Source organism: Sporosarcina saromensis (assembly GCF_033253735.1).
Taxonomy (GTDB): domain Bacteria; phylum Bacillota; class Bacilli; order Bacillales_A; family Planococcaceae; genus Sporosarcina; species Sporosarcina saromensis.
This window is the reverse complement of the sequence record NZ_JAUBDI010000013.1, coordinates 16,114-73,784: the sequence shown is the minus strand read 5'-3', so window position 1 is coordinate 73,784 and position 57,671 is coordinate 16,114. Positions and strand designations below refer to the sequence as shown.

The 57,671-nt window shown below is 43.0% G+C and carries 57 protein-coding genes, 2 pseudogenes, 2 riboswitches and 1 other annotated feature; of the genes and pseudogenes, 26 read left to right on the top strand and 33 right to left on the bottom strand.

What is annotated here, in order from left to right:
* Nucleotides 1–566 precede the first annotated feature (566 nt).
* On the bottom strand, nucleotides 567–803 hold the full coding sequence (locus tag QT711_RS13360; protein ID WP_317945010.1) for a glutaredoxin family protein: 237 nt from the start codon (nucleotides 801–803) through the stop codon (nucleotides 567–569).
* Nucleotides 804–893: 90 nt separating this feature from the next.
* Here QT711_RS13360 and QT711_RS13355 point away from each other — a divergent pair, with 90 nt between their 5' ends.
* On the top strand, nucleotides 894–1,634 hold the full coding sequence (locus tag QT711_RS13355) for an MBL fold metallo-hydrolase (protein WP_317945008.1): 741 nt from the start codon (nucleotides 894–896) through the stop codon (nucleotides 1,632–1,634).
* A 129-nt stretch (nucleotides 1,635–1,763) separates the two neighbouring features.
* Here QT711_RS13355 and QT711_RS13350 read toward each other — a convergent pair whose 3' ends face one another.
* The 13 genes and pseudogenes from QT711_RS13350 to QT711_RS13290 form a co-directional block, all read right to left on the bottom strand.
* Nucleotides 1,764–2,804: a PepSY domain-containing protein gene (locus QT711_RS13350; RefSeq protein ID WP_317945006.1), complete on the bottom strand. Its 1,041-nt coding sequence runs from the start codon at nucleotides 2,802–2,804 to the stop codon at nucleotides 1,764–1,766.
* Nucleotides 2,805–3,050: 246 nt separating this feature from the next.
* On the bottom strand, nucleotides 3,051–3,791 hold the full coding sequence (locus QT711_RS13345; protein WP_317945004.1) for a PepSY domain-containing protein: 741 nt from the start codon (nucleotides 3,789–3,791) through the stop codon (nucleotides 3,051–3,053).
* Between the two features lie 45 nt (nucleotides 3,792–3,836).
* Nucleotides 3,837–5,099 carry a sensor histidine kinase gene (locus QT711_RS13340; protein WP_317945002.1) on the bottom strand — a complete coding sequence of 421 codons (1,263 nt, stop codon included), beginning with the start codon at nucleotides 5,097–5,099 and terminating at the stop codon, nucleotides 3,837–3,839.
* A 79-nt stretch (nucleotides 5,100–5,178) separates the two neighbouring features.
* Nucleotides 5,179–5,886: a response regulator transcription factor gene (locus QT711_RS13335; protein WP_317945000.1), complete on the bottom strand. Its 708-nt coding sequence runs from the start codon at nucleotides 5,884–5,886 to the stop codon at nucleotides 5,179–5,181.
* Between the two features lie 168 nt (nucleotides 5,887–6,054).
* Nucleotides 6,055–6,882: an undecaprenyl-diphosphate phosphatase gene (locus QT711_RS13330; protein ID WP_317944998.1), complete on the bottom strand. Its 828-nt coding sequence runs from the start codon at nucleotides 6,880–6,882 to the stop codon at nucleotides 6,055–6,057.
* 7 nt (nucleotides 6,883–6,889) lie between these two features.
* Entirely contained in the window at nucleotides 6,890–7,501 is a 612-nt protein-coding gene (locus QT711_RS13325) for a DedA family protein (protein WP_317944997.1), read from the bottom strand.
* A gap of 549 nt (nucleotides 7,502–8,050) precedes the next feature.
* Complete coding sequence (locus QT711_RS13320; protein WP_317944996.1) at nucleotides 8,051–9,334, bottom strand: DUF4139 domain-containing protein; 1,284 nt, start codon at nucleotides 9,332–9,334, stop codon at nucleotides 8,051–8,053.
* A gap of 115 nt (nucleotides 9,335–9,449) precedes the next feature.
* A complete protein-coding gene (locus QT711_RS13315) occupies nucleotides 9,450–9,584 on the bottom strand; it encodes a hypothetical protein (protein ID WP_317944995.1) in 135 nt (44 codons plus the stop codon).
* Between the two features lie 171 nt (nucleotides 9,585–9,755).
* Nucleotides 9,756–9,941: a hypothetical protein gene (locus tag QT711_RS13310; protein WP_317944994.1), complete on the bottom strand. Its 186-nt coding sequence runs from the start codon at nucleotides 9,939–9,941 to the stop codon at nucleotides 9,756–9,758.
* A gap of 95 nt (nucleotides 9,942–10,036) precedes the next feature.
* Nucleotides 10,037–11,659 (bottom strand): long-chain fatty acid--CoA ligase, encoded by a 1,623-nt coding sequence (locus QT711_RS13305; protein WP_317945058.1) that lies wholly within the window; start codon nucleotides 11,657–11,659, stop codon nucleotides 10,037–10,039.
* A gap of 91 nt (nucleotides 11,660–11,750) precedes the next feature.
* Nucleotides 11,751–12,902: an acyl-CoA dehydrogenase family protein gene (locus QT711_RS13300; protein WP_317944992.1), complete on the bottom strand. Its 1,152-nt coding sequence runs from the start codon at nucleotides 12,900–12,902 to the stop codon at nucleotides 11,751–11,753.
* Nucleotides 12,903–13,095: 193 nt separating this feature from the next.
* On the bottom strand, nucleotides 13,096–13,866 hold the full coding sequence (locus QT711_RS13295; RefSeq protein ID WP_317944991.1) for a 3-hydroxyacyl-CoA dehydrogenase: 771 nt from the start codon (nucleotides 13,864–13,866) through the stop codon (nucleotides 13,096–13,098).
* Nucleotides 13,867–14,123: 257 nt separating this feature from the next.
* Nucleotides 14,124–15,272, bottom strand: a pseudogene (locus tag QT711_RS13290) (thiolase family protein).
* A 187-nt stretch (nucleotides 15,273–15,459) separates the two neighbouring features.
* Here QT711_RS13290 and QT711_RS13285 point away from each other — a divergent pair.
* From QT711_RS13285 to QT711_RS13255, 7 genes are all read left to right on the top strand, one after another.
* The gene (locus QT711_RS13285) at nucleotides 15,460–15,810 is read left to right on the top strand and encodes a lmo0954 family membrane protein (RefSeq protein WP_317944989.1); all 351 of its coding nucleotides are present in this window, start codon (nucleotides 15,460–15,462) and stop codon (nucleotides 15,808–15,810) included.
* A 13-nt stretch (nucleotides 15,811–15,823) separates the two neighbouring features.
* Nucleotides 15,824–16,462, top strand: coding sequence for a PspA/IM30 family protein (locus QT711_RS13280; RefSeq protein WP_317944988.1), 639 nt, complete (start codon nucleotides 15,824–15,826; stop codon nucleotides 16,460–16,462).
* A gap of 219 nt (nucleotides 16,463–16,681) precedes the next feature.
* Entirely contained in the window at nucleotides 16,682–17,383 is a 702-nt protein-coding gene (gene liaF / locus QT711_RS13275) for a cell wall-active antibiotics response protein LiaF (RefSeq protein ID WP_317944987.1), read from the top strand.
* A complete protein-coding gene (locus QT711_RS13270) occupies nucleotides 17,380–18,426 on the top strand; it encodes a sensor histidine kinase (protein ID WP_317944985.1) in 1,047 nt (348 codons plus the stop codon). The genes liaF and QT711_RS13270 overlap by 4 nt, the downstream gene beginning before the upstream one ends.
* Entirely contained in the window at nucleotides 18,401–19,033 is a 633-nt protein-coding gene (locus QT711_RS13265) for a response regulator transcription factor (RefSeq protein WP_317944983.1), read from the top strand. Before QT711_RS13270 ends, QT711_RS13265 begins: the two co-directional genes overlap by 26 nt.
* 345 nt (nucleotides 19,034–19,378) lie before the next feature.
* A complete protein-coding gene (locus QT711_RS13260; protein ID WP_317944982.1) occupies nucleotides 19,379–19,783 on the top strand; it encodes a hypothetical protein in 405 nt (134 codons plus the stop codon).
* A gap of 154 nt (nucleotides 19,784–19,937) precedes the next feature.
* On the top strand, nucleotides 19,938–20,228 hold the full coding sequence (locus QT711_RS13255) for a UPF0175 family protein (protein ID WP_317944980.1): 291 nt from the start codon (nucleotides 19,938–19,940) through the stop codon (nucleotides 20,226–20,228).
* 186 nt (nucleotides 20,229–20,414) lie between these two features.
* Here the strand turns inward: QT711_RS13255 and QT711_RS13250 are convergent, their stop codons facing one another.
* From QT711_RS13250 to QT711_RS13240, 3 genes are all read right to left on the bottom strand, one after another.
* Complete coding sequence (locus QT711_RS13250) at nucleotides 20,415–22,247, bottom strand: mechanosensitive ion channel (protein WP_317944978.1); 1,833 nt, start codon at nucleotides 22,245–22,247, stop codon at nucleotides 20,415–20,417.
* A 137-nt stretch (nucleotides 22,248–22,384) separates the two neighbouring features.
* Nucleotides 22,385–22,849: a DinB family protein gene (locus QT711_RS13245; RefSeq protein WP_317944976.1), complete on the bottom strand. Its 465-nt coding sequence runs from the start codon at nucleotides 22,847–22,849 to the stop codon at nucleotides 22,385–22,387.
* Between the two features lie 126 nt (nucleotides 22,850–22,975).
* Nucleotides 22,976–23,293 carry a hypothetical protein gene (locus QT711_RS13240; RefSeq protein WP_317944974.1) on the bottom strand — a complete coding sequence of 106 codons (318 nt, stop codon included), beginning with the start codon at nucleotides 23,291–23,293 and terminating at the stop codon, nucleotides 22,976–22,978.
* Nucleotides 23,294–23,421: 128 nt separating this feature from the next.
* On the opposite strand from QT711_RS13240, the gene QT711_RS13235 reads away from it, so the two are divergent.
* Entirely contained in the window at nucleotides 23,422–24,072 is a 651-nt protein-coding gene (locus tag QT711_RS13235) for a CPBP family intramembrane glutamic endopeptidase (protein ID WP_317944973.1), read from the top strand.
* On the opposite strand, the gene QT711_RS13230 is transcribed toward QT711_RS13235, so the two are convergent.
* The gene (locus QT711_RS13230) at nucleotides 24,008–25,096 is read right to left on the bottom strand and encodes a potassium channel family protein (protein WP_317944972.1); all 1,089 of its coding nucleotides are present in this window, start codon (nucleotides 25,094–25,096) and stop codon (nucleotides 24,008–24,010) included. The two genes, QT711_RS13235 and QT711_RS13230, sit on opposite strands and share 65 nt — an antisense overlap.
* 256 nt (nucleotides 25,097–25,352) lie before the next feature.
* Here QT711_RS13230 and QT711_RS13225 point away from each other — a divergent pair, with 256 nt between their 5' ends.
* A complete protein-coding gene (locus QT711_RS13225) occupies nucleotides 25,353–25,847 on the top strand; it encodes a hypothetical protein (protein WP_317944971.1) in 495 nt (164 codons plus the stop codon).
* 62 nt (nucleotides 25,848–25,909) lie between these two features.
* Here QT711_RS13225 and QT711_RS13220 read toward each other — a convergent pair whose 3' ends face one another.
* The 4 genes from QT711_RS13220 to QT711_RS13205 form a co-directional block, all read right to left on the bottom strand.
* Complete coding sequence (locus tag QT711_RS13220; protein WP_317944969.1) at nucleotides 25,910–28,120, bottom strand: sensor histidine kinase; 2,211 nt, start codon at nucleotides 28,118–28,120, stop codon at nucleotides 25,910–25,912.
* Complete coding sequence (locus tag QT711_RS13215; protein WP_317944968.1) at nucleotides 28,120–28,302, bottom strand: hypothetical protein; 183 nt, start codon at nucleotides 28,300–28,302, stop codon at nucleotides 28,120–28,122. The genes QT711_RS13220 and QT711_RS13215 overlap by 1 nt, the downstream gene beginning before the upstream one ends.
* Nucleotides 28,280–28,969, bottom strand: coding sequence for a response regulator transcription factor (locus tag QT711_RS13210; protein ID WP_317944966.1), 690 nt, complete (start codon nucleotides 28,967–28,969; stop codon nucleotides 28,280–28,282). The genes QT711_RS13215 and QT711_RS13210 overlap by 23 nt, the downstream gene beginning before the upstream one ends.
* A 199-nt stretch (nucleotides 28,970–29,168) precedes the next feature.
* Nucleotides 29,169–29,351, bottom strand: a complete 183-nt coding sequence (locus QT711_RS13205) for a hypothetical protein (RefSeq protein ID WP_317944965.1) — start codon at nucleotides 29,349–29,351, stop codon at nucleotides 29,169–29,171.
* 376 nt (nucleotides 29,352–29,727) lie between these two features.
* Here QT711_RS13205 and QT711_RS13200 point away from each other — a divergent pair, with 376 nt between their 5' ends.
* The 8 genes and pseudogenes from QT711_RS13200 to QT711_RS13165 all read left to right on the top strand — a co-directional run bounded on the left by QT711_RS13200 (nucleotide 29,728) and on the right by QT711_RS13165 (nucleotide 37,355).
* A complete protein-coding gene (locus QT711_RS13200; protein ID WP_317944963.1) occupies nucleotides 29,728–30,972 on the top strand; it encodes an MFS transporter in 1,245 nt (414 codons plus the stop codon).
* A 138-nt stretch (nucleotides 30,973–31,110) separates the two neighbouring features.
* Nucleotides 31,111–31,602, top strand: a complete 492-nt coding sequence (locus tag QT711_RS13195; RefSeq protein WP_317944961.1) for a hypothetical protein — start codon at nucleotides 31,111–31,113, stop codon at nucleotides 31,600–31,602.
* 97 nt (nucleotides 31,603–31,699) lie between these two features.
* Complete coding sequence (locus QT711_RS13190; protein WP_317944960.1) at nucleotides 31,700–31,876, top strand: hypothetical protein; 177 nt, start codon at nucleotides 31,700–31,702, stop codon at nucleotides 31,874–31,876.
* 55 nt (nucleotides 31,877–31,931) lie between these two features.
* Nucleotides 31,932–32,191, top strand: a binding site (T-box leader).
* 55 nt (nucleotides 32,192–32,246) lie between these two features.
* Nucleotides 32,247–33,885, top strand: a pseudogene (gene metG / locus QT711_RS13185) (methionine--tRNA ligase).
* Between the two features lie 907 nt (nucleotides 33,886–34,792).
* Complete coding sequence (locus QT711_RS13180) at nucleotides 34,793–35,650, top strand: hypothetical protein (protein ID WP_317944959.1); 858 nt, start codon at nucleotides 34,793–34,795, stop codon at nucleotides 35,648–35,650.
* Nucleotides 35,647–36,207: a hypothetical protein gene (locus tag QT711_RS13175; protein WP_317944958.1), complete on the top strand. Its 561-nt coding sequence runs from the start codon at nucleotides 35,647–35,649 to the stop codon at nucleotides 36,205–36,207. Before QT711_RS13180 ends, QT711_RS13175 begins: the two co-directional genes overlap by 4 nt.
* 24 nt (nucleotides 36,208–36,231) lie before the next feature.
* Nucleotides 36,232–37,125, top strand: coding sequence for a CPBP family intramembrane glutamic endopeptidase (locus QT711_RS13170; protein ID WP_317944957.1), 894 nt, complete (start codon nucleotides 36,232–36,234; stop codon nucleotides 37,123–37,125).
* A gap of 23 nt (nucleotides 37,126–37,148) precedes the next feature.
* Complete coding sequence (locus QT711_RS13165) at nucleotides 37,149–37,355, top strand: DUF6366 family protein (RefSeq protein ID WP_317944956.1); 207 nt, start codon at nucleotides 37,149–37,151, stop codon at nucleotides 37,353–37,355.
* Nucleotides 37,356–37,417: 62 nt separating this feature from the next.
* On the opposite strand, the gene QT711_RS13160 is transcribed toward QT711_RS13165, so the two are convergent.
* On the bottom strand, nucleotides 37,418–38,296 hold the full coding sequence (locus QT711_RS13160; protein WP_317944954.1) for a DMT family transporter: 879 nt from the start codon (nucleotides 38,294–38,296) through the stop codon (nucleotides 37,418–37,420).
* A 1,041-nt stretch (nucleotides 38,297–39,337) separates the two neighbouring features.
* Here QT711_RS13160 and QT711_RS13155 point away from each other — a divergent pair.
* The 4 genes from QT711_RS13155 to QT711_RS13140 all read left to right on the top strand — a co-directional run bounded on the left by QT711_RS13155 (nucleotide 39,338) and on the right by QT711_RS13140 (nucleotide 43,129).
* Complete coding sequence (locus QT711_RS13155; protein WP_317944952.1) at nucleotides 39,338–40,441, top strand: nitric oxide synthase oxygenase; 1,104 nt, start codon at nucleotides 39,338–39,340, stop codon at nucleotides 40,439–40,441.
* A 136-nt stretch (nucleotides 40,442–40,577) separates the two neighbouring features.
* Nucleotides 40,578–40,622, top strand: a riboswitch (PreQ1 riboswitch).
* A 6-nt stretch (nucleotides 40,623–40,628) separates the two neighbouring features.
* Nucleotides 40,629–41,114 carry a QueT transporter family protein gene (locus QT711_RS13150; RefSeq protein ID WP_317944950.1) on the top strand — a complete coding sequence of 162 codons (486 nt, stop codon included), beginning with the start codon at nucleotides 40,629–40,631 and terminating at the stop codon, nucleotides 41,112–41,114.
* 51 nt (nucleotides 41,115–41,165) lie between these two features.
* Complete coding sequence (locus tag QT711_RS13145; RefSeq protein ID WP_317944948.1) at nucleotides 41,166–41,396, top strand: helix-turn-helix domain-containing protein; 231 nt, start codon at nucleotides 41,166–41,168, stop codon at nucleotides 41,394–41,396.
* Between the two features lie 239 nt (nucleotides 41,397–41,635).
* Nucleotides 41,636–43,129 carry a BCCT family transporter gene (locus QT711_RS13140; protein WP_317944946.1) on the top strand — a complete coding sequence of 498 codons (1,494 nt, stop codon included), beginning with the start codon at nucleotides 41,636–41,638 and terminating at the stop codon, nucleotides 43,127–43,129.
* Nucleotides 43,130–43,194: 65 nt separating this feature from the next.
* Here QT711_RS13140 and QT711_RS13135 read toward each other — a convergent pair whose 3' ends face one another.
* Complete coding sequence (locus tag QT711_RS13135) at nucleotides 43,195–44,181, bottom strand: homoserine dehydrogenase (protein ID WP_317944944.1); 987 nt, start codon at nucleotides 44,179–44,181, stop codon at nucleotides 43,195–43,197.
* A 78-nt stretch (nucleotides 44,182–44,259) separates the two neighbouring features.
* A complete protein-coding gene (locus tag QT711_RS13130; protein WP_317944943.1) occupies nucleotides 44,260–45,561 on the bottom strand; it encodes an O-acetylhomoserine aminocarboxypropyltransferase/cysteine synthase family protein in 1,302 nt (433 codons plus the stop codon).
* 120 nt (nucleotides 45,562–45,681) lie between these two features.
* Nucleotides 45,682–45,797: riboswitch (SAM riboswitch) on the bottom strand.
* A 185-nt stretch (nucleotides 45,798–45,982) separates the two neighbouring features.
* Between QT711_RS13130 and QT711_RS13125 the strand changes: the two genes are divergently transcribed.
* Nucleotides 45,983–46,606, top strand: a complete 624-nt coding sequence (locus QT711_RS13125; protein WP_317944942.1) for a glycerol-3-phosphate acyltransferase — start codon at nucleotides 45,983–45,985, stop codon at nucleotides 46,604–46,606.
* A gap of 242 nt (nucleotides 46,607–46,848) precedes the next feature.
* On the opposite strand, the gene QT711_RS13120 is transcribed toward QT711_RS13125, so the two are convergent.
* The 3 genes from QT711_RS13120 to QT711_RS13110 form a co-directional block, all read right to left on the bottom strand.
* On the bottom strand, nucleotides 46,849–47,634 hold the full coding sequence (locus QT711_RS13120; RefSeq protein ID WP_317944940.1) for a DUF4367 domain-containing protein: 786 nt from the start codon (nucleotides 47,632–47,634) through the stop codon (nucleotides 46,849–46,851).
* The gene (locus tag QT711_RS13115) at nucleotides 47,621–48,196 is read right to left on the bottom strand and encodes an RNA polymerase sigma factor (protein ID WP_317945056.1); all 576 of its coding nucleotides are present in this window, start codon (nucleotides 48,194–48,196) and stop codon (nucleotides 47,621–47,623) included. Before QT711_RS13115 ends, QT711_RS13120 begins: the two co-directional genes overlap by 14 nt.
* 234 nt (nucleotides 48,197–48,430) lie before the next feature.
* Nucleotides 48,431–48,592 (bottom strand): hypothetical protein, encoded by a 162-nt coding sequence (locus tag QT711_RS13110; protein WP_317944939.1) that lies wholly within the window; start codon nucleotides 48,590–48,592, stop codon nucleotides 48,431–48,433.
* Nucleotides 48,593–48,618: 26 nt separating this feature from the next.
* Between QT711_RS13110 and QT711_RS13105 the strand changes: the two genes are divergently transcribed.
* Nucleotides 48,619–48,789: a hypothetical protein gene (locus QT711_RS13105; protein WP_317944938.1), complete on the top strand. Its 171-nt coding sequence runs from the start codon at nucleotides 48,619–48,621 to the stop codon at nucleotides 48,787–48,789.
* 88 nt (nucleotides 48,790–48,877) lie between these two features.
* Here the strand turns inward: QT711_RS13105 and QT711_RS13100 are convergent, their stop codons facing one another.
* From QT711_RS13100 to QT711_RS13080, 5 genes are all read right to left on the bottom strand, one after another.
* Entirely contained in the window at nucleotides 48,878–49,336 is a 459-nt protein-coding gene (locus QT711_RS13100) for a hypothetical protein (RefSeq protein ID WP_317944935.1), read from the bottom strand.
* A 52-nt stretch (nucleotides 49,337–49,388) separates the two neighbouring features.
* Entirely contained in the window at nucleotides 49,389–49,811 is a 423-nt protein-coding gene (locus QT711_RS13095) for a hypothetical protein (protein ID WP_317944934.1), read from the bottom strand.
* 153 nt (nucleotides 49,812–49,964) lie between these two features.
* Nucleotides 49,965–50,447, bottom strand: coding sequence for a GNAT family N-acetyltransferase (locus tag QT711_RS13090; protein WP_317944932.1), 483 nt, complete (start codon nucleotides 50,445–50,447; stop codon nucleotides 49,965–49,967).
* Nucleotides 50,448–50,870: 423 nt separating this feature from the next.
* Nucleotides 50,871–52,229, bottom strand: coding sequence for an aspartate aminotransferase family protein (locus QT711_RS13085; protein WP_317944930.1), 1,359 nt, complete (start codon nucleotides 52,227–52,229; stop codon nucleotides 50,871–50,873).
* A 20-nt stretch (nucleotides 52,230–52,249) separates the two neighbouring features.
* Nucleotides 52,250–53,719, bottom strand: a complete 1,470-nt coding sequence (locus QT711_RS13080) for a CoA-acylating methylmalonate-semialdehyde dehydrogenase (protein WP_317944929.1) — start codon at nucleotides 53,717–53,719, stop codon at nucleotides 52,250–52,252.
* A gap of 148 nt (nucleotides 53,720–53,867) precedes the next feature.
* Between QT711_RS13080 and QT711_RS13075 the strand changes: the two genes are divergently transcribed.
* Together QT711_RS13075 and gabP are read left to right on the top strand one after the other, a co-directional pair.
* Nucleotides 53,868–55,523, top strand: coding sequence for a PucR family transcriptional regulator (locus QT711_RS13075; protein ID WP_317944928.1), 1,656 nt, complete (start codon nucleotides 53,868–53,870; stop codon nucleotides 55,521–55,523).
* 222 nt (nucleotides 55,524–55,745) lie between these two features.
* Nucleotides 55,746–57,161: a GABA permease gene (gene gabP, locus QT711_RS13070; RefSeq protein WP_317944927.1), complete on the top strand. Its 1,416-nt coding sequence runs from the start codon at nucleotides 55,746–55,748 to the stop codon at nucleotides 57,159–57,161.
* The last annotated feature ends 510 nt before the right edge of the window (nucleotides 57,162–57,671 follow it).

Below are 57,671 nucleotides of genomic sequence, written 5' to 3'. Positions count from 1 at the left end.
GTTTTCCAGGTTAATTTATAATACTCGTTTGTATGTATATGATTATCATTGTGCTTTTTCGTTGTCAAAGAAATGTATAAGTATATTTCCTATCATGCAGGAGAATAGGCATTAGGTATAAAGCCTACATAATGCAACTTGCTATTTTTCCACTACTCAAACTTTTATATAAAGCTCTTAATTTGATATAGATATAAGAATTTATTCTCAGAAAATGTAACAGCAATACACACAATTAAGGTCTTTTGATTTATTTTAAACAAATTAACGTAAATATCTTGAACTAAAACTGTTAGATATCTAATTGTGTACATGCTATTTGATTAGTATATAAATCCAATCCATACAAAATTCTTCATAAAAAAATCCCCCATCGACAACTAACGAGTCGATGCGGGGAGAGCTAATTCATCCATTCCATTATCACGAGAAATACACCTGTCAGAAACAGTGCGACATGACCAATACAAATCTTAGGGAAGAGTCTTTTATTGATCTCTTCTTCCATTGCATCGGCAGTTTCCACAGAACAAGATTTGCAAAAGAGTGAGGGCTTTTTCAAATTTTTACCCTCGTAGAGCATCTTGCACGGCTGCAGGATCAAAGCCCAAAATCCATTTTCCGTTTAGTTCAGTTTGTGGAACACCCATTTGTCCTGTCGTTTCCACAAGTTGTTGGGCAGCCTGTTGGTCAAGCTGCACGTTCACTTCACGATACGGAATGTTTTGTTCCTCTAAATAATCCTTCATCATTGTGCAATATGGGCATGTTGATGTAGTGTAAACTGTAGCTGTAGTTGTCATTTTCACCACTCCTTTGTGTTTAGGTTCTATCTGTATTTTATACCCCCTATGGTATAAAAGCAAGTATATTGTTTATGGAGGGTTTTACACATGAAAGTTGTTCCAATTGGTATATGGGGCGGTTATCCGAAAGCAAACGGTGCCACTTCATCGTTTTTAGTTAAGCATGATGGGTTTCATTGTCTTGTGGACTGCGGGAGCGGCGTTCTAGCATCGTTGCAAAATCATATTGCGTTGGAAGCATTGGATGCTGTTGTCATCAGTCATTATCACGCAGATCATATTGCGGATATCGGCAGTTTGCAGTATAGTCGCCTCATTAATTTTTACCTTGGCCAACCTTCTCCGGTGTTGCCGATTTACGGTCACGATAAGGATCTTGAGCATTTTGAAAAGCTTTCTTATAAGGAACGAACGGTTGGAGTTGCTATTCAAGAAACAGATATTGTGCAAATCGGACCATTTGAAGTGTCATTTTGTGAGACAACTCATCCAGTCTATTGCTTAGCAATGAAGTTCCAAGTAGATGGACGATCCGTTACGTTCACGGCAGATACTGAATGGCGGGACGAGTTAGTAGCGTTTGCGAAAGGAACAGATTTATTAGTAAGCGAAGCGAATTTGTACGAGGAGCATCTCGGGAAAGCACCTGGACATATGGCTGGCAGTGAAGCGGGGAAACTTGCCCAATTGGCTGACGTGAAACAGTTAGTGTTGACACATTTGCCATTACACGGTGATGCGAGAGACATTTTACAGGCTGCAAAAGCAGTGTTTGAGGGACCAGCTGAACTTGCCGAAGTCGATAAAACTTACGAATTATATGCATAAGGACATTCTTCCCGCCACATTAAAACAAGCGGACAGTATGGCAGCTGTCCGCTCGTTTGCATCATAGTCAGTATGGCGTCTGCCCATGTCTGTAATAAAGTGTTTTTATGTTTAAGTTGTTACTTTGTATTAATCTTCATCTTTTTCAAATGAAAGAATTGCCCCTGTGTATGCATCGATTTCCAATTCATACTCGATGTCTCCATCTTCCATTTCAATTTCATATACATTGTCGTCTAATTCAAAATCTGTTACTACACCAGTTGCTTTTTGTTTAGCAATAGCAAGCACTTGGTCCTTTGTGAGCTTCGTCTTTTTTGCAACGGGTTGACTTTGTTCAGCTTTCACCTCTTGCTTTACAGGTGTAGTTTGAACGACTTGTAACGAGTGATTTGTTGCGTTTTGTTTAGTAGCTTCAACTTTAGGAACCGTGTCATTTTTCGCTGTACGGTAACGATCCTTTTCGAAGTTGAGCACTTCTCCAGTCGCTGCATCTAGGTCAATTTCGTACTCAAACTCATCATCTTTCATCTCAATTTCATAGACTTTACGATTGTCGTCCGAATCGAGCTCGATTTTCTCAACAGTACCGTTCGCCTTCTTTTTTGCAATGGCAATCGCTTCTTCTTTCGTCAACAATTTCTCGGATTGAACGTACTCGTCGTCATCGAGCGCCTCTTTGTCGAACTTGATGACTTCACTTGTAATTGCATTTACTTTCACTTCGTATTCAAAGTTGTCATCTTCCAATTCAATATCATAATAGTAGCGATTATCGTCTTTATCTAACTCGATGTCCTTTACAACAGCATTTACCATACCTTTTGCTATGGCTACTGCTTGCTCTTCCGTAATCATCTTGTCAGTCCATTTTGTATCTGTAGACTTTTCAACAACGACTACTTCTCGTGACAACGCATCTACATGTAATTCATATTCGACGCCTTTCGCAACTGCGTCCACTTCGTACACATAGCGAGCACCTTCTTGTTCCAGTTCAATCTCTGTAACAATTCCACCTACTTTTTTCTCAGCTAGCTCTTTCGCTTCCTTCAGTGAAATCAATTGATCCTTTGAAGCCACGCTTACAGGTACAGAATCACTTGTCATCGCAACCCCACCGATGGCGATTACCCCAGCCATCGCCGGAATCAACGTCCATTTGTTCATGCAAGTTCTCCTCCTTTTCCTTGTTACCTTTATCATACCCAGCGAAGATGAGAGGAGGTTGAGAGGATTATTAGAAGTTGATGAGAATCATACTAGTAACTGCTCCTTCATTGTTGTAGGCGTTTTTGTAAAATGAAAGATCCAGTTTTAAAAAGAAAAATCGCGTGCAACCAAGTGTCAAGAACCTTGGTTGCACGCGACTTCACCTTCTACCGCATTCATACAAATACCACATATGCGGATCCATTATTCATCCCACGAAACCGTCATTACTGCTCCTGTAATAGCATGTATTTGATAGGTTACTTCATCTAAATCATCATCCGTATCAATGTCAATCTGCACTAAATAATAGCCGCCATTTTCCGTTTCTTTGTAATCGACGTCATCGACTTCACCGACCATGCCGGCAGGTAATTGAGTCATACCAATGTTGGCGGCTTGCTGCTCTGAGATTAACACTGGCTTTTTTGGAGGTGTAGTCGGTTTGTTTGACGGTTTTGATTCAGTTGTCGTTTTACCTGTATTAGTTTTCGAAGACGTTGTGTCATTCGTATCAGATTTGTTTTTATCAGATGTTACAGGCGGTTTCTCTGTCACCTGTTCTTTTTCAGGTAACGGGTCTTCAGTCTTTTCTGACATACCCCCTGTAACCGCGTCTTTTTCTTTATCATCCTGCTCTGCTTTAGCAACATCTGTATTTACGGACTCTTTCGTTTGAATAAGGGAAAGCACTTTACCCGTTTCCGCGTCCACTTCAACTGCATATTCTGCGCTTCCCTTAATGACATTTGCCGTGTAAACGGAACCTTGTAATTGTATATCTTCAATCTCGCCTTGATAAATCAGCGTCAACTGTTTTTGAATTTCATTTTCTGATAACGTATTCGCTTTTGTCAGCTTTCCAGCTGTATAAAGCTGTCCACCAACGATAATGACAACCGTTAAAATAATCGGTATGAACCAAGGTTTTTTCCATATTCTCATGCAAAAAGCCTCCTTTTTATCATCTTACCGAAGGAACATTAAAATTCACTGAGAATCCTCTCTCTTATTTGGAATGAACACACGTATACACGTCCCCATACCCACTACACTTTCTATGGACAAATTCGCTCCTAAACCGTCGGCAATCTCTTTCGCTATGGAAAGGCCTAATCCTGTTCCACCTGTTTTACGGCTCCTATCCGAATCGACCCGATAAAAACGATCGAACAAATGCGGTATATCTTCTTTAGGTATTCCTTTTCCATAATCCTTCACAGTCACTTCTACACCGTTCGACTGGTCATTGATAGATGCAACAATTTCCCCATCGCTATATTTCCTTGCATTATCAAGCAATATGAACAACAGCTGTTTCACATACTTTCCATCTGTCTCCACGTAATATTGTTCATCCGCCTCAATTTGAATGTCTCTTCCATACGCTTGTCGCAGCGGTTTAACAACATCTTCTACCAATTGGTTCACATTCGTATCCACAAATTCAAATGCCTGCGCTTCATTACTTTTCGCTAAGTCAAGCATTTGTGTGATCATTTCTTTCATACGTCCCGTTTCTGAAAGAATGGCAGCTAATGCCTCGTCCACTACTTCGCGGTTTTCAAGCCCGCGTCTTATTAACAGGCTTGCATAGCTTTCGATCACCGTCAAAGGTGTTTTCAGTTCATGCGAAGCATTGGATACGAACTGTTCTTGCTTGTTATAGTTCTGTTCCAATTCTTCCATCATTTCATTGTACGTCCGTTCCATCTGCGCCAGTTCATCTTTTCCGTCCACGTTCTCATTAATCTTTTCAAACTTGCCCGATTGCCGATTACTTGTCATCGTCTGGATAAGTTTTTCAATCGGCTGAGTCACAATTTTTCCTAACGTCATACTCGATAACACGATTAAAATCATGGCAAACGCAGTAACGCCAATTAATACGAACTTTAGCACGCGCAGATTTTGTTCAACATCCGTTAACAACTGTGTAATTTCTAGTGTCACCACTTCACCCGTCGGCCAGATTATGGGCATCGTGATGGATAATGCTTCAATTCCTTTAAAATCTCGAATGACAAAAGGATCATCAGCATTCGTACGGTCACCAATCTTTCCAAGCCCCTCTACTGATTGAACAATGGTTATTGCTTTATTTGCACTGTCCGTTATCGTTACCGCACTATTAGCCGGGATGGTAGCCCGTATAACGATTACCGCATCCTCTTCTGTTGCCGTTTGACTTAACGCCGTGGTTAAATTATTCGACCGACTTAACAATTGGTGGTATTCCGTGTTATGTGACATTCTTTCAAACAGAAAATAAATAAGAACATTCGCCAACACCAGGATAATAAACATCAACAACGTCGAGAAGACATGGATTTTATTTTTCAGCTTCATGGATTGGTTCCTTTAATGCATAGCCGACGCCTCGCACCGTTTGAATGAGCGAAGGACCGTCTTGCATGTCTATTTTCTTGCGGACATACCGTATGTATACATCGACAACATTTGTATCACCAAAATAATCATAGCCCCAAACTGCATCTAATAATTGTTCACGCGAAAGAACCTGATTTGGATGACGCAGGAGATGAAGCAAGAGATCGTATTCCCTTGGCGTCAGCTCAATCAATTCGCCGTTCCGCTTCACTTCGCGTGATTGTTCATGTATAGACAAGCCCGCAAACTCATGGAAAAATTCATCTTTTACAACCGCTTTTTTCTGTGATGAACGAATTGCAGATCGGATTCGTGCAAGTAACTCATCAATTTCAAAAGGCTTTGTTACATAATCATTTGCCCCTAAGTCAAGACCCGTCACTTTATCTTTTACATCACTTTTTGCGGTCAATAAAATAACAGGCGTCTCTCCTTCCGTCGCCCGAATCCTTTTTAACACATCCAGTCCGTTCAACCCCGGTAACATTAAATCCAAAAGCACAAGGTCCCATCCCTGTTCCCGAAATTTAATAAGACCATCCGACCCAGTATGAGCAGTGCCGACTGCATACCCTTCAAACTCCAGCTCCAATTGAAGAACACGTGCAATACTTTCTTCGTCCTCGATCACTAATATTTGCTCTTTCAAGTCGATCACCTGCTACTTTTTTATTTTTTTATTCTATCAGAAAATTTAGGGTGGAGAAAATAAATAAGGTAATGGAGGTAGAGGAGTCTTGTCGCGTCTGGTATTCATTCACAAAAAAACCGCGGAAAGCCCAATGACCTCACGCGGTAAGATAGTTTTATAGATTCCTCACAAAAACACGATTGCTGCCAAGATGACCGCCAGAATTATACGGTAAATGGCAAACGGTACGAGTTTAATTTTTGAAATTAATTTCAAGAAGAAACGAATTGAAATGAGCGAGAAGATAAACGCACTAAGGAATCCAACAATGTAAAACGAAATGTGATCCATCGACATGTATTCCCAGTTTTTCATTACCGAAACTAGACTTGCTCCCATCATAATCGGTACAGCCATGATGAACGTGAAGTCGGCAGCCGTTCTATGGTTCATGCCGAATAATACACCGCCTGAAATCGTAGCGCCTGACCGAGAAAAACCTGGCCATAATGATAGACATTGGACAAGCCCAACAGTAAATGCTTGACGATACGAAATCTGATCCAACGACTGCACTCTCGGTTTTTTCGGCCCAAATTTGTCTGCTATTATCATAAGTATTGCACCGGCAACAAGTGCGACAATAACTGTTTCAACACGAAACAAATAATCGTCAATCAAATCTTTAAATGCAAAACCAAGAATGACCGCCGGTAACATCCCAACGATAACATGCAGCAAGTTAAATCGCTTGTTCATCTTCTGACCGTCGATTTTATACAGTCCGACTAAACTGAACAGTCGTTTCCAAAACACAACGACGACCGCTAAAATCGATCCTAACTGAATAACGATTTTAAAGGTGATCGCAGGGTAATTGCCAAGAAACTCTTCCGTCTTCAGCCACATATCATCTACAATAATGAGGTGACCTGTCGAAGAAACCGGTGCAAATTCCGTCATACCTTCTACAAAACCAAGTAATAACGCCTTTAATAATTCAAATAACTCCATAAGTCCACTAAGCCCTCTTTCTACGGCAGCGGATGTACCCGATACAAACCGCAAAGCCGCTAATTGCTAACACGATATAAACGATTGACGAATAGATATCCATATACCGGAGTATCGATTCCCAATTTTCACCGACCGTAAACCCTATTGTAACAAGAATCGCATTCCAAATGAAGCTACCAATCGCTGTCAGGAGAATAAATAATGGAAAATTCATATGCGCCATACCTGCTGGAACTGAAATTAGACTGCGCACAAGTGGAATGAGTCGGCAAAAAAAGACCGTCCATGGGCCGTATTTTTCGAACCATCCTTCCGCCCTTCTCAAGTCTTTTTTGGAAATGCGCAACCAGCGCCCTTTTCTTTCAATTAACCGCTCAAGTCGCTCAACATCCACAACTAGTCCAATACTGTATAACACCATCGCACCCACTACAGAGCCAATCGTCGCTGCAACAATAACACCCATTCGCGTCATTGTTGAAACTGTCGTGACAAAGCCCCCGAACGTCAAGATCACTTCAGATGGAATTGGGGGAAATACATTTTCAAGCAAAAGTAAAAAACAGACGCCAAAATAGCCATGCTCGCTAATAAACTCAATTATCCATTTCTCCATAAAACGCTCCCTTTGGTTTATGGATCAGTACATACAAGGCCCCTACAACAGGACGTTCCAATTGCGTGGATGGTTTCCGATAATCCATGATGGATTGTACGTGGACAAAGAGCAAAATATGCTTCAGCATTTATGTGCATAAGTCGGGCAAGATCGACTTATGCACGTTTTTTTGTGGATAACAAAGTGGATATGTTTATAATTTCAGAAAATGCGCTGTTTTTGGGCATATTTTATCCACATGTTGATAAATTCGCGGGAGATGAAGTCCGGGTTGTTCGTTTATTAAATTGTGAATAACTAACCGGCTTTACAGAAGAAAATACGAAATTCCATGCGTTTTCTTATGAAAAGGATGTTCTTCGTTCTGGGGACAAAATAGAGGATGCAATTGAAGATCACAGCGGCTATCGACAGATGTGAAATTCATGTAGTAAAAATAAAACTGCGTGAACCCAAAGTTTGTGCAACTTGGATTTACGCAGTTTTTCCGGAGGTATGCCCCAGAGCTGTTTTCGCTTCTTCTATGTTCTAACAACCAATAAGTCATTAGAAGCCAATCGTTCTTCTCGCAGATCGGTCGTGGCGGATTGTGAATTTGACGGTTTCCTCTTCATCGACCGGAACGTGTATTGGCAGTAAAATTTTGTCTCTCTTTTTCTCCCAGTCGTGTGTCGATTCATCGACCGTCCAAAGATGTCCTGGCACTTGCTGGCGAATAATGGCTTCAACCGGAACACCTTTCGTATTGCAAATTGAGTATTCATATTCGGTATACTCATAGCCACCTTCTTTGTACTTCCCTGATTTTTTACTCGTCACTTTAATATCGCAAGCTTCGCCGGACTTTAAGCGCACTTTTTCATCGACTTCAGTATGCTTAATGCGATATTCTCCAATAAATTCTGCACTGCCATCTTTCGGATTTGTTCTGTACATTTTAAAAATACCAGCCGGTAACGGAAAACCTAATCCGTTCTCCACTGTATTATCAAACTCAATGTAAATATCCGGATTGGCCGTTTGTTCATTTATCTCATAAATGATTTGCGCCTTTGAATTCATTGATGACAGCAGGCGCAGTTGCTTGCGTTGCTTGTCCTCCAAATTAATCGGCCGAGGAAATGTGTACGTGTGGAAATCCGAAAAGGCATCTGTTGCAGCTTCTTTCTTCTGCGACAATTCTTTGCTTTTCTCCACATTTTCATTCCCGGCTTTACTCAGCTTTCCTGAAATCAACCGCAATGTCGCATCCTCGTAATTCACACCCGAGTAATTTTTCATCGTCAGCCAACCGGATAAATCGAAGCGGTCTCCATGCATCGAAATGACATAATCGGCTTTCCACGATACGCCATCCGTTAAATAAGACACACATACTTCATCCTTCATTTGCTGACCCACTTGCCAAACAAGCGTTGGCTCTACATGAAAACCACTTTCTGTCTGAGGAAATCGGATTTCTCCCCTCGGATTCATGACAAGTTCTCCCGTCTCAACATCTTGCAATACAACTGGACCATTCGCACGCAATAGTTTATAACGCTTTCCTTCTTTCGAAAGTGCATCTTTCATCAACACTTCTTGCCCTAAATATTTCTCATAAAGCTTCAACTCATCCATTAAATCATACTCATAGACGAACTCCGAAACGTCCATTCCTTCGATAATGACCGAATTCGGCTCCAGCTTTCTCGCAACTTCGAGAAACTCGACCCACTCACTTCCATCGAGCTCCGGTACTGAACGCGTATCTTTCACCAACGCAAATCCGTCATTGTATACCGTCAGTGAACAGGCTGTAGCTTGTGTCTTCGTAATTCGTGTCGGCATGTTAAACCTCCTCATCGTTTACCGGCTATCACTAAACTTTCCATTTTACATCCGTATATACGCTATTCCCTGTTCTTTCAAAATTAATGCAACATGACGGTGATTTCTATGGATTTCAACCTGAGATGCCGCACTGCATGATCGGTCCTTCTATTGCTAGTGAGCCGCCGAATTCAAGTACCCACCGATTCGAGTGACTTTTACCACCGATTCGAGCGACTTTACCACCGATTCTCCGGTTTTTAACCAATTTGCCGTCGTTTCAAAGTCGCTCAATCGGGCACTTTCCCGTTATCACCGATTCTACGGAGTTTATCACCGATTCTAGGCTAGTTATCACCGGTTCTCGGAGGGTTATCACCGATTCTCACGACGTTATCACCGATTCGGACCACTTTATCACCGATTCTCCGGTTTCCAACTATTTCACCCGCACTTTAGCTTCCCACAAACCTATAAATTTACCGTTATCACCGCTTAGATGGCGTTTATCACCGCTTGTGTCCCATTTATCACCGCTTACATCGACGTTATCACCGCTTGTCGACTGTTTATCACCACTCACCCAGTTAATGGAATCCCCCGCCTCAACTCTCTCTTCCCCCAACACGTTTCTTCTTCAACATTCACCATCCCACATTCCATCCACAAAAAAACCACCCGCGACACATCTCCCACGCGAGTGGTTTAAAACTCTTCTCCTCAAACTTTCAATTCATGCCCTTTCAACTGATCGCGCAATGCTTTTTTCAAAAACTTGCCGACGGATGTTTTCGGGATTTCAGTCAAGAACACGACATCGTCTGGTACCCACCATTTGGCGAACTGCCCTTCTAAATAGGACAACAACCGTTCCTTCATCACATCATCAGCCGTCTTGCCATCTTTCAAGACGACGCAGGCGAGTGGGCGTTCTTGCCATTTTTCATGAGGAACGGCGATGACCGCTGCTTCGAAGACATCTTCATGTGTCATTAGGGCATTTTCCAAGTCAACAGATGAAATCCATTCGCCGCCACTCTTGATCAAATCCTTTGTCCGATCCATCAACTTCAAATAGCCGAATTCGGTCATGACGGCAATGTCACCGGTGTATAGCCAACCATCCTTAAATGCTTCCACTGTTCGTTCGTCTTTATAATATTCACTTGCAATCCACGGTCCACGCACGGTTAATTCACCCATCGTCTTGCCATCCCACGGGACTTCTCCATCTTCATTTACAATACGGACTTCAAGGCCTGGCATGATGAGCCCTTGTAACGCACGAATATCGACGCGTTCATCCATTGACAGTTCTTCCATACCCGATGTATACACGGAAAGACTGACAAGTGGTGAGGTTTCTGTCATGCCGTATCCGACGTAGAATGGCACTCCAAGCTTTTCCTCGAACGCCCGAATCAGCCCTTTTGGAGAGGCTGAACCTCCACAGACAATTGCACGCACTGATGATAAATTTCGCGGTTGCTGCTCCTGTACTTTTAACACCGCTAGCCAAATGGTCGGTACGCCTGCTGTAATTGTGACATTCTCTTGTTCAATCAAATCGAGCAGCAGCGCAGGGTTAAGCCCTGGACCCGGAAGCACTTGAGTCGCTCCAAAAAATACAGACGCAAACGGGATGCCCCATGCGTTGACGTGGAACATCGGAACGACTGGCATGACGACATCTCGTTCGCACAAGCCCATCGCATCAGCAAGTCCGAGCGCATAACTATGCAACACAATGCCGCGGTGCGTGTAAACAACACCTTTTGGATTGCCCGTCGTAGCAGATGTATAACACATGCCCGCTGGCGTATTTTCATCTAAATCTTCAGGATAGACAAAGTCATCGGATGCCCCGTCCAACAACGCTTCATATGAATGAACATTGGCAAGCGACGTTTCAGGAATCTCCCTGCTATCCCCCATGATGACGTAATGCTTCACCGTCTTCAGCAACGGTGCAAGCTTTTCAAAATGCGGGAACAAATTGTCATCGACTAAGAGAATTTCGTCTTCTGCATGATTAATGACATACGCAATATGCTCCGGTGACAAGCGAATATTCACCATATGCAGGATCGCGCCTGTACTTGGCACGCCGAAATATGCCTCCAAATGGCGGTGATGATTCCAACCGAATGTGCCGACTTTCGTTCCGTGTTTCATCCCCAGTTTTGTCAGTGCATCCGATAGTTTACGCGTCCGCTTTGCAAATTCACGGTACGTAATCCGATGGATCGTATCCTCCCCCGTACGTGAAATGATCATCTTATTCGGAAAAAACTGTTCTGCCCTTGTAATGAAAGAAGATAATAGTAATGGTGTTTGCATCATAACGAACATTCCCCTTTTCCCACATGTATTTTTCCCTACTTGTACAACCATTCGCTTTGCATCCTATGACACACATGCGGCTCATATGCCGTCAACCTAACCCCATATTTTTCGCGATAATCAACTTCATAATTTCATTCGTTCCTGCATAGATCGACGCAACGGGAATATCCCGGTACCTCCGAGCAATCTTGTACTCTTCCATGTAGCCATAGCCGCCATGGAGTTGCATGCATTCGGCGGAAATTTCCCGCGCCGTCTCCGTAATCCAATATTTTGCCATAGACACTTTCGTGACGATTTCTTTGCCGGCTAGATGGTCCTCGATGAGCGATTCTAGAAAAGCCTTGCCAAGCTCAACTTTTGTAGCGATTTCTGCGAGCTTAAACTGCGTGTTTTGGAATGAACCAATGGACTTCCCGAACGCCTCGCGTGATTTCACATAATCGAGCGTCATTGCAAGCATATCTTCCGAAGCGGTTTGTGCGGATAACGCGACGACGAGCCGCTCCTGCTGCAGCTTTTCCATGAGATAGCTAAACCCTTTGCCTTCTTCACCAAGTAAATTCCGAGCAGGCACCCGGCAGTCTTCGAAATAGAGTTCCGCTGTATCTTGCGCATGCATGCCGACCTTGTCCAACTGCCTTCCTTTCGTAAAACCAGGTGTCCCTTCTTCCACCAGCAGCAAACTAATGCCTCGATGCTTCGGTTGCGCTGCTGGATCCGTCTTTACGACAACGAGAAACAGGTTACCATTCACTCCGTTTGTGATGAACGTCTTCTGTCCATTGACGATATAAAATTCCCCATCTTTTATCGCCGTCGTCTGGATACTCGCTAGATCCGACCCTGTTCCTGGCTCCGTCATCGCAACGCCTGTAATGACATCCGCTGTAATACAACCCGGAAGCCATCGCTGTTTCTGCGCTTCATTCCCAAACGATTCGATATACGGAACAACGATGTCATTGTGCAAGCCGACACCCGTCAAGCCTGCGCCAACACGCTCCATCTCCTCCCCGATGATGACGCCGTAGCTAAAATCGAGTCCTAATCCCCCATACGCTTCCTCCACTTGCGGGCAAAGGAAGCCCATCTCACCAAGTTGTTTCCAAAATGATACGGGTATCACTTTGTCTCTCTCCCATTGCTCGTAGTGAGGAACAGCCTCCTTCGCTAGAAATTTCCGAAGCGTTTCTCGAAATAAAACATGTTCATCCGTTTCAAACCGGTAACGCGCCATACAACTCCCCCTTTCACTTGCAACGTATAAATTGCTTATACCTCCCGCTAACAACAACCGGCACTTCGCTAGCCCCTTCATACAATTTTCGAGACGAGCCACACCGACCAATCTCAATGCGCCTTAACAGGCAACTTGCTATTTCAATACAGTTTCATCCACAATCGATTCCTTACGCTGTCCAACCACTCTTCTATTTCGCCTGCATCCGTATCGCGCCATCCAATCGGATTACTTCACCATTTAATAGTGGATTCGTTACGATGCTTTCAACGAGTTTTGCATATTCATCCGGCCGTCCTAGCCGTTTCGGAAATAATGTCATGTCCACAAGCGCTTGTTGAGCGGGTTCAGGAAGCCCGGCGAACAAAGGCGTTTCAACGAGGCCAGGTGCGATCGTCATGACGCGTATACCGTACGGTGCAAACTCCCTTGCAATCGGCAACGTCATGCCGACTACACCGCCTTTTGATGCACTATATGCCGCTTGCCCGATTTGCCCTTCAAATGCCGCGACGGAAGCGGTGTTTATAATGACGCCACGTTCGCCTTCTTCATTGGGCTCATTGTCCATCATGGCAGCTGCCGCGACACGGAGAACATTGAACGTGCCGATCAGATTGACTTGAATGAGCTGTTCGAAGCGTTCAAGTGCCATCGGGCGACCTTTTGAAACGACTTTTCCAGGAGTCGCTATTCCTGCGCAATTGACGAGCACATTCACTTTCCCAAATGTCGCTACGACTGCGGCTACATTTCGTTCCACCTCTTCTGCACTCACTACATCCGTTCTTTTTAATAAAACCCGGTCTTCCCCTAACGCATCAACTAACGACTGTCCACGATCCTCGTCCCGATCGAAAATGGCCACTTTACCACCGGCAGCGACAAGCCGCCTTGTCGTCGCTTCCCCTAAACCGGATGCGCCTCCTGTGACAATTGCAACCGTTTCATGTACCTCCATCTCTTCAGCCCCTTTAGACAATCCTTATCGATATGAGCAATCAACCATTATCGTTCAACTAACGACTGGTAATCGCCTGACCTAAACGTAACAAGTTCTCATGTATTGCATGAATAGACTTCCCCGCTATCATAAAACGGTGATCTTTTTACGTTCATTTTCAGATGAACGAACGCAGTGCCGACTAAACGGCGCATGTTACATTACGCACATTAATCTTAGCACCTTGCAGTCAACCATCCCGTCATTTTCAAACCTTACAGCCGCTCAATAATCGTTGCGTTCGCCATACCCATCCCTTCACAAATTGCTAACAATCCGTATCGGCCGCCTGTCCGTCTCAGTTCATTCACTAACGATACAAGCAATTTCGTTCCGGTCGCACCAAGTGGATGACCTAATGCGATTGCGCCACCGTTTGGATTCAACTTGTCGGGATCTGCCCCAACTTCCTTCAACCAGGCAAGTGGAACAGGAGCAAAGGCTTCGTTCACTTCGTACACATCCATGTCGTCGATTGTCAGACCCGCTTTCAGTAAAACTTTTCGTGTCGCTTCAATCGGACCGGTGAGCATAAGGCTTGGATCTGAACCGACAACTGAACGTGAGACGATGCGAGCGAGTGGACGTATCCCCAATTCATCTGCACGCTCTTTTGACATGAGCAACACGGCAGAAGCACCGTCACTCATTTGACTGGCATTCCCCGCTGTAATGACGCCTTTTTCATCGAACACCGTTTTGAGTCCAGCAAGCACGTCGAGTGTGGAATCCGGACGCGGGCCTTCGTCCGTTGTAATTGTTTCAACGCTACCATCGCCGCGATTCACAACAACCGGCACGATTTCATCCCGGAACTTCCCTTGTTTAATCGCACGTATCGCCTTCTGATGGCTTTCATACGCAAACCGATCGAGCGCTTCCCTTGTCAGTCCCCATTTTTCGGCAATGCGCTCGGCAGATAGGCCTTGGTTTATGATTTCGTATTTTGCAGTCAGTTGAGGGCTCGGTTTTGCGTCACCCATGTTGGAAAACATCGGCACTCTCGTCATGCTTTCGACGCCGCCTGCAATGACGATGTCCATGTCACCTGCTGCGATTGCTTGGGCAGCAAAGTGGACCGCTTGTTGGCTCGAGCCACATTGACGGTCGATTGTGACACCGGGTACGTGGATTGGGAAGCCTGCAATCAATGCCGCTGTCCGTGCAATATTGCCGCCTTGTTCACCTGCTTATGTGACGCAACCTAAAATGACATCTTCTACGTCTACTTTGTCGATGCCCGCTCGATTGATAAGCTCTTCGAGGACGATTGCTGCTAGCTCGTCCGGCCGATAGTCTGAAAATGCCCCTTTGCGTCGACCGACTGCCGTTCTGACACCTTCGACAATGACAACTTCCTTCATGTCCGCACCCCATTCTCTGAATTAATTGATAGTTCATATAGTACTAGCTTACATGAAAGCGCTACCAAATTCTAGTTGTATTTACTCGAATTCAGTCTCAAGTCTTAGTGCAATATCCGCTTTCCGCCTGTTTGGACGAGATGAAATCCGTTATATGATAGGTGTACAACGAAAGGAGGAACAACAAATGAAAAAATTTGGTCTTGCGATACTTGGCATTGTGGCAGCTATCGTTGTTCTTGCGAATTTAGGATCGATTGTTGCATTAGCCATTTCCGCTATCGTCGCTTTTGCGGGATTCCATTATTACCGGAAGAGTGATTCGACATTGCTCAAGTTGTTTTGGGCGATCGTATTGCTGATCGGTTTGTTGACGGCAATTTCCAACATTCCGGCGTTCATCGGTATCATCGCGATTCTTGGTGTGTATTACGTGTGGCGCAAATGGAACGACGTGAAAAACGAAGATGTAATCCCTACACATTCCAATGACCCGTTCGTCAATTTCGAACGTCAATGGGATGAACTGACAAAATAAGGAGGAAACGACGATGAATTCATTATGGAACCGATTCAAATACACCGTGCAAGCCGATTTGCACACGATGCTGGATAAAAAGGAAAAGAAAAATCCGATTGCCATGTTGAACCAATATATCGTGGAAGCCGAAAAACAAACACAATCCGTTGGCAAATTGTTGGAGCGGCAAGGGAAATTAAAGCTTGCGCTTGAAAAGGAGTACGCAGAAGCTACAGCAATGGTCGATAAACGTCGCACTCAGTTACAGCTGGCAGAGACGACTGGCGAGGAAGATTTAATCGCATTCGCACAAGCTGAAGTTCATGCTTACGAAACACGTGCTGCAGATTTGGCGAACAGTGTGACTGAGGCAGCTCATGAGTTGATGGCATTCGAACGGAAATTTGAGGAAATGAAACATAAAGTGAAAGATATGAAAGTGCGACAACTGCAATTGATGGGCAAAGAAAATGTGACACGTGCCCATCGCCGCATGGATAAATTTATATCGCCTGAACAAGCAGATGCCCATGTTTCTAACGTGGAAGAGATGAAACAATACATCGAAAACCTTGATCGCAACATTTCACGCGACTACGAAACGTCTTCCATGGAGCGCCGACTGGAATCATTGGAGAAAAATTCCGCAAAAACTGCGGAAATTGTGTAAGATAGTAGTAGTTGATGTGAAACCTGCTTTTGAGCGATTGTTCACATGCCAAGACGAAATAAACGGGAAGGTGCTTGCCTTCCCTCTTCAATTTCAGTTGGACTGGAGGGCGTTACTTTAAATGCCTTCCTTTCCATTTTGTTAAAACGTTGCGCTTTATGGTCCACGCAAAGAATAGGATGAGACGTGGAATCTGACAGGAAGAAGGAGGCATTCAGCATGAGAAAATTAGACACGAGTAAGATGACGTTTTGGATAATCGCCTTTCTTCTGTTGATATTTGTGGAGTCTGCATTTTTATCTAACGGCAATATCATCTTCCTCCTTCTTGGTGCCGGATTTATTTATTTTGGCTTTAAAAAACGAACGAAGTGGATGACGTTTGTAGGGTTCTTTTTCATCGTGATGGCATTGCTCACTTTATGGAGCTTGCGCATGCTGTTGTTGGCATTATTTGTGTATATTTTATATCACCTGTGGAAAGGTGTACCGGCTGAGGAAATTATGCGACCAGTGAAATCCGTCCCTCAAGCAACTCAAAACGGCATTTGGAAAAACAAGTGGTTTTCTGTTCAATCTTCCCCGTTTTCATCATATGAATGGGAAGATATCCAAATCCAAGGCTTCTTTGGAGATATCCATGTCGATGTAACGGACACTGTTTTGCCTAAAGGGACGTCTTTCATTTCTGTTCGACAAGGGTTTGGTCGAATAAAGATTGATGTACCTTATGAAATACCAGTCCGTATTCATTACACAACTTTGTTTGGGGAGGCACGGATACTCGATATCAGTCCTAAACGAATGATCAATGAAACGCTCTATTATAAAGATGGTTATGAAGGTGTCACTGGCGAGCGTGCAGAACTCATCATTTCGTTGGCGACATGGATGGGTGATATTGAGGTGACGCGCAAATGAAAAATCTCGTTGGCCGTAGTTTCTCTTTATCATTGTTGTTTTTGGCAATTACCGCGATTTATTTTTATGCACTCATCGATGTGCCAATCGAGGAAAGCTGGGTGCTCTTTTATGACATCCAGTATGCCAATGTCCCTTTAGGTGCTTGGATTCTCATTACGTGCATTTCATTAGGGACTGGGATTGCGTTTTGGATGAGCGGCATTAGCCGTTCCAAAGATAAAGTATTTGTGCAGAAACTGACAGGGCTAATTCAAAATGAAGAGCTTGTAAAAACGAAGCGATTTTCACCTAAGATTGAGCGTCGACTTGTGGATGTCTCGAATATTTTGGCGACGCAGCGGAAAAGTTTGCAGCGCATTACGGATGAACGCGCAGAAGCACAAGACAAAATGATTCAGGAGCGTATCGTTCAAGAACGGCAAAGATTGGCACGTGAATTGCATGACTCCGTTTCCCAACAACTGTTTGCAGCTTCGATGTTGCTGTCTGCGATAACGGAAAGCAACGAGGATGATGCTGCATTGCAAAAACCGTTGTTGCAAGTGGAACGGATGGTGCAACAAGCTCAATTGGAAATGCGCGCGTTGTTGCTACATTTACGGCCAGCCGCGTTGAACGATAAATCATTGGCACAAGGTCTCGAAGAATTGTTAGTCGAATTAAAAGAAAAAGTGATGTTCGATATACGTTATCGTCTGGAAGAGGTGTCGCTTTCTAAAGGTGCAGAAGATCATTTATTCCGCATCGCACAGGAAACGCTGTCGAACACTTTACGGCATGCACAAGCAACCGAAGTAGACATTCTCTTTGTCGAAAGAGATGGTCTATGTATTTTTCGCGTTCAAGATAATGGTGTCGGCTTTAAAGATACAGACGGTAAAGGCGGATCTTATGGGCTGCAAAACGTGAAGGAGCGTGCAATCGAGATTGGCGGCACATGTAAAATCGTGTCCGTCCCTTCGCAAGGTACGATTGTTGAAGTGAAGTTGCCGACAAAAAAAGGGGATGAGTTGGATGATTCGAGTTCTTTTAGTGGATGATCATGAAATGGTACGGATCGGGGTGTCCGCCTATTTACAGACGCAACCCGATATGGAAGTCGTCGGGGAGGCTGTCAACGGCAAAGAAGCTGTGGAAAAAGCGCTCGCATTACGACCGGACATCATTTTAATGGATATGGTCATGCCTGAAATGAATGGAGCGGAGGCAACAGCTGCAATTATTAAACAATGGCCAGAAGCGAAAATCGTTATTGTCACGAGCTTTTTGGATGACGATAAAGTATACCCTGCCCTCGAAGCGGGTGCAATTAGCTACATTCTTAAGACGTCAAATGCGAAAAGGATTGCAAATGCCATCCGCGATACACTGAAAGGGCAAACGGTTCTAGAACCAGAAGTGACGACAAAAATGATGCAAAAAATGCGAACGGGCACAGCTCACAAACTACATGATGAATTGACCGAACGCGAACTTGAAATCCTTCTGTTGCTGGCTAAAGGGAAAACGAATCAGGAAATTGCCGATGAGCTGTTCATTGCATTAAAGACAGTGAAAACGCATGTGAGTAATTTGTTGGCGAAGCTTGAGGTGCAGGATCGGACGCAGGCTGTCATTTATGCGTTTAAGAATGATTTGGTGGAATGATTAGTTGCTTTTCTTAGGAGGAGTTCTGATACAGTATGCGGCGTTTTCGAAAAGAATGCGGCGTTTTCGACGTTTATGCGGTGTTTGAGGGAAATATGAGCTGTATTCGGCAATTTTGCCGCGTTCGGGCGAAGTATGAGCCGTTCCGACAAAATATGCACCGTTTGAGCGAAGTATGCCGCGTTCTATAAGAAATAAGTTGTTCAATTAGTGAACGCGGGGTTTGCTTTGTCACAAAACTGACTGAATCGCGCCTAATGGGTTATAACCAATTAAGCACTTGTTCTTAGTTGATTCCACGAAGCATTCCAATTCTTATCATTGTAGATTGGAGGAAATGAAATTGTGAAGAAATTTATATTTATGTCGCTTGTCCTAATCGTTTTCTTTATTGTAAGCGGATGTAATAATAAAAACTCTGTTCCAAATATTAAAGCAGATTACTTTGATATAGGTTTTGGGGATAGTTTATACTTCGGTCATAATAAAGTAGATAATGAAACTGTTCAGTCACTTGTGAAGGCTTACAACCAAATAGAATATAGCGGTCAAACAAATCAAGAAATAAATTATGAAAAGGCGATAACGATAACATTTATCTATAATGATCAAATTTCTGGTACTTTGGTGATAGATGATAAGGGGCTGTTTCATATAAAGGACAGTGCTGAAAATTATCTAATAGAGCCAAACACTGACATTTATCAACAAGCATTAGATATATTTTATGAGGTGAAGAATCAATCGTAAGCATTTGTGATAAAAGGGTACTCCCTTTGATTTTATGAAGTATATTAGCTTCAGCTAACTTAGTGCTCCTCATAAAATTCATATATATGTGCTGTAGTGTTAAAATAGAAAAAGAATCAGTATTAACATTAACAGGGAGAAAGGATTGAAGGAAATGGCTATGGAATATTTTCAAGTGAATTTACCGAAGACCTTTTTACCATTTATCAATCATGCTTCTGGGGATAGTCTCGATGCAAAAGTAAAATTATCTTTAGCTATAGGTATGTTTATCGAGAAACAAGTAACCTTGGCACGAGCAGCTGAGTTAGCGGAGCAACCTCTTGCCGATTTTATTGAGTTACTAAAATCCAAGAGCATTCCTTGGATGGAATACACTGACGAGCATTTAGAAGATGACCTTCAATCTATTTTGACGACCTCTAAACAAACCGCCTCGGAGTAAGGAGGCTGAATTTATGGCCTTTGGACGCATCTAAATTGGAACTGAAAGCAACGACTTCTTACTACGATCCTGTTAATTTACTAGCCTTTTCTCTTCTTGAATTCATCACATACAGTCATAAAACCGCCTAGCTATCTCCATTCTCGATAGCTAGGCGGTTTACATTGGTTCTTTACTTCATATTAATTATTGTCTGAATGGATTGTTTGGATCCTCTCCACGGTTCGAATCGTATGGATATTCTTCGCCAGCGTTCGGCGCGTTGTATCCTTCTTCGTTCGTTTGGTTGAACTTTGTCGGATCAGGATTTTTTAGGGTGTTTGTCATATCAGAATCAGCCGGATCCGATAATGGCAATTCATCGGAAGGGAGATGTCCCGTACGTGGTTCATAATCCTTTCCTGTTGGATAGTCAGTCGGCGGCATATTGTTTGCACGCGTTGTTCGACGCATCGCTTGCTGCGCTTGACTTGCAGATTGCTCCGCTTCACGCTTCATATCTTGTTTTTCCTGCTCCCACTTCTCCTTGGAAACATCTGCATTTTGGAGACTGCTTTCCATTTTCGACAAGTAACGTGATGCATGATCACGTCCACCTAAGCCAAATGCGAGACCGAAAGCGAGCGCCACTCCTCCTAAGATGAGGATAAATGCCGCATTGATAATCGCGGGTGCAATGCCTAATTGGCTAAGTGCCATGAAAAACGCGAACGCCAAAATTGCGTATTTTGCTACATAGCGCAACACGTGCGGTTGGCCGGATTGCGTCGTCATAATACTGCCGACAAATTTCTCAGCAAGATTTGCGAGCCAGAAGCCGACTGCCAAAATGACGATTGCTGCAACGACCATTGGCAAGTAAGCAAAAATACCTGTCGCTAACGTTACCATGAAGTCCAAGTCAAGAATTTGTAGTGCTTCAACAACAAACAACAAAATGACAACGATTTGGACAATCGTTCCGATAATTTGCGAGAATGATGGCATTGAAGCGGAGACGCTAGAACGCACACCCATCTTTCCAAAAATCGAGTTGATGCCTAAATTGTTCAATAGTGAAATGACGACACCTTTCATCCACTTCGCCAAATAAATACCGACGAGGACAAGTACTACTGCTACCGCAATTTTCGGCAACATCGTCATAATGTCGTTCAACATGGCAATTGCAGGACCGGAAATTCCCTCAAGGTCCAACACTTCAAGTGCTGAAATCGTCACAGGCAACATAATCAGTACAAAAACAATCGTTCCGATTACGCCCGAAATACTTGTTGTCGTCCCCGTAGACGTCAGCTTGAACTTATGTGCAAATCGGTCAATGCCAACCGTTTCAAGTAATTTTGTAACGATGGTACGAATGATTTTCGCGACGACCCAACCGATTGCGAAAATTAGTGCTGCACCTACTAGCTTTGGAATGAAGTGCATGAAGCTTTCTAGCATTCCTTCAAACGGGCCGCTAATTCCGCTTAAGCCAAGTGCATGTAAGACAGCTGGAACGAAAAGTAGCAATATGACATAAAACGCTATATTTGCTGCGGTTTCCACCCATTTCGACTTATCGATTTCATCGGGTGAAGCACCAACCTTTGCACCGTACTTGTTCAATTTCATCTTGTGACCGACTGCCAAAATTACTTTTTTCACAACAAGTGCAAGCACCCAAGCTAACAAGAGAATCAAAGCAGCTTTCAAGATGCTAAGAACCGCACCACCAATGCCTGAGTACATCGTCATGAACGGCTCAGCAATCATGGATGCATTCATGATGTTAAAGAATAATAGGAATGCCAATAGTAAAATTCCGAAGAAAAACACCTTACTAATGATCTTTTCAACATTCCATTTATCGTCTTTCACATCGAGTCTTTCATTCACCCTCGACTTCTTCAACCGCTTATACACCGCATTTTCCACTGCTTTTGCAATAAAAAAGCCGATGAGTAGCACAATTAATCCAATAATTAGTTCGGGAAGCCAACTTACCATATTGGCAAAATACAAGTCTCTGAACATTCCATGTCCTCCATTCGTTTTAGTAGTCTACTTAGGACTATTCCTAAAATCGTGGAAGTCTAAACCTATTCATTTAGTAAGTATGGAAAAAGTCGAACAACCACCCAATTCATTTCCAAATCAGATGGCTGTTCGACTTATTTTGCAGTTAGTTTAATAAGTGCATGAATGATACCTGTATGGACGCCTTCGTGCCATACGACAAATTCCACAACGCCTTCTACAGTGTTCATTTCTAGTAACTCGCCAATTTTCATTGGCGATTCGAGCACATCTTGTAGTTTTCCGTCGAGTATATTCGCCAACCGCTCCGTTTGTTCAGAAAGCGCGGCAATGAGTGCTTCCGTTCCTGGTACATCGCCTTCCCATTTTGCCGGGCTTGACCCCGGAGCAAACAAAGGAATCCATTCTTCATGTTCAATTTCGTAGGTTGGGACTGCTTTCTTCACCAATGTTTCCATCGTCATGAAAATATGCCCGACATGCCAACGAATCGTATTGTTGAATCCTTCAGGTTGGACATCCCAAGCTTCCTCTTGCGCCTGTTGCAACCATCCAAGCGTATAAACCCTTGCGAATTTCATCTGATTTAGTAAACTCATCCCCAACTCCCCCTTTCATTTAACTTTAATGCTATGTACAGATTGTTTCAATTGTTAAAACAATCATTTTTCGCATCGATTGTCTCCATAAAAAACAGCCTCATCGATGGGCTGTTTACAAGTATCCTACTTTTCTTTTTTATGTTCATTCCATTGTTCATGTGTTTTCTCGTTGAATGAATGACTTACTTCATTGGTATCACTCATTTGTGGACGTGCTTTAGGCTTTACAGTTTCACTGGCTGGTGGTTTGTTTTCGCTGTAGGCTGACGGTTCATGTTTGCCGGTTTCGTCTTGAGCGTTTTTGCGAAAGTCACGTGTCCAGTTGGAATCGGACGGGTCCGCTAAAGGTAGCTCATGCGTCGGCACCATTCCTTTTCCGGGTTGCAACACTTTTGGTTCGAGATCTTTCTTATTTGGATATTTTCCATCTTTTATTGTCATATTGGAATCCACCCTTTCTACCTTACCCTAAGTAATTGTCTTTTCCCTCTTTCACCGCAGCTAAACCTATTTTCTTTACTGGAACACATTTATCAGTATTTTCGTCCTCTTTACAAGGAGGTGGTGAAATGAGGAAAACATTCGGTTCCCTTTTCCCAATCGTTAGCATCGTCGTCTTGTTATGGATCGAACAAGGGCTTGAAGTATCATATGTCTGGAAAACAGCTGCAAAAGCACTCCTGTTCCTCATAATCCCACTCATACTATTCCGAGCGACTCGCTTTCCTTTTTTACGCTTTCGGAATACGGATAGACGGAGTATCGGCATCGCTGTCGGTTTAGGTGTCGTTGTCATGTCCGCAATTATCGGTACGTTTCTCGTCTTGCAGACATATATCGACTTGGATGCACTTATTGCAGATCTCACGTTATCAGGGATTACAGTTACAGTGTTCCCATTCATCGCGGTCTATATTCTCTTTGGCAATTCCATAATGGAAGAGTTTTTCTTTCGTGGCATCTTGCCCGATCTTTTCGGTCGTTCGCGGCTGCGTTTCATACTTCCTCCACTCTTTTTCGCGATTTATCACATAGCGATCTTTTTGCCTTGGTTCAGTTTACCGATTTTACTATTAGCAGTTGGCGGACTGTGGGTTGGTGGTGTCATTTTTCAACTTGTTAATGAGCGAAGCGGGACGATTCTTCCGTCATGGATCATTCATCTGTTTGCGGACTTTGGGATTTTGCTGATTGGTGTGTACGCTCTTTATTTTTATTAACTGAAAAGCGTTCGATCTGCTCTTGGTTACCGATGACAATAAGGGTATCGCCTGCTTGCAGTTTCTCATCCAAATCGGGATTGCTGATCAGTTCTTTTTTTCGTAAAATCGCGACGAGGGTGATGCCATAATGCTTACGCAGTCCCGCATCCTCGATTGTGGAGCCGACTATCGGAGATTCATCTTCTAAGTCGATTTCACCCACCATGAAATCCTTTTCTTCGGATTTGATTAAGTCTTTAATGTAGTCCGCTCCTGTCGGTTTTGTGACGGACATGGCAAGTTCGCGCCCTCCAATGATGGATGGATTAATGACGCTAGTGGCGCCTGCCTTTTTAAGGATTTCTTCCGAGTCGGCCCGCTCTGCCCTTGCAGCAATCGTCAGTTCTTCATTCAATCCTTTGGACGTCAAGGTTATAAACACGTTATCTGCGTCACTAGATAAGGCTGTAATAAGCGCTCGCGCGTGTTCCACTCTCGCTTTAAGCAACGTATGCTTGTCCGTTGGATCGCCAACCAAGCGCAATGTTTCCGGTTCAAGCGTTTCTTGCAACTCTGCATCATTATCGTGAATAATGACGATTTGAATGTCTTCATCATCTTCTTTCAGCTGTTTATATACTTGTTGGGCAACTCGTCCAAACCCACAAATAATAATGTGGTCATTTAAATTCGCAATTTGTTTTTTCATTTTCCTCAACCACACTTTCTCCGTTAACTGTTTTTCGACAAAATAGGACGCACCCATCCCTAATCCATATGTAACAATCCCAGCTCCTGCGGGTACGAGCAATAGTGCAAACCAACGCCCTTCGTACGTAGTCGGGTACATGTCACCATATCCAATTGTCATAATGGAAATGACCGTCATCCAAAGTGCATTGAAAAACGATAATTCTTCATAAAACATAAAGCCGATTGTTGCTGTCGCAAGCAATACTATTGTCGTAAATAGTAAAATCATCAACCTTCTATATCGAATATCAATTCGTAACCAACGTTTATACAAACCCATCAACTCCATACGAGCATACTCTTCTTTCCTGTATTCCTTCTGTAGGGTGGGCATAAACCACCTAATATGATTACGGATGGCGCGAGGTTTTTAAGGTGGAAATAAATTAAGTTTTTCCATTCTCAAATGTCACACTATTCACAAACAAAATTTTCCATCAGATGGTATACTTGTATCAATATCAATCTATGAACTTGCATCTAAGGTGGAGGTGATTTGGCGGAATCAGGGGTGTAATTCGGTATAAATTAAGGGAGGAATGTCTTTGCGTTTCATCAAAATCGCGTTAATTTCTTTACTCGTGCTTACTGTTTGTGTGCTCACGTATTATCATTTTGATTATCAAAAGACGCTCCAAAAAAGTTCTAGTACAATCGAGCGAATGTTTAAAGAGATGGAGGAGGTAGAGGCAAAAGCAAGTTGGGAGAGCGACAATTCCCAAGCAAGTAGTGGCAATGATTTCCCTCTCTATTCAAGTGATGAACTTGCATTAACCGGCTTTCAAGGAACGCAACAAGAGGTCCTAACGGAGCTTATGGGGTATGCACATTTAATCCCATATGAATCATTGGAGGGGGAGATGGCTTTTATTCCAGAAGAGGCTCAAATCCTTACACATGAGTGGGCGTTTATGCCGTTTGGTGACGGGATAACTGGGGGTTATTTGTTATTGTCATTCAAGGTTGACCAAGATGGATCCTATCCAAGTCATGTGAAAGTGATGGAGCATTATTTGTATGGGGAAGGGTTTAAAAAATAGGTGTGCGCTATTAAGAAAAATCCGCACGCATGCCAGATCTTTAGGCAATACATGCGGATTTTTTATTTCATAGGTACGGTTACGGTCACTTTGAACAGATCGCCGTCCAGTTCAATCTTCATGTTTCCACCGTGCATATCGACGATCGATTGCGCGATGGCGAGGCCGAGGCCAGAGCCATCAGTATGACGTGATGTGTCGGCACGTTTAAAGCGTTCAAACAGCTCGTCGACGTTTTCACCTAATTCATATTTCGTAATGTTTTTTACGACAAATTCCGCAACGTCCACTCTTTTTCGAAGCGTGACATACACACGAGTTCCCGGCAATGAGTATTTTATAGCGTTCACGATGAGATTATCGAGTACACGCCACCATCTTTGCCCATCTACATATGCCATAAGCATGTCATCCGGAATATCTGTCCTAAAGTCGAGTCCGGATTGAGCGATATCGTCGGCATGTTCTGCGAGTGCTTGTTGCAATAACTGCGTCAAATCGACACGTTGTTTATACAACTCCAAATTCCCACTCGCCATTTTGGACACTTCAAATAAATCTTCAATGAGCGTTTTTAACCGTTGTGACTTTTTATCCAAAATATCGACATAGTTTGCACGCTCTTCTGGTGTAATCGATTCATCTTTTAACAGATCGGTATACGTAATAATTGATGTGAGCGGCGTTCGTAAATCATGGCTGACATTTGTAATTAATTCCGTTTTCAGCCGCTCGCTTTTCGCCTGTTCAGTCATCGAGCTCCGTACCCCTTCACGAAGATTGTTTAAATTCTTCGCATGTTCTGCAAGAGGAGATTTCCCTTCAATTTTAATTGCTTCATTTAACCGACCTGCCGCCATCGCCTCAGTTGCGACTAAAATTTTGTTCAAGTACGCAACTCTTCTTACGAAAATGAAACTTACAGGCAGACCAAGGAAGAGGACGCAGAAACTATAAAGGACAAAAAATACTGGATCAAAGAAAATGGTCAAAAAGCCGACGCCTGCTAGGAAAAAGCCGATGAGCAAGATGAATGTTTGAACGCCAATCGATTTCTTCAAGAACATCGTTTGCAAAGCTTGTAAGAAGCGGATAAAATACGTATCCTTTAAGTCGGCTTCTACAGCCCCTTTTTGTTTCCAACGCTCCACACCATGAACGAGTTGGAATGCAAGTAAGATCGTTGGGAGGACGCCGAATACAAGGAAGGTTACGGTCCAGCTGCCGAATCTGCCTAACCTAGGATACTTGAAAAGGTCCATAAAGTAAGAATTACTGTCTATGTAGACGAATAAAACAAGACCCGTTAAGATGAGTGCAATCAATTTAAGGTCAATTTTCAAGTTGGCATACTTTTCATCAAACGGTGTTCCGATCACCCAAGCCTTTTGAAACTTCATAACGGTGAGCAATGTGATAAGTGAGACAAGTCCAAGAAACCAAAATGCATAGGAACCATATTTCCATCTATTGAAAGTTTTATATTGCGAATAGAGGCTGCTCCCCTTTTGGATTTCTGCCTTAGGAATACTGACGACACCTTCAAAGGATTGTACTGTATTTGCCATTGCACGAATGTCTTCATTGCTAATTGTCACACTATCTCCGTGTGGAGCGGAACTAGTCCATTCATTACGAGCATCTCCTTGACCCGGGAGAGAATGAGCTTTAAAGTACCCTTTAGCCGAATTGAATTGTTTTTTGTAAATTGACGGTACGGATACATCACCTGCAGAAAATGTCTCACCCGTTTCCACGTTTGTGAATTCATAAGCAATTGGCAATGAATATGAGCGATTGTTGTATTCATTTAAATACTGTTGTAACGCCTTTTCTTTCTCTTTTCGAATCTTCGCTTCCACGTGGGCATCGTCTTCGAAGTTCTTATTAATGTCTGCTAATTTTATATCTCTTTCTTTCGTGAGTGCTTCTTGCAACGTCTCGTTTTTCGCAGCTCTCGCTTCCTCAATCCTTTGATCATACTGGTCATGAATATTTGAAATTTGTGCTGGTAACGAACCGTACCAGTAGCGGTACTCCTCGATTTCCTGCTTAGATACCGTCAGTTGCTCTTTTGCTTCTTCTCGGTCAATCGGATTTAGAACAGTCGGCCCGATGGAGGAATAAAACTCTTCTAACTGCCATGCTAAATCATTTGATTCTGAAAAATCCCTACCTATAATGTTGTGACCTTCACGATTCAATGAAAATGCTGCAAGGAATACGAGGACGACGAGTGCTGCCCATACAACAAGTGGCAATCTATTTTTCATCAGGCAGTGCCCCCTTTAATGATGCGTGCAAAATACGATACGATTTCTGTGGATCGTTCCCATCCGTCTGCTGCGATGTTTAATAGATGAGGAAAACAATAACCGATACTAATTGTAGCGATACCGATTGCAAAGATGGACATGACGAGTGGCAAACGGCTACTTCTCGATTTTGTACCCAATGCCCCACACCACCTTTACATACCTTGGATTTTTCGGATCTGCTTCGATTTTCTCGCGTATCTTCCGTATATGAACAGCGACAATATTCTCGGCGTTGTACGCTTCTTCATTCCACACGCGTTCGTATATTTCATTAATCGAAAACACACGCCCCGCATTTTTCATAAGTAATTCTGTAATTTTGTATTCAATCGGCGTCAGTTTTACTGGGTTTCCATCGACCGATAACTCCTTCGCATCTTCATCGAGGACAAGCCCATCAATCTCAATCTTTTTCTGGCCATCATACGTACCTAATTGGACATACCGACGGAGCTGTGATTTAACGCGCGCCATTAATTCCAGCGGATGAAAAGGCTTTGTCACATAATCATCCGCACCGACGGACAAACCATGGATTTTATCGGAGTCCTCCGCTTTCGCACTCAGCATGATAATCGGAATGTTTTGCGCTTCCCTGATTTTGAACGTCGCCGTAATCCCATCCATATTCGGCATCATAATGTCGAGGATAAGTAGATGAACGTCATTCGTTTGGAGCAAATCAAGTGCTTCTCTCCCATCCGCCGCCTTCAGCACAGCATACCCTTCATTTTTCAAATAAATTTCAATCCCATCGCGGATCTCTTTATCATCATCCGCCACAAGCACATTGAATTTCGCCATCATCCGCACCTCACTTCACTCTATGCTACCCATTGTATTAGTTAAATCTTAACATTCCTCAAGGGGAATTATGAAGAAATTCTTAAGATGAGTGGTGATAAATTGCTGATGAGCGGTGATAAACTCGCTACGAGCGGTGATAAATTCACTACAAGCGGTGATAAACTATTTCATGAAGATACTAGAGTGAAATAACGGATTAGAAAAACTCAAAATTGTAGGGAATCGGTGGTAAATTGTTCAGAATCGGTGGTAAACGGCCGAGTATCGGTGGTAACGAGTCTAGAAACGGTGCTAAGCCTGTTAAAATCGGTGGTAAGCTGCTGTAAAACGGTGGTAAACTTTTTGCTTCTTTAAAGTAAGGGCTTTTTCCTGGAAACAACCCATGAACCCCCCCTTGAATTGTAGGCAAACGGTGATAAATTCATGGGAATCGGTGATAACTCATCGAGTATCGGTGATAAACTCGGGAGAATCGGTGATAACTCCTCGTGAATCGGTGATAACGCAGCTAGAATCGGTGATAAACTTTTCCGCCAGTTAACAGAGTCTGGGGGCACGTCATTAAAATCACTCAGAATGAAGGCAATCTGCGGATTATGTCCCAAATCGGCAGACAACTCTACAAGTTACGGTGCTACATTTACTCACAGGAAAATAACTTGCACTCCTCACGAAATGTTCATACTTTTTCGTTTTCACCTTCTCTTATTGATTTAACAAAATAGTATAATAGTGGTAGTTTGGGGGAGATGATTATGGAGCGCTCTACAAAGAATTGGACGGGTTGGCGGTTTCCTGTACTGTTGCTTAGCGCAATGGGATTGTCGACGGTGGGGGATTTTATTTATTTAGTGGCGATTAACTTGCTTGTTTTTCAAATGACGAATTCTGCAACGGCGGTTGCTGGGTTGTGGATTGTCGGTCCAGCAGCGGCTATTTTTACACGATTTTGGGCCGGCAGTGTCATTGATCGGTCAAACAAACGAAGACTGATGATATGGACAGATATTATTCGAGGAATTTTGGTAGCACTTGTTCCGTTCATGAGCTCCGTGTGGGGCGTTTACGTTTTGCTTTGGTTTATTAGCATGGCGAAATCCTTTTTTGCTCCTGCTTCGCTCACGTATACAACGACACTCGTTCCCGAGGAAAAGCGCAAGCGGTTTAATGCATTTTATTCGTTGACGACATCTGGTGCATTCATTATTGGTCCCGCGATCGCAGGCGTTTTATTCCTCATCGGCTCTGTGCATTTTGCGATTTGGATGAATGCGGCGTCCTTCTTCATTTCAGCTCTTATTTTATTATGGTTACCGAACGTGGACGCAAAACAGACAGCTGGGCTGAATCCGTTATCTATTCAAGCGATTGTGCAAGACTTGAAAGCGGTTGTTGTTTTGGGCAAGTCGAGACTGTTGGTAATGGTTGTTCTCGGTGTGTACCTCGTTTTCACGCTCATGACGTTTGCGATGGATGCACAAGAGGTTGTTTTTACACAGCAAGTTGTTGGATTAAGTGAAATTGACTACAGCTTACTTATTAGTATTACCGGCATTGGTGCCTTGGGAGGTGCAGGAGCGGTTGCTTTGTTTGCCAATAAATTATCGATACGCATCCTGTTCGGCGGTGGTTTGTTCATGGTGTCGATCGGGTATTTGCTGTATGCTTTCAGCCAGTCTTTCCTGATGATTGCTTCTGGATTTATTCTCCTTGGATTTTTCAATGCATTCGCCAACACTGGCTATACGACTTGGTACCAATACCAGATTCCAATTGAATATATGGGCCGTGTGACAAGTTTATATGGTGTCGTCTTAAGCCTTTTTCAAATTTTATTTGTCCTAGGAATGGGGTTGGTCGCGGATCTCATGTCCCTTCGCGTGACGATCATTGCACTAGCATTGCTTAGTTTGGTGAGTGTATGGGCTTTGATTTTCCTAATGGTGCAACCAAATATCAAACAGGTATTTACAGATGTCGATCAAACAAAGATAACATAAAAGTAATAAATAACGAAATTTAATCAAAATAATATGAAAATACACTAAATAGTATAGAGAAAACGATCTCCTAATGGTATGCTAATAATATACTGGCAGAATCTTCAAATACTGTATATACGGGAGAGATGCATTCCAATGAAAAAATGGTTGTTGCTGTCCGCTACACTATTCTTGGTAGGCTGTGCAGAGGACAAAAAAGAGTTACCTAAAGATGCAGAAGTTGAAACGACAATCAGTTTAAAACCTGTAATTGATGTAAGCATTAATAATTTCGGAGCATGGGCATACTACGATAAGTATTGTTGGGAAGATGCTGAAAAGCAATGTGCTCTCAAACCGACATTACCTTCCGAATTTTTGGAGCGTGAACATGTGAATCATGTTGAACCTGGCGAGACTATTTCTTTCCGCTTCTCGATTCCTTTGGATGATTGGGATTTCCCACAACCGGATTCATTCATCGCTTATATCCAAGATGGGGAGGAAATGAAACCAATCGAAGTGAATGAGAAAACTGTCCAAGCACCTGAAACTCCCGGCAAGCATTACATGTCTGTTAAAGCGATATGGGATGGCGAGGTAAAAGGGGAAGCGATTTATGCATTTTCACTGTATATAAAAGAGTAATTTCAACCATCGGCTATTCACATTATTAGGATGCCACATTTTCGAATAATCCATTCTAAAATGAACATGCTTTCCCTATAACGGGAGGTGATTGCAGATGGCGAAAGAAAAGAAAAAGAAGATGAAAAAAGGCAATACGTTGGACCGTGAAGAGTTTGGCTATGGTTTTGACATCAGCCCTGATGATTTTGAAGTGATTGGCAAGAACAATCAAGCGAATAAACAGAAGGATACTGAAAAGGATACAGAGAAACACCGTCCACCAACCAATTGATTTTCTCTATTGATTTATTAAAATAAAGTGATTATAATCAAAACAACAACATCTTACAAAGGCTGTGAAAGGGAAAAGTAGGAAGAGGATGTCGCATAGAGAGCTTCTGACGGTGGAAATGAAGCGGACAAATCTTTCGAACATGATCCTTGAGCTTCGCACTGAACACTCTACGGATTAGTAGGCTGCGACGAGAATTGGCGCTTGTTATCTACGTCAAAGTATAACGCTTTTTCAGCGCGTACTTTTAGAGGTAATCAGTGTGAGCTGGTTATAATGTAAGGTGGTACCACGGGCAAAAACCCCGTCCTTATCGATTGTGATCGATAGGGGCGGGGTTTTTTTGTACCTAAAATGAGGAGGAGTTATAATGGCAATTTTTATAGGCGGAGCGTGGCCATATGCGAATGGCTCGTTACATCTCGGGCATATCGCAGCGTTGTTACCTGGAGATATTTTAGCGAGATACTATCGGTTAAAAGGGGAAAAAAGTGCTGTATGTTTCCGGGAGTGATTGTAACGGTACACCCATTTCGATTCGCGCCAATGCGGAAAATGTATCAGTGAAGGAGATTGCTGACCGTTTCCACACAGAGTTTGTCGTTTCATTTGCGAAGCTCGGCTTTACATACGATATTTACACAAGAACAGATGGAACATTCCACCATCAAATTGTTCGTCACGTATTTTTGAAATTAGTCGATCGGGGGTTAATTTTCAAAAAGGATACGGAACAAACCTATTGTGAATTTGACGAAAGGTTCCTACCCGATCGCTTTGTTAAAGGGCTTTGTCCGCATTGTGGTCTTAAAGCAAGGGGCGATCAATGTGACCATTGTGGTTCGCTTTTGGATCCATCCGAACTAAGAAACCGTACATGCGCCCTTTGCGGGAATGAACCGACGACGAAGTCAACGGAACACTTTTATTTCAAATTAAGTGATTTTCAAAAGCAATTGGAAACGTATGTAGCGAATGCGAAAGTTGAAGACCGCTGGCGTGATAATGCCATTAACCAGTCTGAACGGTATTTGCAGGAAGGGTTACATGACCGTGCGGCTTCAAGGGATTTAGCGAACGGCGTTAACATCCCCGTTCTCGGTTATGAAGGAAAGAAAGTGTATGTATGGATCGAAGCCGTCACGGGCTACTATTCAGCGAGCCGTGAATGGGCTGCGTTGAATCGAACGGATTTAGAAGAGTATTGGAATGAAGACATGGTTTCCTATTATGTGCACGGTAAGGACAATATCCCTTTCCATACGATCATCTGGCCCGCCATCCTTATGGGAATCGACCAGCAACACGCATTGCCGACCCATGTCATTTCCAATGAATATTTGACGCTAGAGAAGCGGAAATTGTCGACGAGCGAAAATTGGGCGGTATGGGTGCCGGACATTCTTGAGCGCTATCATCCTGATTCATTGCGCTACTTTTTGACGGCGAACGCCCCGGAAAACCGTGACGCTGATTTCTCATGGCGGGAGTTCATTTACAGTCACAACGCAGAACTATTAGGAGCGTATGGCAACTTTGTTAACCGATCGTTAAAATTCATTGAGAACTCATTTGCAAGTGTTGTACCGCAAGCCGAAATTGATGTGGCCATGAAGGAAATGATATGTGATCTTTATCCGAAGGTCGGGGAATAGATTGAAAAGGGGCATTTTAAAGAAGCAATTGAAATAATTTTTGATGGAGTTCGGAAAGCGAATAAATATTTTGATGATGAAAAGCCATGGGTTCAAATTAAGGAAGAGGCAGGTGCTTGTCAACGGACGATGGCAACTTGTGTTTACTTAATTGCCAACTTCGCGCAGCTCCTCTCTCCTTTCCTTCCTTTTTCAAGCGAGGATGTAGGCGCGTTGTTAAAATTGCAGAAGTTTGAGTGGCAAGAAGTGACTGTTGGTAGTTGTGTATTGCCGCCTGTAAAACCGTTATTTGAACGGATTGATGTCGGACGGATTGACGAAGAATTGGCACGACTGCATAACGGGAAAATTTGATGAAGACTAGCCTCTACTTTTTGAAGTGGAGGTTTTTTTGGGGACTTGTGTAAGTGGATGAATGTGACTGGGGTTCATTTGCACGAACAGTTGGGTTGTGAATGTATGTAAATTCCTTTATTTGGATGAGTGGTGATAAACAGCAGTTGAGCGGTGATAAATTGCCGGTGAGCGGTGTTAACACATCGACAAGCGGTGATAAACTCACAACGAGCGGTGATAACTAGTTTTGGCCTGCTAACAGGATGAGATTGCTGAGAATTATCTTCTGGAAGTTGTGAATCGGTGATAAACTCCTCCGAATCGGTGATAAACTGGCTTAAACCGGTGATAACACTCTCCGATTCGGTGATAACACTCTCCGATTCGGTGATAACGCTCTCCGATTCGGTGATAAACTGGCTCAAACCGGTGATAACGCTCTCCGATTCGGTGATAAATCAAAAACAACAAACTCGGCACTTCCCCTTTTGGTATGAAAAGGGAGTGGAATGGAGAATCGGTGGTAAGGGTCGCTGAATCGGTGGTAAACTGCCCTGATTCGGTGGTAAAGTCCTTCGAATCGGTGGTAACCTCCTCTGAATCGGTGGTAAAGCCCTCCGAATCGGTGGTAAATCGGTAAATGCCGCAATGGTGCGGCTTCATTCACATGAATAGATGGTTTACACGCGTCTTGAAGTTCCTTTATCTAGATAATCAGTGCTGAACTGGCTCGTTTAAGGATAGCACCCTCATGAATCGAGGGTCTTTGGATTAAACGCTGCATTCTTCATTCTAAAGCAACGATTTCACCAAAATACTTCGTAACCATCTCCTATTCCCCTCTCCCCTAATAATAACTAATGCAATTTTTGCATATCTTTGAGACAATAAGCGTATATAGGAAAAGGTTGGAAGGTGGACTTGAATGAAGGAGCGACATTTTTGGTGGGCGATTGCGTTTATCGGTTTGAGTTGGATTGCCAATTCGATTTATGCGCAGTCCAAACAATTGAAGGAGCCCATTTTTCTGGATCATTATATTGAAACGTCGGCAAATCACGATATCATTACTTTTTATTACTTGGCGAATAAAAATGATCAGCGACATCTGAATTATTTTTTGATTAATCACTTGAATGCATATTTGGAAGATGAATTTATCTATTCCCAAGAGCAACCATATAATATGCAATCATTTAGGCATCATGTCCTTAGAAGTAAGACCATTCATTTAAATAGTATGGATTTAGCGTATCATTCTCCTGATAAAGATTTTTCATTTACGAATTTATCAGCTATTTTTTCGGATGGAACGAGTGTAGACGCTTCGATTGGAGACGTTACTATCCATTCAAACGATCCGTTTTTTTCTAGCGATTCACTAAGGATGCATTCTTCAAGTAGCAGCAATTCCGGTGAAAGTTCATATCAATTTGAAGCGATTGAGCCGATAACTATTAATGAGATTTCGTACTCGTTTTATGAGAGATTCAAAGATGATTTGTTGATTACTAGCAATTTAGCAGGTAGCCCTTCTAGCATTCCAGTAGATGAAATGGATTTCCCGATTCATCTTGAAAAAGGGCAGCAATTCACAATCAAAATTACTCCTTATCAAAATGCATCTATTGTTCATCCGGTTATGTTTCCCATCAGCGTTTCTGGATTTTCTCAACAAGGGGAGGCTTTCGTAACCTCAGCATGGTATGTCAATCAGCCGTATTTGACGCAACAAGATGTCAACGCTATTATCCGAAAGAAAGCAAGGAGGGATTCGGATTGAACAGTGCATTACGAAGGATTTTCTGGGGCTACCTCTTCATCTTTTTTCGCATCCATATTGGCATTGATGTATTAATGGATCCAATTGGTTATATGTTAATCTATTCCGGATGTGCACGAATTGTAGACGAATTTCCCCAAGCAAAAAAAGCGATGATTGTTGCTATTGTTGGTTCGGTTCTGTCAATTCCTTCTATCGTTGTAAATTTGTCAGATCCAACACTATCCTATAGTTGGTCTATGTATGGGATCGCATTATTTTTGATGAAGATACTAGTTGCTTTTTATTTATTCATCGTACTAACGGACATTGTAGCTACGATTGGCAAACCTTCTTTAATTGTTAAGACACGGAGTACTTTTAAAATCTTTATCGGCTTTCATCTTTTCGCATTTGCACTTCAATCCTTTTATATGAATACTTCGGGTGATGGATGGGTTGTGCTAAATGTATTGTCAGCAATCGGTGTGCTTATTATGGATATTCTTTTCTTATTGTTGTTACGAAAGATTCGCAATGCTGCACCAAGCAGTCCACAAATAAATTACTTACTATAAACCAGTTACAGGGGGAACATACAATTGTTTAAAAACGATGCAAATCAAGTACGTGCCGGTTGGATACTTTTACTTGCTGCTGTGAGTATGTTTGTTGGACAACAGCTTTTCGCTTTGCCAGGTGTGTTTGTCTTACTTTTTACTGATTCGTCTTCAATGATGACGGGTTCAGAAGCTGACCTCCTCGCTTCCTTTGACGACTATCCTTGGATTTTCCTTCTTACGCAAGGAGGCGGTACGATTGGCGGCATGCTCGTCACGGTTTTATTATGGAAGTTTTTGAATAAAGGCACCTTACAAACACTCGGTTTCAGAAGACCACTTAAAGATTTAGGCTTCGGCTTGTTGTTAGGAGCCATTTCGATTGTCCTTATTTTTATCATCCTTTACGCTACTGGGGATGTCACGCTTTTGAAACCTTTTTCCCAACCGGAGTTTTCCGTCTATACGTTGACGTTTCTTCTATTATTCATTCTCGTTGGTTTCTTTGAAGAAATGTTTTTTAGAGGCTATGTGATGAGGACGATGGCTGATCGTGGGAATCCTAAATGGCTGATCTATATCGTTTCAGCTGTTATCTTCAGCTTGGCGCATGGCATGAACCCGAATGTAAGCCTAATAGGGTTACTGAACATTGCATTGGTCGGCGTGTTATTTGCTTATATGTTCGATGTGACGAAAAGTTTGTGGTTACCGATCGGCTATCATATTACATGGAATTATGTGCAAGGAAACGTCTTCGGATTTCCTGTGAGCGGAACGACTCCCCATGGAATCTATTCCATTTCGGTGGAAGGTGGCAATGAATTATTGACAGGCGGGGCGTTTGGTTTAGAAGGCGGCATGTTGGCAACTTTGCTCATTGTGTTAGGTTTTTTAGCGACACGTGTGTATGAAAAAATGAGAGGCGATGCATGACGTATGAACAGGAGGAATGCTACGTGGGTGAAGAGAAGAATCCTGCCGAACAACGCGAACGCTTGCGACAAAACGAGTTGAAGAACAGTCCCATGAATGCTTTAGGTGACGGGATGCGACAAGGTAATCTTGCTGATCTTGTAGGTGGTGTCAGTTGGAAAACGACCGGTGTACTAATTCTTGTATTAATTGGCGCGCTTGTCTTGGGGGCAGTTTTTGACTGGTATTAATTATTAATGAACCGCAAACAGCCGATGTTGGAACAATCGGTTGTTTGCGGTTTTTACTGTCTTTATTGCCCAACAGTCTTTTTCTGCCGACCGCTTAGCGTCAAGACGAGAATTCCCCCTAATAACAAGGCGATTCCTGACCAAGAGACAACCGACAGTTTTTCGCCTACTACAACTACACTAAGAATGGCAGCAGTTAGTGGCTCGGCTAATGACAGTGTAACGGCTGATGAGGAAGGAATGTTTCGCAAACCGATTGAAAAAAGAATATACGCAATGGTCGTCGTAGCAATACCGAGATAGAGCATCGTTGAAATGCCCGGCACTGTCAATAACCCTTCTGTTTCAAACATAAATAAAAATGGCAACAACATCATGGCGCTCGCCGAGAAAATGACCGCCACAGATGGTATGGCCGCTACTTTTTCCACTACTTGTTTGTTAAACAATGAATAGAATGCGAATAGTAAACCCGCACAAAGCGATAACGTCACGCCAACTGGATGGACGGCCATTCCTTCTTTATTTGAAAAGAGTAAAATACAACCCACTACCGCCATTGCTGTAGCGGTCAACCAAATCCGCGTAGGACGTCTTTTGTGAATAAACCATTCGATGAGTCCTGAAAACATCGGCGCACTGCCAATCGCGACAACCGTTCCAATCGCAACGCCCGTTAACCGAATGGACGTAAAAAAGCAGTATTGGAAAATCGCCATCGCCAACGCAGCTGAAAGTGTCGCTTTCCATGGCCAATTGCGAAATTCAATCTTGCGCAAGAGTAGCATCACGATCAGCAGCGTAAACCCACCTACAGCGAGTCTCGACGCACCGACCGCTAATGGGTGAACCGTTTGTGGCATGAATGTCTGAGCGGTACCAGTCGTCCCCCATAGCATCGCGCCAAGCAGGACTGTTATGTAAGCAATGCGTTGCGACAAAGAAATCCCCTCCCCTGTTAATTTGAATATAGCATGTTTTCAGGGGAAATGAACCTGTTTTCCATATTATTCATGTCTATATTTACGTATTGTGAAGGTAGACGATCAAGCAGTCGCTATTATCCATTAAACACGTCGAGTTATCAATCGAGTTCACAATTTATTCGATTGGATACGGGAAGTTATCAATCGAATTCACAAAGTTATCGCCATTTCATGACCTTTTTACTAGCACACGCCTGCTCATAAACCTTAATAAAGGCAAAGGCATTTTGTGCGCATCATTCAAACGCTCCGCAACTCATCTACTCCCGCGGAAACGACACCATTAAACACTATTTTCTTGTCGCGCTACATGCACTTGACCAACTAAAGGTTTTTCCGCGAGCGGATGCTTCTAATCATTTGAGTTCACAACTTATTCGATTGGATACGAGAAGTTATCGATCGAATTCACAATTTATTCGATTCGATACGGGAAGTTATCAATCGAATTCACAAAGTTATCGCCATTTCATGACCTTTTTACTAGCACACGCCTGCCCATAAACCTCAATAATGGCAAAGGCATTTTTTGCGCATCATTCAAACGCTCCGCAACTCATCTACTCCCGCGGAAACGACACCATTAAACACTATTTTCTTGTCGCGCTACATGCACTTGACCAACTAAAGGTTTTTCCGCGCAGCAGATGCTTCTAATGATTTGAATTCACAAAGTTATCGCCAAAAAGAGACCTTTCACCTAGCGAAAGAAGGTCTAGCAACAATAAATTCTTTCAACATCCCCATTACATTCAACGTTTATTGTAAATTAAACTGCCAATCTATGTTTCGATGGGAATTTCACGCGTATGTCTAGGGCCACTTACATTATCTATACATGTCCACATACAATGTATCTGCATTTAATTTCCCCCATTGAACTCCCCAAAGTCCTTCACCTGTTCAACACCATAAATCGTTCATGAATTGTTTACATTGTTGCTGAATGATCCCCTGCTTCCTTATGGTAAGCTGTATGAAAGGAGTTGCAGCACAATGGAACAAACTTCAACAGCTCGTACGTTACTAATAGAAGCAACGCAGTTTATTACACAATGTTATGCTGAACTGGGGAAATCGGATGAAGATCGAATCGATCGTTTAGCGGAAATTAAACATGAAATCGATGTAACGGGGACCTATACGCACAAACCGTTTGAATTGGAACACGGTGCGAAAATGGCTTGGCGCAATAGCAATCGATGCATCGGACGGTTGCTTTGGCACACATTACATATTGTTGATGCGCGTAATGTGGTTTCAGCAGAAGATGCATTTGAAAAACTAGTCGACCACATTGCATATGCAACAAATGATGGGCAAATCCGCTCCACTATTACCGTTTTCCCTCCACGCAAAAATGGGAAAGATCCACTTCGGATTTGGAACCATCAACTACTTCGGTACGCCGGTTACAAAGATGGAGCGGAACTTATTGGCGATTCCGCTTCTCTTGACCTGACAGAGGTATGTGAAAATCTCGGGTGGCGTGGGGAAAAAACACCATTCGATTTACTTCCTCTTGTCATTCAAGCAGACGGAGAAAAAGCGCAATGGTTTTCCATCCCTGAGGAAATTGTAAAAGAAGTACCGATTATCCATCCTGAAATCGAAGGATTTGCGGCTCTAAATTTGAAATGGTATGCGGTTCCGATCATCTCAAACATGCGGTTAGAAATTGGGGGCATTGATTACCCAATGGCACCGTTTAACGGTTGGTATATGGGGACAGAGATCGGGGCAAGAAACTTGGCGGATGCGGACCGCTACAATATGTTGCCACGTATCGCCGATTTGATGGGATTAGATACAAAGCTGAACCGTTCACTGTGGATTGACAAAGCTTTGGTGGAGTTAAATATAGCCGTATTGCACTCTTATCAACAAGCTGGTGTGACGATCATCGACCACCATACCGCTGCAAAGCAATTTAAGCGCTTTGAAGAAAACGAACGAAAAAGTGGACGGGCCGTTACCGGAAACTGGGCATGGCTCATTCCCCCATTGTCACCGGCCGCCACCCATATTTACCATCAACCTTATTCTAATGAAAAGCAATCACCTAATTATTTTTATCAACCGGATCCGTTTCGGAGCTAATACTAAATCTCTTCAATAAATGAACGCTCTCAAAATCGGTCATTCCATACTGATTCACACTGTTTACAACACGTCCATCCATCTATCCCCTGTTGTTTGGACGGTTATAATATGCTACACTGGCATGTAGGCTTTATGCCTCGTGGTTCGTAACCATCCCACGATAAAAAACTAAGGAGAAATGAATATGAACGTAAAAACTCTTGCGACGAGCGGCATTATTGCTGCGTTGTATGTGGCTGTGACGTTTTTGATTGCCCCTTTTGGCTTCACGAACATCCAGTTCCGTTTGTCAGAGATGTTCAACCATCTCGTCGTTTTCAATAAAAAATACATCATTGGGATTGTACTCGGTGTGTTTGTCGCGAACTTATTGTTTTCTGAACTTGGACCAATTGATTTGGTATTCGGTGTCGGACAATCTGTTATCGCGCTATCGATTACAATCTTTTCAGCGAAGTTCATCAGTGGACTTTATAAAAGGATGTTATTTAACACCTTGGTGTTCACAGTAACGATGGTCCTCATCGCCTGGGAATTAAACATTGTGTTAGAACTTCCATTTTTACTTACATGGCTTTTCGTTGCAGTTGGGGAATTTGTCGTCATGATGGTCGGCATTCCAGTAATGATTGCGTTAAATAAACGAATCAATCTCGAAAAGTTGATTTGAAGAAGAGGCGGATTTCCGTCTCTTTTTTTATGAAAGAAAGGAGCAATCTCCATGTATATGACAATTGAAGAAACGGCAGATTACTTAGGCATGCCCGTCAGCCAAGTGCAGAAGTATGTTTTGGAAGGGCGTATCAAGGGTATTCACAATGGCAATGAATTTTTAGTGAACCAAGCGCAATTTGAATTGTATTTTAAACAGCTAGAAACAGTCAAACGCCAAATCGCGGAGTATTTAAGTGAACAAATCCCTCCAGACCGAGATATTAAAGACGAAGATTAACGCGAAAAACCCTAGTACCATCGACTCAATTTTTTCATCATTCCCTTCACCTACCCTTCTTGAATAATTACTACCAATTCCGTGTATAACTATTGATGCTATGTTGTTTCATTCGCATGATAAAAAAATAAAATAAAACAATTCCATATACATTCATACACGGAACGCTTTTGCTTTCCTTCAATAGGATTGGTATAGTTTATAGTCGTTTATAAAAACGCAATTGCATAGGGGGAAACATGAGAAAAATCTCAAATGTATTTTACATCACAATCGGTCTTATTATTTTGGCCGTCGGTTACGGGGTGCTTGCATCAGAAAGCTTTGAAACCGTTACTTCAACAATTAAGAACTTTGTAGCCGCTTCATTCGGCTGGTATTACATGATGATTATGTCTGTATTATTGGCACTTAGTCTCTTTTTGATTTTTAGTCCGTTCGGAAAAATCCGTTTGGGCAAAAACACAGATCGTCCTGAATTTTCAACCGTGACGTGGATTGCTATGCTATTTTCTGCCGGGATGGGGATCGGCCTCGTATTTTACGGAGCTGCAGAACCTTTATCACACTATGCAATCAATCCAGCGACGAAGGAACCGAACACAGATGCAGCATTCAAGGAAGCATTGCGTGAATCGTTCTTTCACTGGGGCTTACACGTATGGGCCATGTACGGTATTGTCGCATTGGCACTTGCCTATTTCCAATTTCGAAAAGGCGAACCGGGGTTAGTTTCAGCAACATTGAAGCCGATATTCGGTAAAAAGATGGAAGGCTCTTGGGGTACACTTGTGGATGTACTTGCCGTTTTTGCAACTGCTTTTGGCGTTGCGACAACGCTCGGCTTCGGTGCTGTTCAAATTAACGCAGGACTGAACTATTTGTTTGGATTCGAAATGGGGATCAGTTCGCAATTCATCATTATTGCAGTCGTCACTGTATTATTCATCATGTCGGCTTGGACTGGAATTAGTAAAGGAATTAAATACTTGTCCAACACAAATCTTGTTCTAGCAATTGCATTGCTTGTATTTGTGGTCGTTTTAGGACCGACACTACTCATTTTCAACATGTTTACGGATTCCGTCGGTGGTTACTTGACCGATCTCGTGCAAATGAGTTTTCGAACCGCTCCTTTGAATGAAGGCAATCGTGAATGGCTGGATATGTGGACAATTTTCTATTGGGCATGGTGGATTTCGTGGGCTCCATTCGTCAGTATGTTCATCGCCCGGGTATCAAAAGGACGTACAATCCGTGAATTCATGATTGGTGTATTATTGGCTCCGACTTTATTATGTATGATTTGGTTCTCTTCTTTTGGTACGACAGCCATTACTGCACAAAAAGAAGGGATAGCAGACTTATCAAAGTCGTCCATTGAACTTGTTGTATTTGATATGTTTGGTACGATGCCATGGTCCTTCTTCATTTCGTTAATTGCCATCTTGCTCATTGCTTCCTTTTTCGTTACGTCCGCTGACTCAGCGACATTCGTATTAGGTATGCAATCGACATATGGCTCTTTGACACCACCGAATAGTGTAAAAATCATTTGGGGCGTCATCCAATCTTCCATTGCACTGATTTTGCTCTCTGTCAATGGATTGACCGCGTTGCAAAACACAATCATTATAGCAGCGTTGCCATTCTCTTTCATTATCTTGCTAATGGTTGTATCGCTCATTAAAGAGTTGAATGCAGAATTGAAGCTTTCTAAAACAAAGAAATAATAGCAAAACCGCGTGGAGCCAAGGCCTAAGCCTCTTGCTTTCACGCGGTTTTTTTCACTTTATCGTTAGCTTAGAACAGGAACTGGCTTTAGCTGACGTATTATATGCACAAGATCCGCGACCATGGCGCTGCCGGTAGGATACATCCCTGCTCCTGGACCAATTAACGTCAACTTCCCTAAATAATCCGTTTCGACGATAATCGCATTATCGACGCCATCAATTGCATAAAAAGGATGTTCAGCGTCTAATAGGACTGGACCTACTTTACCTGACAACTTCCCCTCATCGTCAATTCGGATCTCCGCTACGTGACGATAGCGAAGTTCAGCTTTTGAAGCTTCCAACACGTCGTCGGTTTGGATATGATCAATTCCAACGACTGACACTTCTTCCCATTCAGGTTGTTCGTCAAACGCTAATGAGCTGACAACCATTAATTTATAAAACGCATCAGATCCACTTATATCATCTGTCGGATCTGCTTCAGCAAACCCCTTTTTTTGAGCATGATGAAGGGCTTCTTCAAAAGTAACTCCTTCATCTCGCATCGCAGTCAAGATAAAATTAGAGGTCCCATTTAAAATGCCCTGCACCCGATGGACACGATCCCCCGCCAACAGATTTTCGATTGTCCGGATAATTGGAATACCACCAGCCGTTGTCGCTTCGAAACCGACTTGTACGTCTCTGAATTCTGCGTGTTTCAATAAAGCAGGGCCATGTTTGGCAAACATCTTTTTATTAGCCGTAATGATATGGATACCCTTTTCAATCGCCTGCGACAAATATGTGTACGCCGGCTCTTCATCCACAATCGCCTCAAAAATGATATCAATTTCTGGATCGTTCAAGATGTCGTCAATCGAATCCGTTACAAGGACACTCGGAGCGACCGCCCTTTTCGTATTAACGTCTCTTACTAAGATAGAAGCAATTTCAATCGAATAGCCTGTATGTTGTTTCAATTGCTGCCTTTTTTCGTTTACGATCTTATAAACGCCTTCTCCGACAGTTCCGAAGCCGATTATAGCGGCTTTTATTGACGGCATGCCGCCACCTCCCTATAATCTTTCGCTGCTGTAGCCTCTTTTCCTTGTCATGTACTAAAGAAAAGGAGACCTCCCCCCTTATCGCTGCGTCACAGGTACCGCTTTTGCAATTGCCTGTTCAAGGTCAGCAATAATGTCTTCAGGTGATTCAAGACCAACCGATAGGCGAATCAACTCTTCAGGCACACCTGAATTTTTCAAGTCCTCTGCAGAGAGTTGCTGATGCGTCGTAGAAGCCGGATGGATAATGAGAGATTTTGCATCACCCACATTCGCCACATGAGACCAAAGGGTAATGTTGTCAATCACTTTACGACCTGCTTCACGCCCGCCTTTGATGCCGAAAACAATAATTGAGCCGAAGAATCCATTCTTCAAGTATTTCTTCGCATTCTCATGTGTCGGATGGTTTTCAAGACCTGCATATGTTACCCATTCAACAGACGGATGAGCCTGTAAGAACGCGGCAACTTTTTGCGCATTTTCGTTATGACGCGGAATTCTTAAGTGCAAAGTTTCTAGACCTTGCAGGAAGTTGAATGCACTATCTGCATCTAAGCAAGGACCAAAATCACGTAACAATTGCACACGAAGCTTTGTCGCAAACGCTGCAGCTGCTGCATCAATACCATAACGGAGACCATTGTAAGTACCATCCGGTTCTGTGAAACCTGGGAACTTGCCTCGTGTCCAGTCGAATTTCCCTGCATCTACGACGACACCACCAATTGTTGTACCATGTCCGCCAATCCATTTTGTCGCGGAATGAATGACTACGTCTGCACCAAATTCGATTGGATTTGATCCGTATGGGGATGCAAATGTGTTATCGATGAGGAACGGAATTTCGTTTTCATGGGCAATGTTTGCGACCGCTTCAATGTCGAGCACCTGTAGGCTCGGATTTCCAATTGTTTCAGCAAAAATGGCTTTCGTTTTATCCGAAATGGCCGCGCGGAAGTTCTCAGGATCCGCAGCATCAACAAATTTCACAGTAATTCCGTAACGAGGGAGTGTCACGGCGAATAAATTATACGTACCACCATATAAATTGCTTGCTGCAACAATTTCATCTCCTGCACCTGCAATATTTAAAATGGAAAATGCAATAGCTGCCATTCCTGAAGAGAGCGCAACTGCAGCAGTGCCTCCTTCGAGTAACGCGACGCGTTCTTCAAAAACAGAGACCGTCGGATTTGTAATGCGCGTGTAAATATTGCCTGCTTCTTGCAAGCCAAAAAGGTTTTGGGCGTGTTCAGTATCGCGGAAAACAAAAGCGGTTGTACGGTGAATCGGCACTGCGCGTGAACCTGTGTGAGGATCCGGCTTTTGGCCACCGTGTAAAAGAAGAGTTTCAGGTTGAAGTGAGTTGTTCGTCATTGTCATTACCTCCAAAAGTTTTTTTAAGATGAATGAGTTCGATGCGGAGGCGATGGGGTTTTAGGAATAAAAAAATAACCCCTTTCGCTAAGAAGAGGGTTACGCTTACGCTTATTCCTCCCCTTATCTTTCAGTCCGTTCGCACGAATCTGTAGGAAGTAGCACCTTTGCAAGTTCATCACTTGCCGGTTGCCGGGCATCGCAGGGCCTAGTCCCTCCGCCGCTCTTGATAAGAGTATGGGTATTCAGTTTTTCATCTTGTGCTACAGTATAGGCTTCTTTTTTTTCAATGTCAAGTAGTTTTATAGAATTTTTCTGAACCTTGTATTTACACTGAGTGTTATGATAGGGGTATGTTATTTTACTAACAACGACTTACCTTTCTAGTGTGTACGTCTATTTTTTATTTGGAGGAATTCCTATGACAATATGGATTATCGGCATCATAGTATTTGGATATTTGGTCGGTTGCCTACATGGCTCAACGGTAGCGCAATGGTTTTCTGGGGTTAATCTAAAAGAATCCGGTGTGAAAAATGCAGGTGCATCGAATGCTACTATCGTATTAGGCAAACGGTTTGGCGCACTTGTCGCAATTATTGATATCGGCAAAGGAATTTTCGCAATCCTTGCCGTGCGCTTTATTGCCGAGCGTGTAGGTTTTTCAGTCGAGTCATTAACTGCCCTATTATTTTTGGTAGGTGTGGCAGTCGTTTTCGGCCACAATTTTCCGTTTCATATGAAATTCAATGGCGGGAAAGGGACTGCTACCATTATCGGAGTGTTATTTGCTCTTGACTGGCGATTCGGGCTTGCAGGACTTGTTTTATTCATAATCGTCGCATTGCTCACAGATATTCTTGTGTATGGCGTCCTCATGCTATACGGAACATTTCTCGCGGCTGCCATCTGGATGGTCGGCGTCTGGCCAATTGTTATCGCCGTCCTCCTCTTTGTAATGGCTATTTGGAAACACAGTGAAAACATTCAACGAATTCGCAATGGTACCGAGCCAAGGATTCGTGCGGTTTTCAAGAAGAAGTGAGCAATCCATCTATAAAACCCGTATGAAGACAAGTATCACGAACTTGTTTTCATACGGGTTTATATTATTTTTTAATCAAATCAAACGAGAAATTCCAGTGAGCTCATCATTTAGTATTTCACCGGTGGCTATGGGTATGAAGATCTCGAAAGCTTTGTCATGCCAATAAATTGAATACAATATACCTACCATGCAAAAACAATCGTAAAACGCATACGATATCCCTTTTCATTTACGGATCTTTACATCGATTCCGCTATTGCAATGAGCTCAGCTTCTTCCAAATTCCCTTCGATACTGTAATAACGGCTTTGCGTCGTCCAAATTAATTGGCGGACGCCATTTTTAAACGTAATCAAATTTGCTTGCCGTTCATTAATAACTAATTCCTTTACTTTTGTATCCATACTATCGGCAGACAAACCAAACCCAAACTCCCCATCGAGCAATTTCTGATGTATGGACAATTGTTTACCCATGCCTACAAAATTTAACGTAATATCTGTACTAAGCTGATTTTCAGGACGAACGACCGTTACACTTGTCAATTCAAAAGAAGCGGGTACAATCGGCGACTTGATGTTAAAAGCTGTGAGCGATTGTGCTTCTTCCAAACTTAGCTGTTCGGTCACATATTCAATATCCATCACTTGGTAACCCATATCTTCCATCTCGGTCGAAGGTGGCGGCGCACCCTCATCAGCTATGTGCTCTGTATTGCCACCGAAAATTTGAACAACCGATCCTTGAATCTTTTGATAGAATACAAACCAATTGTTGAATGCTGCTCCTTGCTGAGGCGTGCCAACAGCGAAAAAGAGAAGACAAGCTGCCGCCATAATGAGTAAGGTGCTGCCATATATCTTTTTCCGTCCAGGCTTACGTTCTTTTTTCGAATTTTTTCTTCTCGCTTCGAATTGATTCCATGCTTCTTCAACAGGAATGTTCGGACCTGGATTTTGATCCATCTGCTTTTGCAATACTTCACGGATGATGTGATCCAATTCACGCTTTTCAGCTTTTGACATTTAACACCACCTCCATCAGTTCCGTTTGCTGTTCCAATGTCTCTTTCAACTTCAACTTCGCTCGGTGTACACGTGTTTTGACAGTTGCCAACTTCACGCCCAACATCTCCGAAATCTCTTCATACGTCAAATCTTCATAGTAATAAAGATACAAAACCTCTTTGTGAGCAGGCGTCAATCGTTCAATCTCTCTCCACACAACCTCCTTCACCAACTTCTTTTCAGCTGCTATCTCCACAATGGATGACTCATTGACTTCTGCATTAGACAGCTCCTTACTAAGTAAGACGTCATCTGCAGCGAAATCATTCCATCTTTTCATTTTTCTTAAATGATCAATTGCAGTTCTCGTCGTAATCGTCGCCAGCCAAGCGCCAATCTTCTCAATTTCGTGCACCCTATCCATATGCCTGAACGCCTTTAAAAAACTTTCCTGTACAATATCTTGCGCCAAATCCGGATCTTTTACAATGAAATAAGCTGTATGATAAACACGTTTATAATATTTCTCAAAAATAATTTTCTCCACTTCGGGTGTCGTCGGTCGTTCTCTCTGAAACATCTTTTTCAACAAATGATTCACCCCTCTATCTCTACCCAAAATTCCTCATATTTCCACTATACCGCAAAACAGTGATGAGGAATAGAGGAAATATTGAATGGCCATTCATTTTACTTCAACTAGAAGAGGAAGAAAGAGTTGACAGGAGGGGGGCTTGTCTCAGGAAACACTCGATAAGTTTATTTGGCAGGCTAGGAACATCTCGATTACATCATCGGGAAGGCAGTATCGTTTCTAGCTTTTCAACTCGTTTTCTTCAGGCATCAAGGGCATTGCAATTGTCAATTTTCCGTTATCACCGGTTTGGAGGAGTTTATCACCGATTTGGAGGGCGTTATCACCGATTTGGGACACTTTATCACCGATTCGGAGGGGGTTATCACCGATTCTAACCACTTTATCACCGATTCTCCATTTTCCACATGATTTTCATCATAAAACACCCTACTCTAACTTGCCATTTTCCGTTATCACCGCTCGGCAAACAGTTATCACCGCTTATCGCCATGTTATCACCGTTCAAACGGACTTTATCACCACTTAACCTCAAGTTATCACCACTCGACCAGTTATTGGAAATAAAAATCCACTAACACCTCATTCCCTTTCTCCAACACAAAAAATCCAAGCAACCGTCGCTACGAACGGCACTTGGATTTTTCAACAAAAGCTCACACCCACCTACACACTTCCTACCGGCGCCTTTTTCAATCTCATCGTGGAAATGAAAGCAAGCATGTACACAACTGACATGATCACCGAAAAAACACCATAATCAGCATTCATGATGACATTCAATCCAAATAACGGTGTAATGAAAAGCACATACAAAGGGTATTGAACGGATAGCATAATGTCCAGCACAGCATTGTTCACCCCGCTGCTTTCAAGTAAGTGAATTGCATAAACAGCTAGACCTGATAGAACCCCCACTGCGAACAACACTTTCATCCTCTTCATTGACTTACCCGAGTGATTAGCTAATTTCACGAGAACGAACAGCAAAGCCCCTAGAAACAAAACTGTGGCCGCTACATGTAATACACCAATCGTTCCATCCGGATACTTTATGGATGGCATAAAGTTTACGAATAGCGCAAGTACATAGGTTGCGAATAGCAATAAAAATCCTTTTTTCAATCCAATTCCCTGCCTTCTTAAAGCTCCCTTACAAGCCTTTATATTCTTAAAATCATTCTGCTTTCACTACAAAACTCGTCAACGGTTCCCCGTCAATTTCCACTTCAATATTCCAAAGTCCCGCTTCATCTAACGCAAATTTGGCACCACTCTGTTTGTCTACAATGTCCCATTCATACAATTTAACAGTCTCGCCGCTCTCTTTATGCGTGGCGACCATCTTGTATTTTTCTCCATCATAAGATTTGTCACTATCTAAAAAGTGTACCTCGTAGAGCCTACCCTTACCTGCTGGGAATGCGGATTCATCCACCTCACCATTTGCCTTAATCATCCCAAACTTTCCTTCCGTCCCGTAAAAAGTTTTATCATCAACCGTAAATGTTGGGCTGACTTCCCACTTGGCAGCATCGTCATTCGTACAACCTACAAGCACCAACCAAGTAACGATGAACAAACCGACAAGCTTTTTCAACAACTCTCCTCCTCAAAAAGAATTTTTCATTTTACTAATCAATCGCAGTGTCTTACCAAATTGTTTTCGGCACAAATAAGCCACCGCAATCACTTCATTCAGACACCCTAGCAACGTCTGTTCTTCAGAAACCACATCCTTGCACTACTCTATTCAAATTGCATATTGATATTGTATGAGTTGGCTGTCCTTCCCCATATAATGTTCTGATCCGTATCTACTCGCTTCTACAAACCCGAGTTTTTGAAGCATGTTTCTAGCCCGCACATTTTCCTCGTTCGTTTCCGCATGAAACACGGGGATTCCTAACGTTTCACGGGCATACTTCATCAGACAACGAACAGCTTCGCCGCCAATTCCTTGCCCCCATAAAGTACGTTCACCTATCGCAATGCCGATTTCAGCACAATCATTGTGAATACCAGCCAAGTCTACGTAACCAACTAACCGTTCCCCGAGATCAATTCTCAAGCGGATAAAATCTACAGCATTATTGTTTACACAATGGAACCACCAGTTATATAATTCCTCTTCACTTCTATTTTGCACCCACCCATTTGCTGCACAAAATGTGGCATCCTTGCTCCAATTCAAAACGTGCACAAAATCATCCATGCACAATTTACGTATCGTCAACGTTTCTTGCTTAATGATAGGCTCCTCCCGCAATTAAAGTAGTTTACTCGCAAACGTTCCGTCCTGCATGCACCTCGAAAGTTTATTTTCCAGAAGAATTTGTTAGATATGTCCCTTCTTCATTGTGTGACAAGGCGGCAATTCGGCTGCAGCTAATCAATTCCTTTACAATTTCCCATAACAAGTTAAACAAGTGTTGCATGGCTACCAGAAACTCTTCAACTTCTACAATCAATCATACCCCTACGAATCTCCCAATTATTGAACCATACTTCCTTCTAATACATCTGAATATTTACATTATAATAGCAACTCGAAAGTAAAGCGACTAATTATCATTTATTCCCAAGAAATAATTGGATACACTGTTTTACCCACACAAAAAAACCCCAGCACTCTCACTACAGAGCACCGGGACAGCAATCATTTATTCTCATTAAACACTTTCTTCAAAACAGCAACGATAAACTCAAAATCCTCATCCGTACACGATAACGGCGGGCTCAACGCCATGATGTTGTTATAGCCTGCTACCGTGTCACCATTCTTGCCAACAATCAGGCCATTTGCTTTGCAATCACCCATGATTTTAGCCATGCGGGCATTGGTTGCTGGCTCTTTCGTTTCTTTATTCTCAACGATTTCAATGCCGAGTAGGAATCCTAAACCTCGGATATCCCCAACGTGTGGATGGTCACTCAACTCCGCCAGCTCTTTGAGTAGTCTTTCCCCTAACTCTGCTGAACGGTCAACGAGGTGTTCACGTTCAATAATTTCAATGTTCTTCAGCGCAAGCGCACAAGCGGCAGGGTTTCCACCAAATGTATTGACGTGGCGGAAATGGCTGTTGTCTTCCCCTGTATCGAACTTTTCATAAATGTCTTTGCGAATGGCAGTAATCGAAAGCGGCAAATAAGCGCTCGTCAATCCCTTCGCCATTGTTACAATATCCGGTTTGCAGTTAAAATGCTGATGCCCAAACATTTTCCCTGTGCGTCCGAATCCACAAATGACTTCGTCGATAATGAGTAGCACACCATGTCGGTTGCAAATCTCCTGGACTTTCTCAACATAGACCGGATGGGGAATTAAGATCCCGCCACCTGTAATAAGCGGTTCCATAATAATCCCAGCAATTGTCTCTTTTTGTTCCCAAATGATTTTCTCTTCAAATTCTTGTGCACGTTGGATATTGTATTCCTCCACTGACTGGCCCGCTGGACGGCGATAGTTATCGGGCGGTGCAATATGCAAGAACCCTGGTGCCAATGGTTCGTACTTATATTTACGCAACGCTTGACCTGTCGCAGCTAACGCTCCCATCGAACCACCATGATACGCACGGTAACGAGAGATAAATTTATAGCGGGAAGCTTCTCCATTTTGTTGGTGGCATTGGCGAGCCAATTTGAATGCCACTTCATTCGCATCAGACCCTGAGTTGGAATAAAAGATTTTATAATCCCCGCCAAGTAATTCATTTACCTTTTCAGCTAGCTCAATGGCAGGCCCATGGCTTTGCGTCATTGGGACATACGCGAGCTTTTTCATCTGTTCATAAGCTGCTTGCGCCATTTCTTCACGGCCGTAACCGACATTTACTGCCCAAAGGCCGGCCATTCCATCTAAATAACGATCCCCTTTATGATCCGTAATCCAAGCACCTTCACCCTTTTCTACAACCATCGGAGGATTCTTTTCATTATAGGCTGAAATATGATGCCATACATTCTCCCGATCCTTTTCCACTAACGTCTTCGTTTGCTCGTGTACTGTTGTCATATGCTCCACATTCCCTTCCCTTAATATGAATGACGTGCAGTCAACATTTTCTTGCGTGTATAAAATTCGACACCATCGCGCCCATTCGCATGCAAGTCCCCATAAAACGATTTTTTATAGCCCGAGAATGGGAAGAACGCCATTGGAGCGGGTACTCCTAAGTTCACACCAAGCATCCCTGCATCGATTTCTTCACGGAATTGACGAATCGCTTTTGCGCTATCTGTGAATAAACACGCACCATTTGCGAACTCAGACTCATTTGCGTAGGCAATCGCATCCTCTAAAGAATCCACACGGACAATGGAGAGGACAGGCGCGAAAATCTCATCTTTCCAGATTTTCATTTCCTTCGTGACATTGTCGAAAATTGTCGGGCCGACGAAATAACCGCCTTCTGAAGTAGATTGATCCTTTCTACCATCCCGTAGCAACTTCGCACCTTCCTCTACACCACATTCGATATATGAAAGTGTCCGATCTTTATGGGAATCCCGGATAACCGGTCCAAGGAAAACACCCTCTTCCATCCCGTTCCCCATTGTTAATTTGTCAGCTTCCTCAACAAGTCGGTCTACGAGTGTGTCTGCAACATCACCGACTGCAACGACGACTGAACAAGCCATGCAACGTTCACCAGCCGAACCGAATGCTGCGTTAATGATGTCTTTTACGGCTAAATCCATATTCGCATCGGGCATGACGATAGAATGATTTTTTGCGCCAGCAAGTGCTTGCACACGTTTACCATTTGCTGTTCCTGTTTTGTAAACATACTCGGCAACTGGTTGGGAGCCAACAAATGAAATTGCCGGAATGTCCGGGTGGCTCAAGATTCCATTGACGATGTCATGTGCCCCATGCACAATATTGAACACGCCGTCTGGTAAACCTGCTTCGGTTAACAGCTCTGCAAGGCGGTTTGCAAGCAACGGCGTACGTTCTGAAGGCTTCAAGATGAACGTATTTCCTGTCGCAATTGCCATCGGGAACATCCAGCAAGGTACCATCATCGGGAAGTTAAATGGCGTTATGCCACCGATCACTCCGATTGGATAGCGATAAGCGCCCGATTCAATATTGGAAGCGATATCCGGGAGTTGATACCCCATCATGAGTGTTGGCGCGCCAGCAGCAAACTCCACACATTCAATCCCGCGTTGCACTTCACCATATGCTTCGTTGTAGTTCTTACCATTTTCTAGAGTTATTAATTTCGCCAACTCATCCCAATGCTTCACAAGCAATTGTTGGTAGTTAAATAAAATACGAGCACGTTGTGGTACCGGTGTCTTCTTCCATTTTCCAAATGCCTCTTTTGCCACTGCAACGGCTTCTTCTAAATCCTCTGCTGTTGAAATTGGCACTTCAGCGAGAATTTCACCTGTCGCTGGATTTGGTACTTCCTCATATCGGTCCGTCCGTGATTTTACCCATTGTCCATTTACAAAATTTGAAAGCGTTTTCTTTTCAACTGATACTGTTTGCATACAATCTCCTCCTTTTATTCTCTACTTGCGGTTTCAAAAGGTTTTCTGTTACACTTCTCCATATACTTTACAAACAATTCATTCTCTTTTCACTTTACACTATGTCAAATGATTGCGAGTCTTTTTTTACGTTTTGGAGGGATATTCATTGGAAAAACACCAAATTACGGTCGGGACTATCCTCAAACGACCATTGTTCAAGGATGCCAAAGTTGTCGCCGGCAAGAATGGTCTACATCGCCAAGTGAAATGGGCGCACGTATTGGAAGTACGAGATTTTGAGTCTCTCATCAATGGCGGCGAATTAATTTTAACGACAGGGGTTGGGTTGCAACTCGATTTACCAACACAATTGCAATATGTCAAAAGACTGCTAGAAAAAAATGTAGCTTGCATTTGTATCGAGCTCGGAGCATACTTCAATGAAATTCCGCAAGATATCATTGAATTTGCAGACACGCATGATTTCCCGATTCTCGTATTCGAAAAAACAGTGAAATTTGTTGATATTACTCAAGACTTGCATACGATGATCATTAATCAGCACCACCAAGCGCTTTCTCAATTGGATACTCTATCAAGAACATTCATTGACTCATCCCTTTCACCAAATGGCATTTTAAAGATTTTACAAGAACTCCACAAAGTGTTTCGCCAAGGAGTTCTTTTTATTGGTGAACAACAAAAAACAATCCATTACCCTTCCGAAATGAAGGAAGTCGGAAAAGTACTGCAACAGGAATTAGAGTTGGTCAATACACCTTCTTCAAATGAGCTGACGGTTGTAGCAGAGGGACAAACTTTTGCTTGTGTACCAGTGCGTGGACTCGGGCAGCGATTAGGATTCATTTGCCTTGAAGCATCGCAGCCACCGATGAGCGATATGACATTTTTATTATTGGACAGGGCTGCTCTTGCAATTGCTCAAGTGGCGCTTCGCAGTCGGACAATTGCAGAACGCAAGCAGAAGAGTGAAGGAGAATTTGTTCGGAATCTGCTAAATGGTCGTTCAGTCGACCGAGACGATCTCAACACGTTCCTTCCGACACCTAGCCGAAACATGTATTATCGTGTTGCCACGATCGAATTAGATGACCTTTATGTAGAGTTGGACGATGATGACTGGGAGGAAATCCGCATTCAACGTTCGATGATGATTCGATCCCTTTGTCACAAAAACGGGTTTTTCCCTGCCGTCTCAAGTACTAAAAACGAAATTGTGCTCATCGCTTCATTCTTGTCGGCTGCAGAATCCAAACGAAGTGTCGATCGTTTCCTTCAACTATTTTCACACATCGCCCAATTGGACCAAGCAGATTCTTTAGTCGGTGCGACGTGCCGATTCGGCTGCAGTGCAGTTTATCAAGACGTGAAAGATTTGAAGAAAAGCTACGAAGAATCTCGAAAAGTACTTGCTTTACAAAAAGCTTCCCTGGCAACGTCATTCTTTTATGAGAAACTCGGCATCTACCGCCTTTTGGCAGAATTAATCGCAACTGACCACTTATCCGCTTACGTCAAAGATCATTTAGAGCCTGTCATCGCCTATGATCAAGAGATGGCTAGTGAGTTACTCGAAACCTTGCGTGTATTTTTGGAATGCGGCGGTGCAAAAAAAGAAACAGCCGACCGTTTATTCATCGTGCGCCAAACACTGTATCACCGATTAGAGAAGTTGGAAGCCATTTTAGGCGAAGACTTTATGGAACCTGCAAATCGTTTAGCCCTTGAAGTAGCTATCCATGCGGAGCGCTACATTGCATCACAATCTGCGAAAAAGGATGTAGATCGAATTCATTCATAATCCGCTCCTAGTAACCTTACAGAACAATGTAAACCGAACGAGGGAACAAGTTGGATACTAGCGATTTTAACAGTTTGTTTAGTCAACCTCGTAATCACCTTACAGTTTGTCCAATTCACAACAGAGCCATTTCCTGTAGACTTAACATAGTAATCAGAAAGTTTCATTTAATTAATTTGTAATCGCTTACAGGTGCAGGTCATTTTAAAAGGAGATGAGCATATGTCTGATGAACAGCAGAAGCAACAATTGAATCCTGATTTAAAGATCCGACACATTAGCATGATTTCAATTGCAGGCGTCATTGGAGCAGGTCTATTTGTGGGAAGTGGTGCAGTCATTAACGCGACTGGTCCGGGGGCAATTTTATCCTATGCGTTTGCAGGATTTTTAGTCGTCTTAGTCATGCGCATGCTAGGAGAAATGGCAGCGGCCCACCCGACGAGCGGATCGTTTTCTACATACGCAACTGAAGCAATCGGTCCATGGGCTGGTTACACGATCGGTTGGTTGTACTGGTTTTTCTGGGTCGTCGTCATCGCCATCGAAGCCATTGCCGGCGCTGCAATTATCCAATATTGGATTCCTGGCATGCCCCTTTGGTTGATGGCTTTGATCCTAACTGTATTACTGACAATGACAAACCTTTTTTCTGTTAAGTCTTTCGGTGAATTCGAATATTGGTTTTCTTTAATAAAAGTCGTCAGTATTGGGTTGTTCCTCGTACTCGGTTTGGCTGTCATATTCGGTTGGTTCCCTAGTATTGATTCACCTGGAACGGTTAACTTATTAGGCGAAGGCGGCTTTATGCCATCCGGTTTTGGCGCTGTATTATTAGGTATTACGGTTGTAATCTTTTCCTTCATGGGAACGGAAATTGTCGCCATTGCGGCCGGTGAGTCCGATCATCCGACAAAAGCCGTTCGTATTGCCACAAACAGTGTCATTTGGCGAATTCTCGTCTTCTATATCGGCTCCATCGCGATTGTTGTTACGTTATTGCCATGGAATTCAGCAAACATTCTTGTCAGCCCGTTCGTGGCCGTGCTCGACTATATCGGCATCCCAGCAGCTGCACAAATTATGAACTTCATCGTTTTAACTGCCGTATTATCTTGCTTAAATTCTGCATTGTACGCCAATTCAAGGATGTTGTTCGGGATGGCGAAAAAAGGCGACGCACCAAAAGCCTTTATGAAGCTAAGTAAAAAAGGAGTACCTGTCCGTGCAATACTCTTTAGTACCGTATTTTCGTACATCGCGGTCATTTTCAGTTATACATCACCCGATGTCATCTTCCTGTTTTTAATCAATTCATCCGGCGCGGTTGCACTACTCGTCTACTTAGTAATCGCCTTCTCCCAATTGCGCATGCGCAAAAAAATGGAGAAAGAAAACCCGGACGCACTTGAAATCAAAATGTGGCTCTATCCGTATCTTACGTACTTCTCGATTGTTTGCATTATCGGCATTTACATTGCAATGCTTGCCATCGACTCACTACGTACACAAGCGCTACTAACGCTCTTAATCGCCGGCTTAACCGTCGCTTCATACTTCGTTTTCGCAAGGAAAAAGCAAATGGCTCAACAAGTCCAAGAAGGCATTCTCCAAGCCACATCAAGGACACTTAAATAATTTGTAAATTGCTGATGCAGAAGGAGTGATCCTTCTGCATCTTTTTTAATGGCATGCCTGCTGTTTCCCGATTCTAACCATTATTATCATCAAACGAATGTGTCAACAGGGCATTTTCCCAGTTATCACCGCTTAAGAAGGTTTCATCACCGCTCGACGTCTTGTTATCACCGCTCGCGCGCACTTTATCACCGCTCAATCTGCTTTTATCACCACTCGCCCATTTAATGGGAATTAATCACACTTAGTATGCCATGTTTTCAAGGCATCTTCCCTAACCCGCAGCGAATCAATTTCGCGGGCGGATCAAAGTAGATGGCGTGAAACGTCGCGCAGAAATGCTTTTGACAATTTAACGGTTTGATTAGAGGCACGTGGCGGTTATGCAGCGTTATCACCGGTTCGCAACACTTTATCACCGTTTCTCGGGCTGTTATCACCGATTCGAAGCACTTTATCACCGATTCGGGACACTTTATCACCGATTCTCCACTTTCCACTCCATTTTCA

Coding starts and splice junctions, on each gene's coding strand:
- QT711_RS13360 (WP_317945010.1), bottom strand. CDS start 803: ATGACAACTACAGCTACAGTTTACACTACATCAACATGCCCATATTGC.
- QT711_RS13355 (WP_317945008.1), top strand. CDS start 894: ATGAAAGTTGTTCCAATTGGTATATGGGGCGGTTATCCGAAAGCAAAC.
- QT711_RS13350 (WP_317945006.1), bottom strand. CDS start 2,804: ATGAACAAATGGACGTTGATTCCGGCGATGGCTGGGGTAATCGCCATC.
- QT711_RS13345 (WP_317945004.1), bottom strand. CDS start 3,791: ATGAGAATATGGAAAAAACCTTGGTTCATACCGATTATTTTAACGGTT.
- QT711_RS13340 (WP_317945002.1), bottom strand. CDS start 5,099: ATGTCACATAACACGGAATACCACCAATTGTTAAGTCGGTCGAATAAT.
- QT711_RS13330 (WP_317944998.1), bottom strand. CDS start 6,882: ATGGAGTTATTTGAATTATTAAAGGCGTTATTACTTGGTTTTGTAGAA.
- QT711_RS13325 (WP_317944997.1), bottom strand. CDS start 7,501: ATGGAGAAATGGATAATTGAGTTTATTAGCGAGCATGGCTATTTTGGC.
- QT711_RS13320 (WP_317944996.1), bottom strand. CDS start 9,334: ATGCCGACACGAATTACGAAGACACAAGCTACAGCCTGTTCACTGACG.
- QT711_RS13305 (WP_317945058.1), bottom strand. CDS start 11,659: ATGATGCAAACACCATTACTATTATCTTCTTTCATTACAAGGGCAGAA.
- QT711_RS13300 (WP_317944992.1), bottom strand. CDS start 12,902: ATGGCGCGTTACCGGTTTGAAACGGATGAACATGTTTTATTTCGAGAA.
- QT711_RS13295 (WP_317944991.1), bottom strand. CDS start 13,866: ATGGAGGTACATGAAACGGTTGCAATTGTCACAGGAGGCGCATCCGGT.
- QT711_RS13285 (WP_317944989.1), top strand. CDS start 15,460: ATGAAAAAATTTGGTCTTGCGATACTTGGCATTGTGGCAGCTATCGTT.
- QT711_RS13280 (WP_317944988.1), top strand. CDS start 15,824: ATGAATTCATTATGGAACCGATTCAAATACACCGTGCAAGCCGATTTG.
- liaF (WP_317944987.1), top strand. CDS start 16,682: ATGAGAAAATTAGACACGAGTAAGATGACGTTTTGGATAATCGCCTTT.
- QT711_RS13270 (WP_317944985.1), top strand. CDS start 17,380: ATGAAAAATCTCGTTGGCCGTAGTTTCTCTTTATCATTGTTGTTTTTG.
- QT711_RS13265 (WP_317944983.1), top strand. CDS start 18,401: ATGATTCGAGTTCTTTTAGTGGATGATCATGAAATGGTACGGATCGGG.
- QT711_RS13255 (WP_317944980.1), top strand. CDS start 19,938: ATGGCTATGGAATATTTTCAAGTGAATTTACCGAAGACCTTTTTACCA.
- QT711_RS13250 (WP_317944978.1), bottom strand. CDS start 22,247: ATGTTCAGAGACTTGTATTTTGCCAATATGGTAAGTTGGCTTCCCGAA.
- QT711_RS13245 (WP_317944976.1), bottom strand. CDS start 22,849: ATGAGTTTACTAAATCAGATGAAATTCGCAAGGGTTTATACGCTTGGA.
- QT711_RS13240 (WP_317944974.1), bottom strand. CDS start 23,293: ATGACAATAAAAGATGGAAAATATCCAAATAAGAAAGATCTCGAACCA.
- QT711_RS13235 (WP_317944973.1), top strand. CDS start 23,422: ATGAGGAAAACATTCGGTTCCCTTTTCCCAATCGTTAGCATCGTCGTC.
- QT711_RS13230 (WP_317944972.1), bottom strand. CDS start 25,096: ATGGAGTTGATGGGTTTGTATAAACGTTGGTTACGAATTGATATTCGA.
- QT711_RS13220 (WP_317944969.1), bottom strand. CDS start 28,120: ATGAAAAATAGATTGCCACTTGTTGTATGGGCAGCACTCGTCGTCCTC.
- QT711_RS13210 (WP_317944966.1), bottom strand. CDS start 28,969: ATGGCGAAATTCAATGTGCTTGTGGCGGATGATGATAAAGAGATCCGC.
- QT711_RS13200 (WP_317944963.1), top strand. CDS start 29,728: ATGGAGCGCTCTACAAAGAATTGGACGGGTTGGCGGTTTCCTGTACTG.
- QT711_RS13195 (WP_317944961.1), top strand. CDS start 31,111: ATGAAAAAATGGTTGTTGCTGTCCGCTACACTATTCTTGGTAGGCTGT.
- QT711_RS13190 (WP_317944960.1), top strand. CDS start 31,700: ATGGCGAAAGAAAAGAAAAAGAAGATGAAAAAAGGCAATACGTTGGAC.
- QT711_RS13180 (WP_317944959.1), top strand. CDS start 34,793: ATGAAGGAGCGACATTTTTGGTGGGCGATTGCGTTTATCGGTTTGAGT.
- QT711_RS13155 (WP_317944952.1), top strand. CDS start 39,338: ATGGAACAAACTTCAACAGCTCGTACGTTACTAATAGAAGCAACGCAG.
- QT711_RS13150 (WP_317944950.1), top strand. CDS start 40,629: ATGAACGTAAAAACTCTTGCGACGAGCGGCATTATTGCTGCGTTGTAT.
- QT711_RS13145 (WP_317944948.1), top strand. CDS start 41,166: ATGTATATGACAATTGAAGAAACGGCAGATTACTTAGGCATGCCCGTC.
- QT711_RS13140 (WP_317944946.1), top strand. CDS start 41,636: ATGAGAAAAATCTCAAATGTATTTTACATCACAATCGGTCTTATTATT.
- QT711_RS13135 (WP_317944944.1), bottom strand. CDS start 44,181: ATGCCGTCAATAAAAGCCGCTATAATCGGCTTCGGAACTGTCGGAGAA.
- QT711_RS13130 (WP_317944943.1), bottom strand. CDS start 45,561: ATGACGAACAACTCACTTCAACCTGAAACTCTTCTTTTACACGGTGGC.
- QT711_RS13125 (WP_317944942.1), top strand. CDS start 45,983: ATGACAATATGGATTATCGGCATCATAGTATTTGGATATTTGGTCGGT.
- QT711_RS13120 (WP_317944940.1), bottom strand. CDS start 47,634: ATGTCAAAAGCTGAAAAGCGTGAATTGGATCACATCATCCGTGAAGTA.
- QT711_RS13115 (WP_317945056.1), bottom strand. CDS start 48,196: ATGTTTCAGAGAGAACGACCGACGACACCCGAAGTGGAGAAAATTATT.
- QT711_RS13105 (WP_317944938.1), top strand. CDS start 48,619: ATGATTTTCATCATAAAACACCCTACTCTAACTTGCCATTTTCCGTTA.
- QT711_RS13085 (WP_317944930.1), bottom strand. CDS start 52,229: ATGACAACAGTACACGAGCAAACGAAGACGTTAGTGGAAAAGGATCGG.
- QT711_RS13080 (WP_317944929.1), bottom strand. CDS start 53,719: ATGCAAACAGTATCAGTTGAAAAGAAAACGCTTTCAAATTTTGTAAAT.
- gabP (WP_317944927.1), top strand. CDS start 55,746: ATGTCTGATGAACAGCAGAAGCAACAATTGAATCCTGATTTAAAGATC.